The organism is Mesorhizobium sp. BR-1-1-10 (genome assembly GCF_020165595.1).
GTDB classification, from domain to species: Bacteria; Pseudomonadota; Alphaproteobacteria; order Rhizobiales; family Rhizobiaceae; genus Mesorhizobium; species Mesorhizobium australicum.
The window spans coordinates 1-57,671 of sequence record NZ_JAIUIL010000015.1 but is presented as its reverse complement, the minus strand read 5'-3'; the positions used below and the strand labels follow the sequence as shown (position 1 = coordinate 57,671).

The window sequence follows — 57,671 nt, the reverse complement described above, 5'->3', positions numbered from 1 at the left end:
GCCGGCGCTAAAGCATGTCGCCGCCCGCATCGAGAAATTCACCGCTGGGGCCTTTGGCTTTGCCGTGACACGCAAAAGGCCCGTGACGATGGCCGCCGACTACTGGGCGACCGCCAGATGCCGGGGCGGCTGGCGGGTCGAACTGGCCTTTGCCAATGACGATATCGACTGGACGGCCTTCGCCGGCTCTCTCTTCGATGCCGCGGATGCCGAAATGCTCGCCTATCACGACCGCGAGGCCGGCCAGCACCGCATCGCCGCCTTCCAAGGCGAGCATCTGGCGGGTGCCTTGTTCATCGCACCCGGTCCGGTCGCGGTGTCGCGCGGCTGGGCCGCCGAGCAGCTCGGCGAGGTCCACGCCAGCCAGCGCGAACGCTTCAGGATCGTCGCCGGCCGTGCCGGTGCTGAGCGGCCCGATGCCGGCGCGACCGTCTGTTCCTGTTTCAACATCGGGGTGAACCAGATTACCGCGGCCGTGGCGGCCGGCTGCAACAGTGTCGAAGCCATCGGCGCCACGCTGAAGGCAGGTACCAATTGCGGTTCCTGCCGGTCGGAAATCCGCACGATCATCCAGGCCTGTCGGGTTCAGGCGGCCGAGTGAAGGCGTCCGTCCCACCTGGCAAAGTGGCACGGCCTTGCGAAATCGGCGGAACCCGCAAGGGCTTCAACCTGTCCAACGGTTAATTCGACCTGGCTGGGACTCATTTGGTTGATGGAGGTGAAAGATGCCGCCATGGACCAGAAACTGGAAACGCCCTTGACGACCGTTGCGCCACGCTGCGGCTGGATCTCGCCGTTCGGCTAACGATTCGGGAAGGGGTTCTCAAGCCATGGCAAACGAGACGCATGACCGTTGCCGTGGATCTGTGTCTCGGCTGGCCCTGTTCTTCGTAGTTGGTACGTCTGGACACAGATGTCGAAGACTGGAAAATGGGGAACGCAATCTCGCCATGCGAGTTGATTCAAGGCATCGGGAGATCATCGCTGAATCCGCAAGACATAGCCGGCCATCCAGCCTTGCACCGCTACGTTCAGGAACAGTCGCAGTCCCTGATCCGCATCTATGAGGAAAGCCCGCGGCTGGCTTCCGTCTTTGCCACGCAGCAACGCTGGCTGTTGGGCCATGTCGGCCTTGCCATGCACTTCAGGCGCGACCCGAACGACCGCCGCAAGGACCTGACCGTATCGCGTTTCATCGAGGTCGTGCACAAGAACGCCGTGGCCAGCCGCAACACGGCGGACGCCTTCATCAAGGAGATGCTGCACTACAACATCGCCGAGTATGTGGCGGGTGGGGACGGCCGCACGCATCCCCTGCAACCGACGGCGGCGACGATTGAGCGATTCACCGGCTGGGTAACAGCCCATCTGCGCACGCTCGACCATATCGATGGCGGCAACCGGCTGGCCAGGTTCCTGGAGCGGCCCGACATGCTTGCCACGCTGCAGCCGCTGGTGGCTGACGGCTTGCTAGCCTCAAAGCCGGTGCGCGAACCCAACCAGACCTTTTCCCTGTTCATCTGGCTCAACAATGGCGGCATCGTCATGGACTGGCTGATGTCGGGCATCAACCCCGACCATGCCGGGCTGGAGCGAATTCCGACCGGCGTGGTTTCGATCGGCGACTTCGCCAAATGGCTCAAGCTGTCGCGGACCCATCTCAGCCGTAAACTGCGCACGGCGGAGGAACTCGGCAGCATTGGCTGGCTTGGTCAGCGCGGCAATTCGGTGATGTGGGTGTCGCACGGATTCTACGAGGAATACATGATCGTCCAGGCCGCCAAGCTGGCCGTCGTCGACAGCGCCTTTGCAGCGTGTTTTTCCACCGACCGCTGAGTCCCGCCACCTCCCAACTTGTGAAGCTGATGCAGGCCTATTTGAAGCGTCGATCGCGCGGGAGCGGCGCTGGTCAGACTGGTTGCGCCTCTTCGGTATGGCGTGCGCTCCAATGGCGCAGCACGACGGGAACGACAAGCGCCAGGCCGAGCAGCGAGGAATAGAGCTCAGGCGCCACCAGCAGGAGGGCGGCAAATACCAGGAGCACGTTCTCCCATGGGCGCGTGCGCACCAGCAGGTAGCGCGACAGGGCGGCCCCGAGGCAGGTTATACCCAGCACGCAGCCGCCAAAGGCCAGGAAGAAATTCGGCCAGGTGAAGTCCTTTGTCACCAGCAGCAGGGACGGCGAGAAGACGAACACGAAGGGAACCAGCGCCTTGCCCAACCCCAACCGGAAGGCGGTGTTGCCTGTCTTGAACGGGTCCGCTCCCGCCATGCCGGCGGCCGCATAGGCGGCCAACGCTACCGGTGGCGTGATGTCGGCCAGCAGGCCGTAATAGAAAACGAAGAAATGGGCGACGATCGGTTCGGTGCCCAGCATGACCAGCGCGGGTGCCGCGATGGTCACCATGATGATGTAATTGGCCGTCGTCGGGATGCCGCAGCCCATCAGGATGCAGACCACGCCGGTCATGAGCAGGGTGAACAGCAGCGTCAGGCCCTGGGCCGAGAAGATCGACTCGGGGATGAAGGTGCCGAACAGGAGCGACAACTGGCCCGCCGTCGAGGTGACGATGTAGGATAGCTTGAAGCCGACGCCGGTCAGGGTGACGACGCCGACGACGATGCCGACGGTGGCGGCCGCGGCACCGACGGCGAGCGCATATTTGGCGCCGTCGCGCAGGCATACTGCGATGTCGGCAACCGACATGCGACGGCGCGGATTGAGCAAGCCGACGGCGATGCAGAGCGTGATGCCCCAGAAGGCGGCCATGTAGGGCGTGTAGCCCGAGAGCAGGACGCCGATGAGGACGACGAGCGGGATGATCGTCGGCCAGTCCCGCTTCAGCGCCTCGACGACGTCGGGCATCTCGTCCGGCCTGAGCCCTCGGAGGCCGGTGCGCTTGGCCTCGAAATGCACCTGCATGAACACGCCGAAGAAATGCATGAAGGCAGGCACGATGGCGGCCAGAATGATGGTCGTGTAGGGCAGTTCGAGGAATTCTATCATCAGGAAGGCGGCCGCGCCCATGATCGGCGGCGTGACCTGACCGCCGGTCGAGGACGCCGCCTCCACCGCCGCGGCGAAATGTTTCTTGTAGCCGAGCTTGATCATCGCCGGGATGGTCAGCGAGCCGACGGTGACGGTGTTGGCGACCGACGAGCCGGAGATCATGCCGAACAATGCCGAGCCGAAGATCGATACCTTGGCGGGACCGCCGGCGTAGCGGCCGGCGACCCAGGCGGCACAGTCGAGGAAGAGCTGGCCGAGGCCTATGCGGGTTGCGAAGACGCCGAACAGCACGAAATGGAAGACGTAGGTGGCGACGACGCCGAGCGCGATGCCGTAGATTCCCTGCGTCGTCAGATAGAGGTGATCGACAAGCTGGGAAACGGACGCGCCGGGGTGCACCAGAATGCTCGGCATGTACCGCCCAAACAGTGCGTAGGCCATGAAGATGCACGCGATGATCGGCAGCGGGATGCCGACGGAGCGGCGCGTCGCTTCCAGGAGGAGCAGGATCAGGATAACGCCCAACACCACATCGAGCGTCGTGGGGTTGCCGACGCGGAAGGCAAGATCGTCGAGCGGGATCATCGGCACGTGCAGCACGGCCACCACGGCGGCGAGCGCCAGCACCCAGTCGAAAAGCGGTATGCCAAGCGGCCGCAGGAAGCTGGATTGCGCGGGCTGGTCGTAACCCTTCTTCACCAGCGGGAAGACGAGGAAGATCAGCGCCAGCACCATCGACAGATGGATGCCTCGGTGCAGCATCTCCTGCAGCAATCCGAAGCCGGCGGTGTAGTAGTGAAACAGCGACAGCGCCACCAGGAGGAAGCCGACCAGCCAGCCCGCGGCCTGGGTCAATGGCCGGAATCGGATTTCGGAGTCGAATTTCTCCTCCAGTTCGCGAGCCTTCTCCTCATCGAACTCCATCGCGGAAAGCGTGATTTTGTCATCGTCGCTCATGGCCGGTTCCGTGTCCTGAGTTTCCAGGCAAAAGAGGCGGAAAGCACGCCTCCCGCCTCGCTGTCGTCCATCGGTCCTACGCGCTGGTAGCTCCTACTTCAGGGCGCCGACTTCCTTGTAGAATTTCTCCGCACCGGGATGAAACGGGATGCCCGCGCTGGTGACCGCGTTCTGGAGCGTGATTAGCTTGCCCTTGGCGTGGCCGGCCTGCAGCGCCTTCTGGGTCGCGTCGCTGTAAAGCGATTTGACGATATTGTAGACGAGGTCGTCGGTCTGCTTGGCGCTGGTCACCCATTGCGCGGCGACGGATATGGTCTTGGTCTCGCCGACATTCTTGTAGGTGCCTTCCGGCACGGTGTCGGCGGAAAAGAACTTCTGCTCGGACAGGAGCTTGTCGGCTTCGGGGCCGGTGATTGGAACCAGGGTAATGTTGTTGGTGCTGGCAAGTTCGACGATGGCGCCCGTCGGATAGCCGCCGACGAAGAAATAGGCGTCCATGGCGCCGTCCTGGAGCCGCTCGCCGGCCGGACCCGGCTTGAGGTATTCGGGCTGCACATCTTTCTCCGTCAGCCCGTATGCGCCGAGCACGAGGCGCGCGTCGACAATGGTCCCCGAGCCCGGCTCGTCGAGGGAAACGCGCTTGCCCTTCAGGTCCGCCACCGTCTTGATGCCAGCATCCGCTCGGGCGACCAGATGGATCGTTTCGGGATAGAGCGTCGCGATGAGGCGCAGGTCATCGGCCTTGGGCTTGCCCTCATAGAGGCCAGTGCCCGAATATGCCCAGTAGGCGACATCGGATTGCGTAAAGCCTGATTCGGATGCGCCCGACTGGATGGCGCTGATGTTGGCGACCGACCCATTGGAGGACGTGGCGGTGGCGACCAGGCCTTCGACGCCGGCCGGGCCCGTTGCCGAGATGGCGTTGGCGATCAGGCCACCCACCGGATAGTAAGTGCCGGACGTTCCACCCGTGCCGATGCGGAAAAAAGCCTGCTGCGCGTGCGCTGGCGAAAGGCCGGCGGCGGCCAAAGCCAAAGCTCCTGTGCCCATGGAAAAGGTGCGGCGGTTGATCGAAACAGTCATAACTACCTCCGAGTCAAAGATCGGCAGGATGTTGCAGCAACCGGAAGGTTGTCAACCTGCGCGTGCTTTTTGGCCGTTTCCAAAGCGCTTCCAGGAAGGGTGTGTTTCCGCCCGGAATCGCGTAAAAACAGGGACTTAATGGATGGCACCCGGCTCCGGGACAACGACCTGCATAAATCAGAGGCTTACAGCAGGTCGGGCGAATCCTATTCGCCGCGACATGCCGTAGAGCGGTTTAACCGCGTCGCCGGCGTCACCTGCCTGTTGGCTACAACCAGCCAAACACAAGAACCGTGAAACAAAAAAACCGCCTTGCGGCGGGTCATCGGCGCATGCCGGCACCATGCGGAAAATGGTAGCATAACTGCACTCAGCAATCAACCTCCGGTCGCAAACGGTTCGGGTGTGCAACGACACCCGAACCGGGCCGGCGTTCTCAATCGATGTCGAACGAGACGCCCTGGGCGAGCGGCAGCGCCTTGGAATAATTCACGGTGTTGGTGGCGCGCCGCATATACGCTTTCCACGCATCTGAACCGCTCTCGCGGCCGCCGCCGGTTTCCTTTTCGCCACCGAAAGCGCCCCCGATCTCGGCGCCGGAAGTACCGATATTGACGTTGGCGATGCCGCAATCCGAACCGTCGACACCGAGGAAGCGCTCGGATTCCTGCAGGTCGCGGGTGAAGATCGACGACGACAGGCCAGCGCCGACCGCGTTGTGCTCGTCGAGCACGGCGTCGAAATCGGAATACTTCATCACATAGAGGATCGGCGCGAAGGTTTCTTCCGTCACCGGTGCAACCTGCTTCGGCATTTCGACCAGCGCCGGGTGCACATAATAGGCATCGGGATGGCCGTTCTCGACCCGGCTGCCGCCAGTCACCTTGCCGCCATGCGCGGCCGCCTCCGTCAGCGCCTTCTGCATGGCATCGAAGGCGGCCTTGTCGATCAGCGGACCGACCAGTGACGAGGTCTCCAGCGGATTGCCGACCGAGACGCTCTGATAAGCCTTCTTCAGTCGCGGCACCAAGGCGTCGTAGACGCTGTCATGGACGAACAGGCGGCGCAGCGTCGTGCAGCGCTGGCCGGCGGTGCCCATGGCGCCGAAGGCGATGGCGCGCAGCGCCATGTCGAGATCGGCCGTCGGGCAGACGATGCCGGCATTGTTGCCGCCCAGTTCCAGCACGGCGCGGGCGAAACGCTTGGCCAGGCGCGGACCGACATCCCGGCCCATGCGGGTCGAACCGGTGGCCGAGACCAGCGGCACCCTGGGATGGTCGACCAGTATCTCGCCGACCGCACGGTCGCCGATCAGAACCGGTGCCAGTCCTTGCGGTGCGTCGGTGCCGAAGCGCTTGACCGCACGCTTGAAGATCGCCTCGCAGGCAAGCGCGGTCAGCGGCGTCTTCTCCGACGGCTTCCATACCACTGCATCGCCGCAAACCAGCGCAAGTGCTGCGTTCCACGACCACACCGCAACCGGGAAGTTGAATGCGGAGATGACACCGACGACGCCAAGCGGATGCCAGGTTTCCATCATGCGGTGGCCAGGACGCTCGGTGGCGATGGTCAGGCCGTACAATTGCCGGGACAGACCAACGGCGAAATCGCAGATGTCGATCATCTCCTGCACTTCGCCGAGCCCTTCGGACGGGATCTTGCCAACCTCGATCGACACCAGCCGGCCAAGCTCGGTCTTGTGCGTCCGCAGTTCCTCGCCCAGCAGCCGCACCAGTTCGCCGCGCTTGGGACCCGGCACCAGCCGCCAGGACTGGAACGCCTTGTGGGCTGCATCGATGGTCTTTGCCGCGTCGGCCGGCGAGATCGTCTTCAGCGCCGCGATCCGCTCACCCGTCACCGGACTGCGCACGATCAGGTCGCCGCCGTCAAGCGCCTCCTTGGCCACGCCCAGTTTCGCCAGAAGCTCGGCCGTTTCCTTCGCTATCGTCATTTCTGTCCCTTTCAGAATCCCGCCGCTCATAGGGCGCGGGCCAACGCCTTGCCTTGCCTTCCCGGCGCCGTCGCGGCTGGAAGGGGCTGTCATGGCGTGCCATTACCTGTTTCTGGGGAAAATCGCCACCCCGGCATGGTCCAAGCCCGGGCTGCACGATTGAGCCAGGCGATGCTCGGGCCGTGTAGGGGGTCAGTTTGCCTTTTTCGCCGGCATGCGTACGGCGCCGTCCTTGATCAGACGGTCGATATGCATGCGGATATGGGCAGCTTCCGCCGCGGTGTTGGCGAGCGCGATGGCGCGGTCGAAGGCAATGCGTGCCTCCTCGCCCCGGTCGAGTTGCATCAACAGCCCGCCCTTGAGGCCGAAGAAATGGAAATAGCCCGAAAGCCTCGGCTCGAGCGGCTCGATCATCGCCAGCGCCGCTTCCGGTCCGCGCACCTTGGCGACCGCCACCGCACGGTTGAGCGTGATGACCGGCGACGGCTGCATCTGCTCGAGCAGGCCATAGAGCAGGTCGATCTCCACCCAGTCGGTGTCCTCGGCTTTCTCGGCCCGCGCATGGAGCGCTGCGATCGCCGCCTGGACTTGATAGGGACCTGGCTTGCGATGGCGCAGCGCCTTGTCGACGAGCGCCAGCCCTTCGTCGATCATCTTGCGGCTCCACAGGCTTCGATCCTGGTCCTCGAGCAGCACGATCTCGCCATCATCGTCAAAACGTGCCGGTGCGCGTGCGTGCTGCAGCAGAAGCAGCGCCGTCAGCCCCATGATCTCCGGCTCGGTCTGGAACAGCCGCAGCAGCAGCCGGGCAAGCCGGATCGCTTCCTCGCACAATGGCGCGCGAGCCGGCGCCTCGCCGCTGTTGGTCGAATAGCCCTCGTTGAAGATCAGATAGACCATGGACGCGACCGCCGCGAGCCGCTCGGAGCGCTCGACCGCGCCCGGCGTCTCGAACGGCACGCCGGCGTCCGCGATGCGCGCCTTGGCGCGGGTGATGCGCTGCTCCATCGCGCTCTCGCCGACCAGGAAGGCGCGCGCGATCTGCTTGACGCTGAGGCCGGAGACGACGCGCAGCGCCACCGCGATCTGCTGCGTTGCGGGCAAATCAGGGTGACAGCAAATGAACAGCAGCCGCAATATGTCGTCGCGGTAATGCGCTCCGTCCAGCCGCTCGGCGATGTCGCTTTCGGCGTCCTCCAGATCGGAAACCTGGTCCTCTTCCGGCATCGGCGCCTGCTTGGCACGCTTGCGCACAGCGTCGATGCCGCTGTTGCGGCCGACGAAGATCAACCAGGCCGCCGGATCGCGAGGCGGCCCGTTTTGCGGCCAGTTCTTCAGCGCCTTGAGGCAGGCGTCCTGGAAAGCTTCCTCCGCCGTGTCGAGATCGCGGAAATAGCGCAGCAGCGCGCCCATCGCCTGTGGGCGGGCAGCGCTGATCGCGGAGCTTATCCAGGCGAGTTCGGTCATGCCGGAACCCTGGTCGGATGGAACACCGATACAGGGCGGATTTCGTAGGAACCGCCGCTTGGGTTGACCTCGGAGAGCTCGCGGGCGAATTCGACGGCCTCGTCGAGGTCGGCGCAATCGAGCGTGTAGAAACCGAGGAACTGTTCCTTGGTCTCGGCGAACGGCCCGTCGATGACCAGCGATTCACCTTTCACTTTCCGCAGCGTCGTTGCCGCCGTCGTTGGCAAAAGCCGCGCCACGGGCCCAAGCCGGCCGGCGTTGGCATACTTCTCCTGAACGCCGAGCAGGTCGGCCATGACCTTGTCGTCCTGTTCCTTGCTCCAGGAACAGACGACATCTTCGGAGGCGTAGCAGAGGATGGCATAGAGCATGGACGGTCCTTTCTGTAGCAAAGGACGAAACAGTAGGGCCGATGCCGACATGGCGTCGATAAAAAAATCGAGACGCCGCGGATTCAGCGGCCGCCGATTGCCGCCGATCGGTCCTCCTGCGTCTTCAACCATCTCAACACGAGCGCTTCCTCCTCATCGAGGCCTTCGATGGATCGCTTGCGCTTGTTGGCTTCCGCCATTTCGGCAAGCAGTCGTCCTTCGCTCCAAGCCTTGAAGACCTGCGGATGGATATAGCATTGGCGGCAGACCGCGCGCGTATTGCCCAGCCGTTCGGCCACCTTGTCGATGACGTTGTTCATCACCCGTTTTTGCTGTGCCTGGCTTTCAGGCAGTTCCGTCTGTGCAAACAGCGACGCGGCGTGGATGGTGCCGCCCCATGTGCGGAAGTGCTTCGAACTGAACGCATCGCCGACCGCTTCGCGGATATAGTGGTTCACGTCGTCGGAGCGGACAGGGCGTCTGTTGCCGTCCTCGTCGAGATACTGGAACAGTTTCTGGCCCGGCAGGTCCTGCGCGCCCCGAACGATCCCCGCGATCCGGCGGTCAACCAGCTTCAATTTCCATTCCTTGCCGGACTTGCCCTTGAAGGCGAAGCGCAGGCTCGATCCCTTGATATCGACATGCCGGTCCCGCAAAGTCGTCAGGCCGAAGCTCTTGTTGTCGCGGGCATAGGCGGCATTGCCGACGCGGATCATCGTGTTGTCGAGCAGCCAGACCACCGCGGCGGCGACGCGTTCGAGCGGCAGGCCGTGACGGCGCAGGTCGCTGTCGATCCTGCGCCGAAGGTCCGGCAGGCTTTCGGCGAAAGCCACGAGGCTCGAATATTTGGCGCCGTCGCGCTCCTCGGCCCATTGCGGATGATAGCGATACTGCTTGCGCCCCCGCTGATCCCTCCCGGTCGCCTGGATATGCCCGTTCGGATCGGGCGAAATCCAGACATCGGTCCAAGCCGGCGGTATGACGATCGCCGCGATGCGCGCTCTGTCGGCATCGGAGACCGCTTTCCCGTCCGGTGCCTTGTAAGCGAATCCCTTGCCTGCCTTCAGCCGGCGGATGCCGGGCTCGGCATCGCTGACATAGGTCAGCGCGGCATCCCTGGCGGAAATCTGTGCTCCATTCTTGGGTACGCTATCACCGTCGGCCAATCGGCTCCGCGACGATCCGGTTCTCTGCAGCATGTAAGCTCCACACGAAATATCCGTAGATAAGCTGCGGGCTGACCGCTGGTTCCACACCCCGCCTGGAAACAAGGCAATCCCGGTGGCGTCGGTCAGGCCTACAATGCGCGCTGCATCTGTGTCGGCGGAAGGCACAGCCGGCGCCGCGCCGCGAGCTTGAATTTGTAGCGCAGGCAGCGCCAGGCTTCCGAGCGCCGCTTCGGCGCCACTGAGGCTATTGCGAGAAAGCGCGCGGCCATGTCCAGGTCGCCTCGCGCATAATGGACACGGGCGATCTTGAGCGCGACGAGGCCCTCCCTTGCTTTCAGTGCCGAAATCGGGATGCCGCAATCGGTGAGCGTACGCAGCTCCCGGCGCCAGTCCAGGAAGCGCCGCACCGGGTTGACCGTGAAGCGATCGTCCGAACGCTCCGCTGAAACTTCGTAGATCATGACGGGGCGCTGAATCATGACCAGCGACGCCTTGCTCATCAGCCGCGCCCAGAAGAGCGTGTCCTCGTCGAAGGCGAGCCCGACGGGGAACCGGGTCTCGCCGATGAGACGCCGGGAAGCCAGCACGCTGCCCACCGCCACCGAGCGTATATCCCCCTTCACGTAGGCGGAGGCGTTGGTGAGGCAGGCTGCGGTGTAGCCGTTTGGCACCTTGATCTGCCGATCCTGGCCGTTCACCCTGCGCCGGAAGGCACCGACGATCATGTCGGCCTTGGGCTGGGTTTCCGCCTGCGACAGCAAGGAGCTTAAGCCGCCCTGAAGGTGCAGGTCGTCGGCGTCGATCAGGTAGACCCACGGATGGGCTGCCTCATCAAGCGCCAGGTTACGGGCGCCGCCGGCGTCGCGGCAACCGGCGGGCAGCACACGCAAAGGCAGGGATGATTGCGCCGCGGCCTGCCGGGCTGCATCGGCCGTGCCATCGGTCGATTGGTCGTCGACCAGCAGGACCTCGCCGATAAACCCGGCCTCTCCGCCAAGTGAGGCCAGCGTTTTAGCGATCGTTGCCGCCGCATTGTAGGCGGGTATGACGACGCTGACAGCTTTCAATGACAAACCTCATGCCTGTGCGCGGCAGCCTAAGACTATTCTCCCTTAAGGCGAATACAGACTAAGCACTTACAGGAAAAGTGTGAAACGGCTTTTCCGTCCGGAATTGCGCGAAATCAAAGACTTGGATCGGCTCGCCTTTTCCGTGAACCGGTGAGCTGCTCTAGTGACCGCATCGATGTCTGAGAAGTCTGCCCCATCCTTGTGAGAACTCGCGGCGCCGGGCAAGTTAGTGCGCCCCGTTTCACGCCTTTTCGAGCACGACCGGGATGACGTCGACCGCCTGGTCGCCGACCTGTCCGCCAGTCGTCTTCAGCACGCCGACGATGGGCGCCACATCCGAATAGTCGCGCCCGTAACCAACGGTGATATGGTCGTTGGAGGCCCGCATGCCATTGGTCGGATCGAACTCCTGCCAGCCGGCATCACGCCCGCACCAGACCTTGACCCAGGCATGCATGGCATCCGCGCCTTCCAGCCGGGGCTTGCCTTTGGGCGGAATGGTGCGCAGGAAGCCACTGACATAGCCGGCCGGAATGCCAAGCCCGCGTAAGCCGGCGATCATGATGTGGGAGAAATCCTGACAGACGCCCCGCTTCAGCTGGAAGGCGTCGCTGGCCCGGGTCCGCACCGTGGTCGCCTCGTCATCGTATGTGAAATCGCGATGGATGCGATTGCACAGGTTCATCGCCGTCCCTGCGGCCGAGTTTCCGATACTGTCTCGCGCGAATGCGGTGATCGCGGCATCGATGCCCGCATGGCTGCTGGCGGCCAGGAAATGGTGCGGCGAGGCAGGCGCAAGCGACCGCACGGCGGCCAGATCCTGTCGAAGGCGGCGGAGATCAGGCGACACGTCGAGCCCCGGCTCGGGCCGCGCCACCGACACACGCGCGCTCATCCTGATGTCGAGCGTGTCATGGGCGTCGCGAAACGCGATCGAAGTGACATTGTTGCCGAAGAAATCGGAAAAATCCGACCGTTCGTTGGGTGCCGGTGAAAAAGAAAGCGAAGCGGCGATGACACGCTGCACACCGTCAATGGTCGACGGCAGCACGCGCACCTGATGGCGTCCGCCGCCAGCTGCGGCAGCATAGTCGTAGTGGAGCAGAAGCCTGATGTCGTACAGCATGGCCATCTCTTTCTAGCCGAAATAGGCTTTGGCGAGGCTGCTGTAGAGCCCGCCTATTTCGCCCGCGAGATCGTTCAACGCCTTCACCGTCATGTCTGCCGGTTCCTTGATGGCGATGGACGTGTTGAGCTGCAGGATCTCCTTGGCCGCCGCCGACATGTGCCCCTCGCCGCCGGTCGCCGGCAACAGCCCTATCTCTGCTTTCAGCCTCTCGAGCTGGAACAGGATGGAGCGTGGATTGAGCGGATCGAGCGCCAGGAGATCGATCGTCGTGCGCCGGCCGGCCTGCACCGGATATTGCCGTCGATGGGTCATCACGCTGTCGCCGATCTCCAGCATCATGTCCAGCGCCCCGTCCGGCGCCTTGCTGCTGGTCAGTCGGGCCAGAGTGCTGGCGATCTGGATGCCGCGCTCCAGCCGCCGGCCGATCTCGAGGAAACGCCAGCCAGCGAAGCGGTACATGTTCTCATGCAAAAGGCCCGAGAATCCGGCAAGCTTGCGCAGGATCACGGTCATGGCCCGCGTCGCATCGTCCCCCGGCGCCACCGTCGTGGCGAACTGATGGATGGTCTTGGACAGGTCCTTGAGCGCCAGCCAGCCATCCGGCGAGAAACGATCGCGGATCTGGCCGGCGCTGTACACCGCGCTGTCGAGCGTGCCGATCAGCCCTGGCGGGATCGCCGTTTCGACATCGATGCCGAACGGTTCGAGATAGTCCCTGATATCGGCCAGCAGCGGCATGTCCGGATCGGACGTTTCGGCGAGCCGCACGTGATAGGCGCGCAGGATACGCACCGTGTCTTCCGAGCGTTCGATGTAGCGGCCGAGCCAGGTCAGGTTTTCCGCCGCGCGGCTGGGCAGGCTGCCGGGCCTCGTCCGGTTGAAGCTGTCGCTCTCCTGCGGCAGCAGCGTCTCGCGCTCCACGGGTCTGTCGCTCACCACCCAGACATCAGCCGCCTGGCCGCCGCGCTGCATGGCGATCGCCGTCGGGTCGAGCGATAGGCCGACGCGCGCAAACCCGCCCGGCATCACCGTCCAGCCCTCGGGCGTACGCGCCAGATAGACGCGCAGGCTCGCCGGCCGCGGTTCCAGCCAGCCGCCGACATAGACCGGCGTCGTCGAAAGCGTCACCGCCTCCTGGCCGACAAAGGCCTCGCCGTCGCGTTCGATGCGCGCCACCAGTTCCGCCCGCTCCCCGACCGACAGCGCCGAGCCGAGCTTCGTCTGTCCGTCATCTTCGAAGGCAAGTCTTGTCGACAGCGCCGGGCCGACCACCATGCGGTCGATATTGGCGAGCACATGGGCGCGCTCCGTCTCCTGCCCGCACCACCATGTCGCCACACTGGGCAAAAGCAGCTCCTCGCCCCACAATTCGCGCGCGATCTTGGGCAGAAAGGCGAGCAGCGCGCGCGTCTCCATCAGGCCCGAGCCCAGCGCATTGACGGTGGACACCGTGCCTTGCCGGATCGCCTCGACCAGCCCCGGCGTACCGATCTGCGAATCCGGGCGCAGCTCGAGCGGATCGGCGAAGGCGGCATCGAGCCGCCGCCACAGCACGCTGATGGGCATCAGGCCGGACACGGTCCGCACCATCAGCCTGCCGCCGGAAACGGTCAGGTCCTCGCCTTCGAGCAGCATGATGCCGAGGTAGCGGGCGATATAGGCGTGTTCGTAATAGGTCTCGTTGAGTGGCCCCGGCGTCAGGATGGCGACGCGGCCGTCGCTCTCCTTTGCCATGCCGATCAGCGCATCGCGAAAGCGGCGGAAGAAGCCGGCGAGCCGGTGCACATGCATCTCGCCATAGATGTCGGACAAAGCGCGCGTGGTGGCGACCCGGTTTTCCAGCGCGAAGCCGGCGCCCGAAGGCGCCTGGGTGCGGTCGCCCAGCACCCACCAGCGGCCGTCCGGACCGCGGCCGAGTTCGAAGGCGCAGAAGTGCAGGAAATGCCCTCCGGCCGGCCTGGTGCCGACCACGGGCCGCAAATATTCAGGGCTCGCCGCGATCAGTCCTGCCGGCAGGATGCCTTTTTCGACCAGCCGGTTCGGCCCGTGGATATCGGCAACAATTTCCTCGAACAGTTCGGCGCGCTGCACCAGGCCGGCGCTGACCGCCTGCCACTCGCTGTCCTCGATGAGCAAGGGAATATGCGCCAGCGGCCATTCGCGCTCGTTGGCGCCCGCTTTGTCGTAGACGCGGTAGTAGACACCGGCATCGCGCAGATACTGGTCGGCGCGGGCGAAGCGCTGGCCGAGCTTTTCGGCCCCGAGTTCGTCCAGCGCTTCGACAAAATGCTTCCAGACCGGACGGGGATTGCCTGACGCGTCGACCATCTCGTCGACGACGCCGTCGATCGGCTGGTAGTGCTCCAGCAGGCTATGGGCCTGCGGCTTGCCGCGCACCCTTTTGTGATTCCCCTTTGCCATGTCAGATCACAGTCTTGGTGGACGCCTGAGGTCAAGGGTCATCGGGAAATCTTCCGCCGGCTGTTCCTCGCGCAACACATAGCCCGAGGGTGTGTGGCCGCGCGGTTCGAAGCGGGCGAGCCGCCGTGCCTCCGCCTCGTTGCCGTTGACGGGGAAAGTGTCGTAGCTGCGCCCGCCGGGATGCGCGACATGGTAGACGCAGCCGCCGATTGCCCGGCCGGACCAGCGGTCATAGATGTCGAACACCAGCGGCGTGTTGACCGGCAGCGCCGGATGCAGGCCCGAGGCCGGCTGCCAGGCCTTGAAGCGCACGCCGGCCACCGCGACCTCTCTGTTGTCGGTAACCCTCATCGGCACGATGCGGCCGTTGCAGACGATCGCATGACGCTCCGGGTTGAGGCCTTCGGTCCTGACCTGCAGCCGTTCGACCGATGAATCGACGAAGCGCACGGTGCCGCCGATCGCGCCCTGCTCGCCCATCACATGCCATGGTTCCAGCGCTTGCCTGAGCTCCAGCTTGATGCCGGCATGCTGCACCTCGCCGCAGAAGGGAAAGCGGAATTCGAGTTGGGCATCGAACCATTCGGGCCGGAAGTCGAAACCATTGAGCTTGAGGTCGTCGAGCACGTCGAGAAAGTCCGCCCAGACATGGTGCGGCAGCATGAAGCGATCATGCAGCGAGGTGCCCCAGCGCGCGAAGCGCCCGTCGAGCGGGTTCTTCCACGCGCGGGCGATGATGGCCCGCACCAGCAATTGCTGCGCCAGAGACATGCGCGCATTGGGCGGCATCTCGAATCCGCGGAATTCGACAAGGCCAAGCCGGCCAGTTGGACCATCCGGGGAAAACAGCTTGTCGATGCATATCTCCGAGCGATGCGTATTGCCGGTGACGTCGGTCAACAGGTTGCGGAACAACCGGTCGACCAGCCATGGAAAGGGTGCGGCACCCTGGTCGGGATGCGGCACCTGCGCCATCGCGATTTCAAGCTCGTAAAGAGAGTCGTGGCGCGCCTCGTCGAAGCGCGGCGCCTGGCTGGTCGGGCCGATGAACAGGCCGGAGAACAGATAGGACAGCGAGGGATGCCGCTGCCATTGCAGCACCAGGCTCTTCAGCAGGTCGGGCCGGCGCAGGAACGGGCTGTCATTGGGCGTGGCGCCACCGACCACGACATGGTTGCCGCCTCCGGTACCGGTGTGGCGGCCGTCGATCATGAACTTGTCGGCGCCGAGCCGCGTCTGCCGCGCCTCGTCGTAGATCGCCGTCGTTGTCGCCACGCAGTCCTGCCAGTTCGAGGCAGGGTGGATGTTGACCTCGATGACGCCGGGATCGGGTGCCACGCGGATGACGTTGAGGCGCGGGTCATGCGGCGGACCGTAGCCCTCGATGTGCACGGGAAGGCCAATTGCCTTTGCCGCGTTCTCGGCGGCGGCGACGAGTTCGAGATAATCCTCGAGCGCCTCGACCGGCGGCATGAACACGCACAGCCTGCCGTCACGCGGTTCGACCGACAGTGCCGTGCGCACCGCGCCGCCGATCTCGGTGATCTCCTGCTCGACGCGCTCCTGCTGGCCGGTCGTCGCCGTGAACGAGGCTGCGTGCTGGCGACGGGCCATTTCGTCGGCGCCTTCGAGTTCCGCAGGAGCGGCCGCTGGCAAGATCGCTTCGCGCACGGGCAAAGGGCCACGCGGCAGCGACGGATCGACGGGCACGATGTAGGGGAATTGCGCCGGCGGCACATAGGGCAGCGTGCCCAATGGCAGGCGATAGCCGACCGGGGAATCGCCCGGCACCAGGAACAGCCGGCCGCGTCGCGTCTTCCACTTTTCCGAACGCCAGCGCGGATCGGAGGCCTGGCTGTTCCAGCGCTGCACCGGCAGCACATAGCCGGACGGCTTGGTCAGCCCGCGTTCGAAGACACGCGCCATGCGGCTGCGTTCCTCCGGATCTTCGAGTTTCGAATTCGACGGGTCGACATTGTCGGGCAGCTTGCCTTCCTTGAGCAGCCATTCGGCCGGATCCTCATAGGCTTCGCTGACCATGGACGTGTCGATGCCGAGTTCGCCGGCGATCGCGGTCAGCAGGCTTTCGGCTTGTTTTGGCCCGATATCAGCCGAACTATCTTCCCGCGCGATCAGCGACGGGTCGCTCCACACCGGCTCGCCGTCGGCGCGCCAAAAGAGCGAAAACGTCCAGCGTGGCAGGCTTTCACCGGGATACCACTTGCCTTGGCCGTAGTGGAGAAAACCGCCGGGCGCGAAACGCTCGCGCAGCCTGCGGATCAACGCATCGGCCTTTTCGCGCTTGGTTGGCCCAACGGCGGCGGTGTTCCATTCGGCGGCCTCGAAATCGTCTATCGAGACGAAGGTCGGCTCGCCTCCCATGGTCAGCCGCACATCCCCGGCCGCGAGCGCGGCATCGACCTTGTTGCCGAGCGCGTCGAGCGCCTGCCAGCTCTCGTCGGAGAACGGCTTGGTGATGCGCGGATGCTCGGCGATGCGGTCGACCCGCATCTCGAAGCCGAACTCGACATTGGCGAAGCTCGCCATGCCGGAAATAGGCGCCGCATTGCGGAAATGCGGCGTGGCGGCCAGTGGCACATGGCTTTCGCCGGTGAGCAGGCCCGAGGTCGGATCGAAGCCGATCCAGCCGGCGCCAGGAAGATAGACCTCGCACCAGGCATGCAGGTCGGTGAAATCGACCGCTGTGCCGGCCGGCCCATCCAGCGCGACAAGATCGGGCTTGAGCTGGATCAGATAGCCCGAGACGAAGCGCGCGGCGATGCCGAGATTGCGCAGGATCTGCACCAAGAGCCAGCTTGAATCGCGGCAGGAGCCCTTGGCCGCTGCCAGCGTTTCCTCCGGTGAGAAGACGCCGGTTTCCATGCGCACGATATAGGCGATCTCGCGCTGCAGGCGGGCATTGAGATCGACGAGGAAATTGACCGTGTTGGGCGCGCTGCGGTCGACGGTTTTCAGAAACGCCTGGAGCAGCGGCCCGGCCCGCTCCGGCATCCGGTAGATGGCGAGGTCGTCACGGATATCCTCGGGATAGTCGAACGGGAACGCCTCGGCCGACGGTTCGACGAAGAAGTCGAACGGATTGTAGACGGTCATGTCGGCGACGAGGTCGACCTCGATCTTCAGCTCCGTCACCGGCTCCGGAAAGACGAAACGGGCGAGGAAGTTGCCGTAAGGATCCTGCTGCAGATTGACGAAGTGGTTCGCCGGCTCGACCTTGAGCGAATGGCTCAACACCTTGGTGCGGGAATGCGGTGCCGGCTGCAGCCTGATGATTTGGGGCCCGAGAACCACCGGCCGGTCGTATTTATAGTGGGTCAGGTGGTAGACGGCTGCCAGAATTGCCATGGGGCCCCGGAGATCGGCGTTTCATCAGCCGAACCCTGACACACCTGGCCGCCATTCTCCAAGCGGATGTTGCGGTGCACCTAAATTAAACGGCTATCGAACGGACAATATCATCTGGTTCGACTGGTTGCTCGCTACCGTCTCCAGCACTGATGATTGGTGGAAGCGCCTCTCCCGTCGTCATCCTAGGGCGAAGCAAGGAGCGAAGCGACGCGGCGCAGACCATAGGATCCATGCCGTTACATTGATCGAAGAATACCAGCGGCGCAGAATGAGGTCATTCTGTTGCGATTCGGCCGTGCACACATCCTTCAGCGCAGCAGCGCTTCCGTGTCGCGGCATGGATCCTAGGGTCTCCGCGAGGTCGCTTCGCGACTGCTCCGCCCTAGGATGACGAAGCCGAGGATCAAAAGAACGCCTGTATCCCCGTTTGCGCCCGTCCCAGGATCAGCGCGTGCACGTCATGGGTGCCTTCGTAGGTGTTGACGGTTTCCAGGTTCTGCGCGTGGCGCATGACGTGATAGCCGATCTGGATCCCGTTGCCGCCATGCATGTCGCGGGCCTGGCGGGCGATGTCGAGCGCCTTGCCGCAATTGTTGCGCTTGACGATCGAGATCATTTCCGGCGCCATCTTGCCTTCATCGAGCAGGCGCCCGACGCGCAAGGAGGCCTGTAGCCCCAGAGCGATCTCGGTCTGCATGTCGGCGAGCTTCTTCTGGTAGAGCTGCGTGCCGGCCAGCGGCTTGCCGAACTGCTTGCGGTCAAGCCCATATTGGCGAGCGCGATGCCAGCAATCTTCCGCCGCGCCCATCGAGCCCCATGAGATGCCGTAGCGGGCCCGGTTGAGGCAGCCGAAGGGTCCACCCAGGCCCTTGGCGTTGGGCAGCAGCGCGTCCTCGCCGACCTCGACGCCTTCCATCACCACTTCGCCGGTGATCGAAGCGCGCAGCGACAGCTTGCCGCCGATCTTCGGCGCCGATAGCCCCTTGATGCCTTTCTCCAGCACGAAACCGCGGATCTCGTCCTTGCCGTTCTCGCCCTTCAACTTGGCCCATACGACGAACACGTCGGCGACCGGCGCGTTGGAAATCCACATCTTGGAGCCGGAGAGCTTATAGCCGCTGGCGGTCTTTTCGGCGCGGGTCTTCATGCCGCCGGGATCGGAACCGGCATCCGGCTCGGTCAGACCGAAGCAGCCGATCCATTCGCCGCTGGCGAGCTTGGGCAGATATTTCCTACGCTGTTCGTCCGAGCCATAGGCATAGATCGGGTACATCACCAGCGACGACTGCACCGACATCATCGAGCGATAGCCGGAATCGACGCGTTCGACTTCCCGCGCCACCAGCCCGTAGGTGACATAGCTGGCGGCGAGGCCACCGAACTCTTCCGGAATGTTGATGCCGAGCAGGCCGGCCTCGCCCATCTCGCGGAAGATCGCCGTGTCGAAGGTCTCGTTGAGATAGGCTTCCTCGATACGCGGCGCGAGCTTGTCGGCGGCAAAGGCGGCAGCGCCATCGCGCACCATGCGCTCGTCTTCCGAAAGCTGGTCCTCGATCAGGAACGGGTCTTCCCACACGAATGCATTCTTGTCTGCCATGGCTTCTCGATCCTTGAAACAGGTGAAGCCCGGCTTATCGGCTCGTGGCCTGAAAAAATCAAACGAAATTGCTTCGCAGATCAATGAGCGTTAGGAATGGATCATGAGTGTCCAGCGCCGCCTTTTGCCCAATATCAGCGCCCTTGCCGCCTTCGAGGCCGTGGCGCGGCTTGGCTCCTTCACCGCCGCCGCCCAGGAATTGGACCTGACCCAGGGCGCGGTCAGCCGCCAGGTCAGGCTTTTGGAAGATCAGTTCGGCCGGCAGCTGTTTGAACGCGACAGCCGCAATGTAAGGCTCTCCACGGCAGGTGAAATCTACGCCGAAGCGGTACGCTCGGCGCTTGGCCAGTTGCGTGACGCAGCCCTTGGATTGATGAGCAATCGGCATAGTGGGATCTTGAATCTTGCCATTCTGCCGACTTTCGGTACGCGTTGGCTGATGCCGATGATCCCCGATTTCGTCGAGAACAATCCCGACATCACCATCAATTTCGTCACCCGCGTCGGGCGCTTCGACTTCGCCCGCGAACGGTTGGATGCCGCCATCCACTACGGCCTGCCGGACTGGCCGGACGCCGACTCGACACTTCTGGTGCGCGAGACGGTGGCACCGGTGGTGTCGCCCGACTTCCTCGCCGGCCGCGCCATCGCCACACCGGCCGACATCGGCCGTTTGCCGCTGCTGCACATGACGACGCGCCCGGGGGCCTGGAGCGAATGGTTCGAGCATCAGGGCCTGAGCGCGCCGACCGGGCCTGGCATGCAATTCGAGCAGTTCGCCACCGCTGCCCAGGCTTGCATGGCGGGCCTCGGCGTGGCGCTCTTGCCGCAGATTCTCATCGAGGGCGAACTGCAGCGCGGCCAGCTTGTGCCCGCGCCTGGCCAGCCGATGCAGAGCCGCAATGCCTATTACCTTGTCATTCCTCACGACAAGCGCGGCTATCCGCCGGTTGCCAGTTTCCGGGACTGGCTGCTCTGCCAGCTTGAGAAGGAGCCGGCTGTTCTGGCGTGGTAGCTACTTTCGCTTCAGCGCGTCCGCCAGCGCGGCGCCGAACGCACCTTGCTGTGCCGGCCGCTCCGGCTGGCGTTGCGGCGTAGGCCCGCGTGGCGCCGGCCTGCCGCCGCCATAGTCGCGCGGCCCGCCCTTCGATGCACCCCCCTCGCCGGCATCCTTACGCATGGAGAGCGCGATACGCTTGCGCTTGATGTCGACATCGACGACGCGCACCTTGACCACGTCGCCGGCCTTGACCACCTCATGCGCGTCCTTGATGAAGCGGTCGGCGAGCTGCGAGACATGCACCAGCCCGTCCTGGTGCACGCCTATATCGACGAAGGCGCCGAAAGCGGCGACATTGGTGACGGTCCCTTCCAGCAGCATGCCGGGCTTCAAATCCTTGATCTCGTCGATGCCATCGGCGAAGGTCGCCGTCTTGAAGCCGGGACGCGGATCGCGGCCGGGCTTCTCCAGCTCCGCCAGAATGTCGCGCACCGTCGGCAAGCCGAACCGCTCGTCGACGAAGACGCGCGGGTCGAGCGCCTTGAGCGCGGCACTGTCGCCCAAAAGCGAACGCACGTCGCGGCCGCAGGCGGCGACGATCTTCTTGGCCACGCCATAGGCCTCCGGATGCACCGACGAGGCATCGAGCGGTTCGCTGCCATTGGCGATGCGCAGGAAGCCGGCGGACTGCTCGAACGCGCGCGGTCCAAGCCGTGCCACCTTCAGCAGATCCTTGCGGCTGGCGAACGGGCCGGTCGCATCGCGATGCGCGACGATTGCATCGGCGAGCGACGCGCCGAGGCCTGAAACCCGCGCCAGCAACGGCGCCGAGGCGGTGTTGAGGTCGACGCCGACCGCGTTGACGGCGTCCTCCACCACCGCTTCCAGCGAGCGGCCGAGCCGATACTGGTCGACATCGTGCTGATACTGGCCGACGCCGATGGATTTCGGCTCGATCTTGACCAGTTCGGCAAGCGGATCCTGCAGCCGTCGCGCGATCGACACCGCGCCGCGCAGCGACACGTCGAGGCCGGGGAACTCGGCGGCAGCCGTCGCCGAGGCCGAATAGACCGACGCTCCCGCCTCGCTGACGATCACCTTGAGCGGCTTCGGGCCGCCGTCCGAAGGCATGTCGGACAGCATGTCGGCGACCAGCTTCTCCGTCTCGCGGCTGCCAGTGCCGTTGCCGATCGAGATCAGCTCGACCTTGTGCTGGCGGATAAGCGCCGCAAGTTCGGCCTGCGTGCCACGCACATCGTTCCTCGGCGGAAACGGATAGACCGTCGTCGTCGCCAGCAGCTTGCCGGTGCCATCGACCACCGCCACCTTGACGCCGGTGCGGATGCCGGGATCGAGCCCCATCGTCGGCCGCGAGCCGGCGGGAGCCGCCAGCAGCAAATCCTTGAGGTTGCGGGCAAAGACATGGATCGCTTCTTCCTCGGCCCGCTCGCGCAAGTCGCGCATCAGGTCGAGCGTCAGGTGCAGCGACAGTTTGATGCGCCAGGTCCAGCCTGCCACTTCCATCAGCCAGCGGTCGCCCGGCAGGCTGGCACCGATGGCGTAGGCGTTGGCGATCATCCGCTCGACCGGCTTCACCGGCGAGCCGTCATCGGCATCCACCTCGATGTCGAGCGACAGCACCTCCTCGTTGCGGCCGCGCAGCATGGCGAGCGCGCGGTGGCTTGGCACGGTCGCCCAACGTTCGACATGGTCGAAATAGTCGGAGAATTTCGCGCCGGCCTCCTGCTTGCCGTCGACCACCCTGGCGCGCAGGAAGGCGCGCTCCTTCATGTAGCTGCGCAGCTTGCCGACCAGGTCGGCGTTTTCGGCGAATTGCTCCGACAGGATGTCGCGCGCGCCCTCGAGCGCCGCCTTCGCATTGGCCACCTCGCCGGTGACATAGGCGAGCGCGACGTCCGCGGGCACCAGCGCACGGTTGTTGAGAATGGCTTCGGCCAGCGGCCCCAATCCACGCTCGCGGGCGATCTCGGCCTTGGTGCGGCGCTTCGGCTTGTAGGGCAGGTATATGTCCTCTAGCTCCGCCTTGGTCGCGGCGCCCCCGATCTTGGTTTCAAGCTCTTGCGTCAGCTTGCCCTGCTCGCGGATCGAGCCCAGGATGGTGTCGCGGCGCGCGTCGAGTTCGCGCAGATAGACAAGACGCTCGGCAAGGTCGCGCAATTGCGTGTCGTCCAGCCCGCCGGTCACTTCCTTGCGGTAGCGTGCCACGAACGGCACCGTCGCACCCTCATCAAGCAGTCCGATCGCCGCGGCCGCCTGTTCCGGCCGCGCCTTGATTTCGGCCGCGATGATGGCTGCGATGCGCTTGATGTCGGATGCCATGTCTTCCCACTCTCGTCGAAAAGAGCGGCGACCATAAGCGCAGACATCAGGTCCGCCAACCGCGACGTTTTCAACGGCGGCGGAGGTCCACAGGAAAACGCGATGCGTTCACCGGATCTGGGTACCGCAGGAATTTGCCCATACTGAGATGTCTGCGCTGCCCCTCACCTGCCTGCCGGCATCCTCTCCCCGTATAGTGACGGGGAGAGGGCGCTGTCATCGCCGATTTCGCCAATCGCCAACGGTGCAAAGGGGCGCCGGCGTAGCGACCAGATCCCTTCTCCCCGTCACTATACGGGGAGAAGGTGCCGGCAGGCGGATGAGGGGCAGCGCCGACATCACCAATCGCACGCGACTGCCCACTTAGACCATCCGGCTCAGCGCCTCGAAAAACGCAACGATCTCGATATCCAGCGCATCGTCGACCGGCTCCGGCTGCGACGACATCTTGGCGATCACCACTTCGGTGCTGGGATCGACATAAAGCCACTGGCCATGGATGCCGATGCCGCAATACGCGCCATTTTCGAAGCCGGTCTGGTACCATTTGTTGCGGTAGCGGCCTTTCGGGAACAGCGGCAGCATGGCACCGCGCCGCCAAGCTTCCGAGCTGCCGCCGGTGCTGGTGGTGTCGCGCACCCAGGCCTCGGGCACGATGCGGCGGCCATTGGCGGTGCCGCCCTGCCGCATCATCTCGCCGAGGCGCGCCAGGTCACGCGGCGTCACCGAAATGCCGCCGGCGGTGCGTGCCGTGCCTTCCATGTCGACGGCGACAGAGGCCTCGCTGAGGGCGCCAAGCGGCAGCCATAGTTTCTCGCGCATGAGGTCGGTGAAGCGCTGGCCCGAGGCGCGCTCGAGCAGCAGGCCGAGCAGGTCGGAATTGGGCGAGCGGTAGCGGAAGGTCTGGCCATGCGGCTCGGCAAGCCGCTGCAGGGTAAGGATGAATTCACGCAGGCTTTCGGTGCCGCCGCCCGGATTCCACAGCGTCGCTCGGCGATAGCGGGCGAAGGCGCTTTCCGGATCGAGATAGGCCTCCTCGAAATCGAGGCTGACGCTCATGTCGAGCACATGCCGAACGCTTGCATCGCCATAGGCCGAGCCGGCTGCTTCAGGGATATAGTCCGTCACCGGCGCTTCCGGATCGAACGCCCCCTCGCCTTCCAGTATGCCGGCGATGATCGCGGTCACCGATTTGCTGATCGAGAAGATGATGTGGCGCGCGCCGAACTCCATATGCGGCGCGAACCAGTCGCCAATGATCTTGCCGCCCTTCATCACCGTCAGGGCGTCGGTGCTGGAGCGTAGGAGGAATTCAGCCACCGTCTCCGGTGCAGTTGCGACCGTGACCTTTTCCCCGAGCAAGCCGTCCATGTCTCGCCGAGGGGCTTCTGCGGCGCCGGGCGCTGCCGCCACCCGGGCGGTCGGCACCAGTTCGCCGAGATTCTGGAACGACCACCGATTGAACGGGCTTACACGCCAGTTGCCGAGCAGCACCTCGTTGCGGCGGAATCCGTATCGAGTCTCGAACGCGGTCTGGCCGGTCATGGCGTTTCCTCCCAGTCCATTGGTCATGAAGCTCAGGCAAGCGCCGCGGCGATGGCGTGCACGGCCTTCAGCGTTGCCCTGGAATAGGCCATGTTGCTGAAATCCGGCCAGGTCGACAGCTTCACCACGACTATTCCTGTGTTCCAGTCGATATGGATCAACTGTCCGAACACGCCACGGCACATCAGTGCCCGCGAGCTGGGATTCTCGATCCAGAACTGGTTGCGATAGCTGCCCTCGGGCAGGCTGGCCGAGAAATCCGGACCATGCCTGCCGGTACGCGTCGCCTCGATCCAGTCCGCCGGCACGATGCCGCCGCCATTGTCGAGAATCAGCTGGCCGAAGCGGCCATAGTCGCGCAGCGTCGCGTTGAAGCCGCCATCGGCCAGCGCATAGCCGGCGCTGTCGACGGTGAAGCAGGCGCTTTCGTCAGCCCCGAGCTTTTGCCAAAGTTCTTCCGAGACGAGTTGCGCCAGCCGCTTGCCCGTCACCCGTTCCATGATGAAGGCGAGCACGTCCGTCTCGATCGAGCGATATTCGAACGTGGCTCCATGCGGGCGAACCGTGTCCTTCAAGCCCAGGATCAGTTCGAACATGTGCGATGGCCAGCGGAAATCCGGATCGCTGCCCGGTGGCACCGGCTTCCAGCCGGTGGCGACATCGACCTGGCCGATGTCGGAATAGCGGTCGGTGTATTCCTCCGAAAACCGCACGCCGGTGGTCATATCAAGCACATGCTGGACGCTGGCGCCGGCCCACCCGGTCGCGCTCAGTTCCGGCAGGTAGTCCGTCACTGGCTTCGCCGGATCGATCAGGCCGCGCCCGGCCAATATGCCGAACACCGAGCCGGTGACCGACTTGGCCATCGACTGCGACAGGTGCAGCGTGCGCTCGTCCATGCCGTTGAAATAGCGCTCATAGGCTATCCTGCCGTCCTTGAGCACCAGGAAGCCGTCCGTATAGGTCTCGTCGAGCAGACCGGCGAGTGTCGAAGGCCTGCCCTCGCTGCCCTCGACCGCTAGCCCGTCGAGATCGACCTCGGCGCGTTCGAGACGGTGGCGATGGCCAGCGCCGCGCCAGACTTCCACGGTCGGCAGAATTTCCCGTATGTGCTGGAAAGCCCAGCGGTTCCAGGGCGGCCTGTCCCAGTCGAGCCTCGGCGGCAGCATGGCGGGCGGCGAGCCTTGCATGATAGGCGGCCGCGGATTGGAATTGCGATAGGAACTCATGAAAGGCCATTCCCGGAAAGAAAAGGCCCCGCGGCAAGTGCCGCCGGGCCCCTTGGGTCTGTGACTACTTCTGCAGTTCGGTCCAGATCTTGGTGTAGAGTTCCTGCGTCTCCGGAGCGCACATCTGCTGCAGTTCGCCAAGCGGCTTGGCGTCGGCCGGAATGACCACCTCCGGCGCGTCCTTCATGTCGGCTGGCATGTACTTGTCCGAGCCGGTGATGGCGTTCGCGTATCGGTGGAAGGCCGAGAGACCCGCGGCGTTTTCCGGATCCATGATGAAGTTCTGGAACAGCTTGGCGTTTTCGACGTTCTTGGCCTCCTTGAGCACAACGACGTTGTCGCTCCACAGCCCATAACCTTCCTTCGGATAGTTGAAGTGGATGGCCGGGTTGGCCAGCCGCTGGCGCAGGGCCGAACCGTTCCAGTCGCTGGTTGCCTTGAAGTCGCCGGCGCCCATCTTCTCGATGGTGTTGTATTCCATGGCGATCCAGTTCGGCTTGGCTGCCACCAGGAGGTCGCGCACCTTCTTCAGCACCGCCTTGTCGTCGGTGCATTGCTGACCGCCGACATACTTGATCGCCGCGAACATCACGTCGCCCATCTCGGGCACGACGTTGACCTTGCCCTTCAACTCGTCGGGCGTGTTGAAGATGATGCCCCAGGTGTTCGCCGGGCCCTTGTAGGCGTCGGTATTGACGACGACGCCGATCGTGCCCCAGGCCCAAGGAACAGTGTATTTGCGGCCTGGGTCGAAGTCGGGGTTGGCCCATTCGGGCGCGATGTTCTTGGCGTTCTCCATCTTGCCGGGATCGGTCTCCTGGACGAGGCCTTCCTTGATCCAGATCGGCACATAGGTCTGCGAAGGCACCGCGATGTCGAAGCCGGTGCCGCCCTGGCGAACCTTGGCCAGAGCGGTGTCGTTCGAGTCATAGTCGGTGATCGTCACTTTGATGTTGTATTTCGCCTCGAACTTCTTGATCACGTCGGGGCTGGTGTAGTTTCCCCAATTGTAGATGTTGAGCACGCCTTCGGCCCGCGCGAGGCCCGTCGAGGCAAGCAACGCCAACCCCATGGCGGTCGCTGTTGTCTTCCAGTTCATGGTTTTAACTCCCATTGTCGGTTTCAGTCTCGTTTCCTGCTGACGAAGAAAAACAACGTGACGATCGCGACCGAAAGCAGCAGGAAGGCGGTCGATATCGCGTTGATCTCGGGTGTGATGCCGCGGCGGATCTGGCCGAGCATGTAAGTGGGCAGCGTGTCCTGACCGCCCGATTTGACGAACTCTGTGATGACCACGTCATCGAGCGAGATGACGAAGGCCAGCATCAGGCCGGCCAGGATACCAGGCCACAAAAGCGGCAGCGTGATGCGGCGGAAGGTCTTCCATGGCGTCGCGTAGAGATCGGCCGCGGCGCGCTCGAGCGTCAGGTCCATATTCTCCAGCCGCGCCCGGATCGGCAGATAGGCGAACGGAATGCAGAACGCCGTATGCGCGGCGACCAGGTAGCCGATGCCGGAATAACCGGTGAAGATCTTGATGCGCGAGAAGAAGATCAGCAGCGCCACGCCGGTGACGATCTCGGGCACCATCAGCGGCTGGTTGATCGCCGCGTATTTGAAGGTAAGGCCGGGATACGACGCCGTGCGCGTGGTGGCGAGTGCCGCCATGGTGGCAAAGACGGTCGACAGCACCGCCGCGATGGAGCCGATCTGGAAGGAACGCAGCGTCGCGTCGATGACCTGAGTGTTCTGGTATGCCGACTGGAACCATTTCAGCGAAAAGCCGCCCCATTCGGATGTCGAGCTCGCCGCGTTGAAGGCGTAGATAACCAGCACGATGATGGGCAGATAGAGGATAACGAAACAAGTCGCCGCGATCGCGGTGAAACCCGGCTGGTGCTTGATGGAAAAGTTGCTAGCCATGCCGCACCCCCGACTTCCCGGCATTGCGCACATAGGCAAGCAGCGCCACCATAACGATGATCATCACTGTGATCGACAGTGCCGAGCCGAGCGGCCAGTTGCGGCCCTGTCCGAACTGCAGTTCGATCAAATTGGACAGCATCATGTTCTTGCCGCCGCCGAGCACGCTCGGCGTCACATAAGCGCCGAGCGCCGGAATGAAGACCAGGATCGAGCCGGCGATGACGCCGGGTTTGACCAGCGGGAAAATGATCTTCCGCAGCACCTTGAAACCCGTCGCGTAAAGATCGTAGCCCGCCTCGACCAGCCGGAAATCGAGCTTCTCCATGCTGGCGTAGATCGGCAGAACCATCAGCGGCAGGTAGACATAGGCCATGCCGATCAGGATCGCCGTGTCGGTGTAGAGGATCTGGACCGGCGCCGAGACGATGCCGAGCTTGAGCAGGATCGTGTTGACGATGCCTTCGTTGCGGATGATCTGCAGCACGGCGAAAGTGCGGATCAACAGGTTGGTCCAGAACGGGATGGTGATCAGGAACAGCCAGAGATCCCTGGTCTTTTCACTGCGCGTCGCCATGAAGTAGGCCGTCGGGAAACCGAGCGCCAACGTGGCGAGTGTCGTCACAACCGCAAGCTTGATCGAGCGCCAGAAGATGGTGACATGCGCCGCCGCCAGCGACAGCGTGTCGTCGAAAATGTCGCGCTCCAGGAACACCGACGTCCAGGCATCGCCCGAGAACTGCCATTTCACGTCGCCATATGCGCCCGGCGTCAGGAGCGAATAGACCAACACGATCAGCAACGGGCCGGTCGCGGCGAACAGAATGACCAGCAGCGCCGGCGCTGACAGAAGCCAGCGGTCACGGACATCGCGCCGTTCCGCTGCCTTGGCGACTTCTTCCGCGGTCGCCATTAGTCCCTCAGCACTTGCGCGGCATCGTTGCCGATCATGATGCCGACCTTGTCGCCACGCTCGAAACCGCAGCCTGCGCTGCGCGTGTTCTGCTGGCGCACGGTGAAGGCCTCGCCGCTGTCGAGATGGACGTGGATATGCGTGTCGGTGCCGAAATAGACGATGTTCTCGACCGTGCCCGACACGTCGCCCTTGTCCTTCGTCAGCTTGGCGTGCTCGGGCCTTACCACCACCGTGGCGTTGTCCTTCGGCTGAAAACCTTCGGCAACGGTCGCCTCGATGGTCGCGCCGGATTTGAGCGTCGCGCGCGCCTTGCCGCTGCCGATGCCCGATATGGCGGCGGTGAGGAAGTTGGTTTCGCCGATGAAGTCGGCGACAAAGCGATCCGCCGGCTTGTCGTAGATATCCCAGGGCGAACCGACCTGAAGGATCTTGCCCGACGACATCACAGCGACGCGGTCCGACATGGTCAGCGCTTCTTCCTGGTCATGAGTGACGAAGATGAAGGTGATGCCGGTCTCGTGCTGCAGCCGCTTGAGCTCGATCTGCATCTCCTTGCGCAACTTGTAGTCGAGCGCCGAGAGCGGTTCGTCGAGCAACAGCACTTTCGGCTGCGGCGCCAATGCCCGGGCCAATGCCACGCGCTGCTGCTGGCCACCGGAAATCTGGGCTGTGCGGCGGCCGGCCAGCGCTTCCATCTTGACCAGCTTCAGCATCTCGGCGACGCGCGCCTTGATCTCGGCCCTGGGCTTGCCCAGCATCTCCAGGCCGAAGCCGATATTGTCGGCCACCGTCATATGCGGGAACAGCGCGTAGGACTGGAAGACGGTGTTGACCGGGCGCTTGAACGGCGGCAAGGGCGCGATGTCCTGGCCGTAGAGCAGGATTTCCCCGGCGGTTGGAAAGTCGAAGCCGGCGATCAGCCGCAGCAAGGTGGTCTTGCCGCAGCCTGAGGGTCCCAGCAGCGTGAAGAACTCGTTTTCGCGAATGGAGACCGAAACCTTGTCGAGAGCAGCGACCTGCCCCTCACCCGATCCGAAAATTTTGCTGACGTTTACTACTTCAATCGCATTCCGATCCGGTTTGTCCGGCACGATTACGCCTCACTGTTGACCCCGCTCTTGCTGGCGGAGTTTGTCCCCTGTTGGATGTGACCACATGGCCGGTAGGTTGGCAAGCCCGGCATTGAATCACAGTTCAGTCAGTCTTTAGCCAGCAAGCCTCATGCCATTATCGGGCCTGATAGGTGACCTTGCCGCCGCAGATCGTCGTCACCGGCCGTACCTTGTGCAGATCGGCCGGCGCCGTCTTCTCGATATCGGCCGACAGCACCACCAGATCCGCCATGTAGCCGGATTTCAGCATGCCCTTGCGATGCTCGGCGAATTCCGCATAGGCGCCCTCGACCGTGTAGGCGGCGATCGCTTCATGCAGCGAGAAGCTTTGGTCGGGATCGCTTTCTGCCCATGGCTTGCGCAGCACTGCCGCCTGAATGCCCAGGATCGGGTCGATCGGCGACACTGGCCAATCCGAGGCGAACACGACATGGGCGCCGGCGTCCTTCAAGGTGCGCCAGGCATAGCTCAGCGGCCAGCGGGCCTGCCCGATGCGCGACACGGTGGGCTCCAACGGGAAATCCATGGCGCCGGGCGGATGCGGCGGCTGCATCGAGGCGATGACCCCGAGTTCGGCAAAACGCGGCACATCCGATGGGGTGGTGACCTCGATATGTTCAACGCGATGCCGGCTGTCACGCTTGCCGTTGGCCTTTTGCGCCGCCTCGTAGCCGTCGAGCACGGCACGCACGGCGCCGTCGCCGATCGAGTGTACCGCGATCTGCAGCCCGCGCCTGTCGATGGCGACCGCCAGGTCGATGAACTGCCGTGGCGTGAACAGCGGCTCGCCGACCCAGTCGGGACGATCGGCATAGGGCTCGACCATGACAGCCGTCCACGAGTCCAGCACGCCGTCGTAGAACACCTTGACCATGCCCGAGGACAGCCATTCGCTGTCGTAGCGTTCGGCCATCACGGACGCCTTGTCGAGCATGTCGAGCGTCATGAAGTTCTTGTAGTGGAAAGGGATCTGCACGCGGCAGGGCAGGCCTTCCTCGGCCTCGATCTCGGCCAGCAGTTCGAGCTGGTAGAGATTGCCGTCCATGTTCTGGATCGAGGTGATGCCGTGGCGCGCGCACCAGGCAAGCCCGCGCCGCATGATGTCGCGGTCGGCGGCGCGTTCGGCGGCCGACGGCATCGGGTCCGGCTCACCGCCGGTCGCCAGGCCCAGCCGCACGCGGCCTTCGCCGGCAAGGTCGAGAACCGGGCCGAAGGCCTCGCCCTCGCGCAATTCGCCCGCTGCCAAGCCATCGTCGCCCATGACGATCTCATTGCCCGGACCAAGCATGCGTCCTTTGAGGATGCCCGCCAGTTCAAGCGCCTTTGTGTTGGCCCACATCGTATGGTGGTCGGGGGCGGCCATGACGAATGGCCGGTCCGGCAGGATCGCGTCGAGATGGTGTCGCGTCACCCGCTCGTCGTCGAGCACGGTGTAGTCGACGCTCTGCCCGACCAGCATCCGCGCGTCGGGGTGCGCCGCTGCATAGTCGCGGATCGCCTTCTTCAGCGCCTCGAACCCATGCACGCCCGCCAGTTGCAGATGGGCAAGCTCGGCCGCGCCTGAAAACAGATGCATGTGGGCTTCGATGAAACCCGGGATCACCGATCCGCCATGCGCGTCGATCACCTCCGTGTCCGGTCCTTTAAGCACTTCGATGGAGGTGCGGCTGCCAATGGCGATGATGGCGCCGTCCTTGACGGCAACGGCCTCGGCGGCGGGATTGTCACCGTCCATGGTCAGCACACGACCGTTGATGACAATCAGATCCGCACCCGCATCCGTGACCGACATCGCAACTCCGCGCTTTTGACGACTGAATGAGACGGGCAAAACTCCGCGTCCAACGACCCGCCACACTACGGAGCGGCGCTATCGGACAATGAATGGTGCCAGTACGCTGTCTTCGAAATTTCCCTTGTTATCCCAAGAGACAGTGTGGATAAAGAATGCGACTGATTATTCGCGTTTGTCAACATGCCGGATTTAGAATGTATTGTGGACAGCACGCCCCGCTTGTGTTGGGACCAGGCAGGGAACGAGGGCATCAAGCAGTGAAGCGCAGTCTCGACCGCAAAACCAAGATAGCGCTCGAGCCGCGCAAGCAGCCGCGGCAACAACGGTCCAGCAAGGTGGTCGACAGGATCCTCGACGCTGCGCTGATCCTGACGCGGGAGCAAGGAACCAGGACACCGACGACGCTCGCCATCGCGCAGCGCGCGGGCCTGTCGGTCGGTTCGGTCTACCAGTACTTTCCCAACAAGGAAGCCATTCTTCTGGATCTCGCCCGGCGCTGGCTGTCATCCTTTCCCGAGGTGATCGCGAGGCGCATCAAGGTCGCCCCGCCCACCAACCGCGAAGAATTTCGGCGGGAAGTGCGCAAGCTGTTCATCGACACGTCCAAGCTCTACCTCGAAAACGCCACCCTGATGCCGGTGATCGAGGCCATTTCAGGCAATGCCGACCTGCGGCCGATCCAGAACGAATATGACGACCAGATCATCGCCCTCTATGCTGCATGGCTGCAGCATGTGAACCCCGCACTCGAAGGCAAGATCGCCAGCCGGCTCGGCGTGCTGATGATGGAGGTCGGGCACGTCTGCCGGCTCGTTGGGCTGAAGAAGGACCGCAGGACATTCGACCTCATCGAGGACGATGTGGAAACCATGTGGCTCGCCTTGGTGAGCCCCTACCTCAACCTTGACTGACCGGTTTCAAATGCAATTCCAGACGGAAAACCGTTTCACACTTTTCCTGGAATTGCCGTAGCTTCGCACTTCGAGAGGAATTTCATGAAGACTGTCTATTCGCCACTTCACGCCGGTCATGCCGGGCAGATGGAACTGGTCACCTCAGCCATCGTGCCCGGCTTCGAAAAGCCCTCGCGGGCGGAGTTCATCAAGGCGCGGGTCGAAAGCGAGAAGCTCGGACCGATCATCGCGCCGGTCGAGCACGACCTTGCCGCCGCCAAGCGCGTCCACCGGGCCGACTACATCGACTTCCTGCCGACCGTCTGGCCGCAATGGATCGCCGAGGGCCATGCGGGCACCGCGATGCCCTTCACCTGGCCGACGCGCGGACTGCGCGGCGACGTGCCGCCCAAGCGCATCGACGCCCTGCTCGGCTACTATTCCTTCGACGGCGGCGCCACCTTCGTCGAGGGCACCTGGGCCGCGATCAAATCGTCCTTTGACGTCGCGCTGACCGCCGCCGGCCTGATCAAGGACGGCGAGAGGTCGGCCTTCGCGCTCTGCCGTCCGCCCGGCCACCATGCCGGGGCCGGCTTCATGGGCGGCTATTGCTACATCAACAACGCGGCCGTCGCCGCGCAATGGTTCCGCGACCAGGGCGCCAAGCGTGTCTCGATCCTCGACGTCGACTATCACCACGGCAACGGCACGCAGGAGATCTTCTATGACCGCGCCGACGTGCAGGTTCTCAACCTGCACGGTGATCCCATGGTCGAGTACCCGTTCTTCCTCGGCCATGCCGATGAGCGTGGCGCGGGGGCCGGCGAAGGCTTCAACATCAACTACCCCATGCCCTTCGGCACCGGCTGGGATGCCTGGAACGTGTCGCTGGAGGATGCCTGCGCCAGGCTCGCCGCCTACGCTCCCGACATCGTCGTCGTCTCGCTCGGCGTCGACACTTTCGAAAAGGACCCGATCAGCCAGTTCAAGCTGAAAAGCCTGGATTATCCGAAGATCGGCCAGCGCATCGCCAAGCTCGGCCTGCCGACGCTGTTCGTCCAGGAAGGCGGCTATGCCGTCGAGGAGATCGGCATCAATGCCGTCGGCGTGCTGACCGGGTTCGAGGATCGGTAGAGCGGTCGTCCAGAAAGCGCAGCGCCTGCGGGGAGGACGGGCAAAGGAAGGGTGGCGGCAGCCGCCCTTTTTTGTATCCTGAGGCGCCGCGTAAGCCATCGCAAAAATCATGGCCGGCCTGCGCGGCTCGATTTCCGTGCCCAGGAAATGCAAAGAAATTGGCCGCTGAGTCGCAGGCCGAGTCCACCGGATTCGATTTTGTCAAATCGCGTTTGATGTCGGATTCATCTGCGGGTAGATTAGACCCGAATCAGCCGGTCCTCGGGGGGCGCGGCGACCACCCAAAGTCTCACGTTCCGGAATTTTTCCGGCGCCAGACGCGGATGTCTCGCGTTCCCTGAATGGATTCCGTCTGGTTGGGCGCGGCCCCGCGCCTCGTGTGTGTCTCGTAAAAGTAACGCGTTTTCGGGTTCGGCAGCTGGCACTCCAGCAGCCGGGCATCAGAATTGATTCCGACCAAAAAGCAGCAGATGAGCAGTCCCGCCGCGCCTCTTCAATCCGACACATTGGGCTCGCGCCTGACGTCGCGCGGTGATCTCACCTCCTTCTTCATGGAGCTGACCGCCGAGATCGGCGCCGACAGCTACATGCTGGTCGCCATCGTCCATGACCAGGACCGCAACGATGCACGTATCGTGTCTTCGAACTGGATCTTCGACGCCATCGAGTTGATCGGCAAGCGGCTGATCGCCGGCCTTGCACAAGGCCCGCTCACCGCCGCACCCGGTATCCGTCCGACGCCGCTGGTGGCGGCCCAGGCGCCGGATGCCGGCGGGCTGGTCTCGGGCGAAGAGGCTCGGCTCCTCGACGTGCTCGGCCATGCCGAGGTCTATTCACTGCGGCTGAATGTCGGCCGTCAGCGCCTGTTCGCCTTGTTCTCGGCGGCCGCCGCCGGCCGGATCGACCAGCCGGCGCTGATGAAGGCGCAGCTGAAATGCTGCTACGCGCTTTCGCACATCCCGCAGTTGATCGCCGCCGCGGCGATGCAGGATCCGCTGTCGGACCGCGAGCGCGAATGCTTGTTCTGGGTCTCGGAAGGCAAGACCACCGACGAGGTGGCGGTGATCCTTGGCGTCTCCTCCAACACCGTCAACAGCTACATCACCCACGCCATCCAGAAATTCGCGGCCTCGAACCGTGCGATGGCCATCGCCACGGCGATCAGGAGTGGCATCATTTGAAACACGCCGACATCAAGGAGGCCGCGGAGGCCCTTTTCAACGAGCAGCGCAGCCCGTTCGGTGCCTTCTCGCTGGGATCCGAAACACATCACGCCGTCACCATTCCCGATGCGGTGCGCCGCTGCCGCTGGATCTCTATCGACATCAATGCCTCGGCCTTCGGCCTGTACTTCGTCAGCCCGTCGCCGGAGCGCGCGCGGCTGGTCCCGTGCTTTGATTCAGATTATCCAGGCGTCGCGGTGGCGACCAAGTTCATTTCAGGCGCCAATGGCGAGGACATCGTTCGCCATAGCCGGATTTCGACCGAGCCGCGCTGGTGGACGGATGATGGCGTGGCGGCCATGGCCGACATGTTCGGCAATCTCGCCTGGACCGGACAGATGGCGCCGCTGACACCCGGGTCGAGCGGCATTGCCTTCCCCGTCCATGCCGATCGCGGTCAATGCGGTCTTGTCGTCTTCCTGGGATCGGAGATCGCGCTGGCGCAGGATGCGCTCTACGAAATTCACGCTCGCTGCTTCTCGCTGTTCGCCGCCGTCGCGCGGATGCGTCCGGGAGACGTCGGCAGAATGCGCTCGATCTCCAAGCGCGAGCTCGAATGCCTGAAGCTGACCGCCAACGGCAACACCAGCGAGGAGATCGCGCGGCTCCTGAAACTGTCGGTGCACACCGCCAACCAGTACCTCACCCAGTCGACCCAAAAGCTCAATGCGGTCAACCGCAACCAAGCGGTCGCCAAGGCGTTGCGGCTGGGGCTTATCGAGTAGCCGCTCTCGGCTTAAGGAAGCGCTTTAGAACGCCAGCGGTTCGACCTTGCGGATGCGGGCCTGTTCGATCACCGCCTCCAGCAGCGCCGTGTTGTGCCCGGGGTCTTCGCCCGGCTTTTCAAACGACACGTAATTGACCAGGACCGTGCTGCCGGTCTCGCTCAGCGTCAGCTGGAAATAGACGGTCACGCCGGGCGGCCTGAGTTCCAGATCGAGCACGATGCGCGGGCTGCCGCTCCAGTCGACATGTGCCTCGCCGCCATGACCGAGCCTAAGCGTACCCGGCATGAAGAACAGCTCCGCCGCTGAATCGACCAGATCCGACAGGCAGGCGAAATGCTCCAGCCGGATGAAGGCGATATAGTCGGCGACGTCGATCAGCCTGAGCTCCACCACCACCTGTTCGATGGCGCTGGCGACGATGATCTCGCGGGATTTTGCGTGCGGTTGCCGGTTCATGAAATCTGTCTGCGCTCAGCCTTTTTCGAGTAGACGATCCGCACCAGTTCGGCGACGGCCTGGTAGAATTGTGACGGGATCACATTATCGACCGAAACTTGCTTGTACATGGAGCGGGCGAGCGCCACGTCCTCGAAGATCGGGATGTTATGCTCCTTGGCGATTTCGCGGATTTTCAGCGCCACCAGATCCTGCCCTTTCGCTACGACCAGCGGCGCCGAATCTTCATCGCGCACATATTTCAGCGCGATCGAGAAATGGGTCGGGTTGGCGATAACGAGCGTCGCGCGCGGCACCGCCGTCATCATCCGCTTGCGCGCCCGGTCGCGCGCCAACGAACGCAGCCGCGACTTGACGATCGGGTCGCCCTCGGACTGCTTGAACTCGTCCTTGACCTCCTGCTTGCTCATGCGCAGGTCCTGCTTCCAGTGAAAGCGCGACCAGACGATATCGATCGCCGCGATCAGTCCCATGACGAAGACGATCGCCACCAGTATGTCGACGGCGATGCCACGGATAACGAGGCCGAAAGCGACGGGATTGGTGATCATCCCGGCAAGCAGCTTACGGTGGTCCTCCGACAGCGTGAAGGTGAGCACGGTGATGGCGAAACCGACCTTTGCGAGCGATTTCAAAAACTCGACCCAGCCCTGGGCGCCGAACATCCGGTTCCAGCCCTTGGCGATCGATATGCGCGACATCTGCGGCCTGATCCGCTCACCGACGAATTGCGGCATGTTCTGCAGCACGGAGGCGCCGATGCCGGCAACCGTCAGCAGCACCAGCAGGCTCACGACGGCGCGACCCACTTCGAACAAGACCTGCTTGTAAAGCGCGATGACATCGGTCTCGGTGTCCATCGGCCAAGCCTCGGGCTTCTCCAGGAACATCGACAGGAACGTGCTGAGGTCGACGACGGCGTCCTTGGCATAGAAGACTGTGAACACCAGTATGGCGACGAACGAGGCGAGGAGCGCCGTTTCCCTCGAATGGGGCAGCTTGCCCTGTTCGATGGTATCGCGGATCTTCTTTTCCGTCGCCTCTTCGGTTTTCGAGTCCTTGTCGGTGGCGTCGGACATGCCTTAGGCGGCGTTCTGCGTCGATGGAAGTTCGAAGGCCCCTTCGCGCGACAGGCGGATGGTGGTCGTCACGATCGTCTTGCGCGCGGCCATGATATCGGCGGCCGGGACACCCTCCGAGCCTTGCCCGAGTTCGGCCTCGATCATGCGTCGCGAGCGCGCGCCGATCGCCGACAGCACCGCCTCGGCCAGTGCGGCCGACGTGCCGCGCAGCGCCAGCGTGACAAGCTCGGTCGACAGCCCGTCGAACAAAAGCACGCGCGCCTTCTGGGTGAGCAGCGGCAGGTCGTCGAAAGCGAACAGCCGGGCACGGACACCGTCGAGGTCGGGCGTGCCGGCGGCTTCGAGATCCTGCATGACCTCCTCAAGCAGGGGCTTTTCCAGCTCGTTGAGCACGCTGGCGACGCGCGCCTGCCCGGCCGAAGTGTCCTTGGTGGAGGTATCCGACAGCACGCTGGAGCGCAGCCGGTTCTCGACGATCCTGGTGGCGGCGGCCGGAACGTTGGCCATCGTCACCATGCGCTTGATGATCTCGCCGCGCATCGGCTTCGTCAGTGTCAAAAGCACACTCGCCGCCGCCTGCGGCCCCAGTTTCGACAGCACCATGGCCGCCGTCTGCGGGTGTTCGCCCGCCAGGAAGGCGCCCAGCCGCGAGGGTTCGAGCTTTTCGAGATCGGGCCAGATCGGCGGCGGCCCTTCAGGCGCGACCTCGAATTTCTTGTCGCCCATGATGGCACTCATCTCTTCGGGCGAGAGAGACTCGTTGAGAATGGTGTCCATCCTGTCGGCGGAATCGAGCAGGCCGGCGCCCTCGGTGAACTCGGCCTCGAATTCGGCGACGATGCGCTCGAGATCGCTCTGGGGAATGGTCCTGAGCAGCCGCGCGCCCTCGATCAGCGCCTTCAGCTCTTCCTGCTTGAAGAATTTCAACAGGCGGCTGGCGGACGGTTTGCCCATCGCCACCAATATGGCGGCCGCCTTCTGCGCGCGCGTCAGGGTCGTCAGCGGCGTCGTCATGCCTTTCGCCTCCGCCGCCACCGGCGAGCTCCGCGATCCATGTCTAGGCGCCCTTCGTGCCGGCGATGATTTCGGTCAGCCTGATGCCAAAGCGCGAAGGGTCGCTTTCGAGCACGGTGATCTCGCCGCGCGCGATCTTGCGGCCGTTCACCACGACATCGACCGGCTCGCCGATGCGGCGATTGAGCGCGACCGTCGACCCCTTCTGCAGCGCCATCAGATCGGCAACCGCCATCTCGGTGCTGCCGAGGATGATCTGGACATCGACGGGGATGTTCATGATAACGCTTGAATTGGCCCCCGCGGCAGCCCGGAACGCCGCATCGGGGCGCTGCTCTTCTTCGTGCAAGACCCCCCGCAATTCCTCGATGGCGCGATCGAGCTGCTCGTCCGGCTGGTCGAGCTCTGCTTCTACCTTGGTCTTGGCCATGCGTCGTCTCCAAAAGCTCAGGCGCGCCCGGCACCAGCCGGCATGAGCCCATCGATGAAATCCTGCCCGGCATCGAAAGGATGCCTGATTCGGACGGTGTAATTCTGCCCCAGTTTGCCGAACTCGCATACGAACAGCGTCTGGCCGCGCGCGCCGAGGCGAGCCCGCGATTGTGCCGTCTCTTCGAAGTCGATGACCTGGCCCACTTCGAGGTTGGCGAGGTCGCCCAGCGTCAGCCGCGCCAGGGGCATGGTGGCCTCGAGCGCTACGGTCGAGCGCATCACCTCTTCCGAAAAGCGTGCCCGCCAACTGGTGCCATGATCGTCCTCGCTGATGCTGGCCGTGGCATCGCGGCCCGCCAGCACGATGCGCTGCGGCATCGTCACGGTGATCGAGCCGCTGTCGACCGGCGTCGAGATGCCAAGGACGATGCGGATCGCGGCACCGTCGCGCAACACGTGCCGCCTGGCCTCGATCCCCGACATGGCGCGCGGTGCGGGCAGCCGCAGTTCGAGCGAGCGCCGCCCCGATCCGTTCAGCGCCTGCGCCACTTCCTGGAGCACCATGGTCGAGACATCGGCCTCGATCGACGACAGCTCGCGCTCGATCGGCGACACTGGCATATCCGGGTCGCCGCCGAACAGGGTGGAGACCATGATCGCGATTGCGGGAGCATCCATGACGAGTGTCATCGCGTCCGAGGACGCCGGCGAGCCGACGACGGTCATCGCGAAATTGTCGCCGGCGCGCGAGCGCGCCTCCGGGACGCGGCTGACCTCGACGGCCTTGAGGTCGACAATTACGGGAATGCCGAGCTCGCCCGAGAGTCCCTTCTGCAGCAGCGGCACGGCGCCTTCGGCCATGGCACGGCCCGCGTCGACGACCTGATCGGTCTCACCGCTGTCGCCGACCAGACGCTCGATGATCAACGAACGCGCCTGCGAGGGGCTGCCCGGACTCGTCATGACAGTTTTGGCACCGATCTGTCGCGCATCGCTCAGGCAGCCTTCTTCTCGGCGCTGCCGGTGTTCATGGTGCTCTGCTCGACCGCGTCGATGGTCGGCCGTTCATAGGAGGAGATGGTCTTGCGGCCGAACTCGATCGCCACCTGCGGCAGCGCACCGTTCATGTAGGCGAGCAGCGTCTGCTTGACGATGATGTAGAGGCGGTTCTTCTTCTCGCGCACCGTCTTGATCTTGGTGGCGACAGGTCCGACCACCGCATAGGACAGGAAGATGCCGAGAAAGGTGCCGACCAGCGCCGCGCCGATCAGGCCGCCGAGGATTTCCGGCGACTGGTCAAGCGCCCCCATCGCCTTGACCACGCCGAGCACGGCGGCGACGATGCCGAGCGCCGGCAGGCCGTCGCCGACCGCGACCAGTGCGTGATAGGCCTTCATCTTGTCGGATTTGATGGTCTGGATTTCCTCGTCCATCAGCGCCTCGATCTCGTGTGAGCGGGCATTGCCGATGATGATGATGCGGCAGTAGTCGCAGATGAAATTCATCAAATCGTGGTTCTTGAGCACGGTCGGAAAGGCCTGGAAGATCGCCGACTCCTCCGGATTGTCGATATGCGCCTCGACCTCGCTGCGCGACTTGGAGCGCAACTCGCGCATCAGGCTGTGCAGCACGCCGAGCGTTTCCAGATAGTCCTGCTCCTTCGGCACCGCCTGCTTGAAGGCTTCCAGAATGCCCTTGCCGGTATCCTTGACCGTCTTCATCGGATTGGCGACCAGGAAGGTGCCGAGTGCGGCGCCGCAGATGACCACGGCTTCCCATGGCTGCACCAGCACGTGCAGATGCCCGCCCATGGCCATGAAGCCGCCAAGGACGCAGCCAAGCGTCACCACAAGTCCAATCAGAATGCCCACGACCGGTCCTTCCGCATTTCACGTCGGACAAGGGATAGTCCCCGTGCCTTGTGTGAGGCTTGAATCCGAGCCGCCATGGCACGAAAGTTGGCGATTCAGTTTCGCGCAAGGAAGTGAGCTTATTGTGCTGGCATAGCTTCGGCCGGAGGCGCGTCCTTGCTCAGTACCTATACCAGCTACCAGTTGATCACCAAAGACATCAACAAGTCGATCGACCGCATCGAGCAACAGCCGACGGTCGACCGCGATACCCAATATTATCTCGCCAACATCACCAAGGTGAAATCGATCGACGATTTCGTCAAAAATGACCGGCTGTTCAAATACGCCATGAAGGCCTACGGCCTGGAGAACATGGACTACGCCAAGGCGTTCATGGTGAAGGCACTCAAGGAAGGCGTCTCCGATCCCAACAGTTTTGCCAACAAACTGACCGACAAGCGCTACGCCGCGTTCGTCAGCGCCTTCAATTTCGCCGCCAACGGCCCCAATGCGACGATCTACAACAAGGCGCAGCAACTGGTGACCAGCAACTATGCGCTGCAAGTCCAGATCGGCGCCTCGCAGGCAGGACTCTCCTACTACCAGAGTGAAACCGCCTACTACGTCACCAACATCTCCAAGGTGAAGTCGATCGACGACCTGATGGGCAACAGCCGCCTGCTGACATACGCGATGGCCGCGTTCGGCCTCGACGCCGAGACCGAACCGGCCGCAACCGTCAGGGCCATGCTCGAAGGTGGCGTCAGCGACCCCAACAGTCCCGCCAACAAACTGACCGACAAGAGCTACGCCAACTTTGTCTCGGCCTTCGACTTCGCCCAGTATGGCGATCAGACAACCACGCGCGATGCTGCCCAGCAGGCGGTGCCGAAAGGCTATGTGGCCGGAACCGGACTGAAATTGGTCGAACCGAGCGCCCAGTATATCAAGGGCGAGGCGGACTATTACGCGGCGAACATCTCCAAGGTGAAGTCGATCGACGATCTCATGGCGGACAAGCGCCTGCTCACCTTCGCCATGGCTTCCTACGGATTGGATGCGTCAACCGAAAAGCCGCTGCAGATCAGCACGATGCTGGCGGGCGGCGTCAGCGATCCCAACAGCCCGGCAAACAAGCTGACGGACAAACGCTACGCCAACTTCGTCACGGCGTTCAACTTTGCCCAATATGGCGATCAGACAACGTCGCGCGACGAGGTGCTGAAAGACACGCCGAAGATCTACACCACGGGGTCGGCGCTTGGCCTGATCCCGCCGAACGCGGACTCCATAAAATCGGAGACCGCATACTACCTTGCCAACGTCACGAACGTGAAATCCATCGACGACCTGATGGCCAACAGCCGGTTGTACAACTATGCGCTCTCGGCTTACGGACTCGATCCGGCGACGGAAAGCAAGGATCTCATCCGCAGCGTGCTGACCGGGGGCATTCGCGACGCCGACAGCGTCGCCAACAAGATGACGAACAAGGCTTATGCCGGGCTCGCCGCCGCTTTCAACTTCGAGCAGTACGGCGAAGCAGCCACCACCATCAATCCGGCGCAGCAGCCGACCGTCGACAACTACATGCGCCAGACTCTCGAGGAGGACGCCGGCAAGACCAATGAGGGCGTGCGGCTGGCGCTCTATTTCGACCGCAAAGCATCAACCATCACCAGCTGGTACGACGTGCTGGCCGACACGGCGCTTGCCAGCGTGGTGCGCACCGCGCTGGGGCTGCCCGATTCTTTCGCCACCGCCGACATCGACAAGCAGGCGCAATTGTTCGGGCAGAAGCTCGACATCTCGGATTTCACGGACCCCGTGAAACTGAACAAGTTCCTGACCCGCTTCACCAGCATGTACGAGATCAACAATCCGACCTCGACGGCGGTGACGTCGGTCAGCGTGCTCTTTGCCAAACCGGTCACATCGGGCATCTCCACCGACCTGATGATGGCCATGCAGAAACTGAAGTTCTGATCATGCGAGACAGTCTCTACGTTGCCCTCTCCGCGCAGATAGCCCTCGAGCGCCGGCTCGACACGATCGCCGACAACGTCGCCAACGCCAGCACCGTCGGCTTCCGCGCCACCGGCGTGAAGTTCGAGGACGTGGTGTCTGGCGCAGGGCAGAAGTCGGTTTCGTTCGCCTCCTCCGGCAAGACCTTTCTGTCGGGGGCTCACGGCGCCATGACGGAGACCGGCAACCCGTTCGATTTCGCCATCCAGGGCGACGCCTGGTTCGCCATCGACACGCCAGTTGGCACCGTCATGACCCGCGACGGCCGTTTCTCGATGAACGAGAATGGCGAGCTGATGTCGGTCGAGGGCCATCCCGTGCTCGACGCCGGCGGGGCGCCGATCCAGCTCGACCCCCGCAACGGTCCGCCCAAGGCCGGCGCCGACGGCTCGCTGCGCCAGAACGAACAGCTCGTCGGCTCGATCGGCCTCTACAATTTCGACCCGGGCGAGAATTTCGTGCGCTACGGCAATTCCGGCATTGTGCCCGCACGCACGCCCGAACCGGTCACCGACCGCTCCGACATCGGCGTCGCCCAGGGTTTCCTCGAGGAATCCAACGTCAATCCCGTGCTGGAAATGACCCGGCTGATCATGGTCCAGCGCGCCTTCGAGAACACTGCCGCGCTGATGCGGCAGACCGATTCCTCCGCCGAGGAGGCGATAAAGACGCTCGGCTCGAAGTCGTAGCATGTCGTCAGAGCAGCCAGCCCTCCGTGCACCCGAAAGACAGCTCCAGCCGGCGCCGCTGGATCGGCTTGCCGCTTTGGAGCGGATTATCAGGCGCTTTGGCGACAGCGACGGGCTGGTCAAGCGCGGCGGGCTCGTCACCGAAGTCACATCAACGCACTACAAGGTGCGCGGCCTTTCCGATTTCACCAGGCTGGGTGACATTGTCGAGCAGCGCGGTCAGTCTGGCTCGCGCCGCGGCGAGATCGTCAAGATCAGCCGCGACGAGGTTGTGATCGCCCCCTTCGAACGCAGCGCCGACGCCGGCATCGGCGATGCCGTGTTCCGCAGGGGTCCGCTCGCGGTGGCGCCGCATGCCTCGTGGCGCGGCCGCGCCATCGACGCGCTCACCCGGGCAATCGACGGTGGTCCGCCCTTGGTCAGGGGCGACGACATGTCGGCGGCCGCCGCGACACCCGGCGCCATGGCGCGGCAGCGCGTCGGTACCGCCTTCATGACCGGCGTCAAGGTCATCGACATCTTCACGCCACTCTGCTTCGGCCAGCGCATGGGCGTCTTCGCCGGATCGGGCGTCGGCAAGTCGACGCTGCTTGCCATGCTCGCCGGCGCCGACGCGTTCGACACCGTCGTCGTGGCGCTGATCGGCGAACGCGGCCGCGAGGTCCGCGAATTCCTCGAGGATACGATCGGCGACAGCATGGCCAAGACCGTGGCCGTCGTCGCCACCAGCGACGAGAGCGCCATGATGCGCCGGCGCGCGCCAGACACCGCCATGCGCGTCGCCGAGCATTTTCGCGACCAGGGCCACCGTGTGCTGCTGGTGCTGGATTCGATCACCCGCTTCGCTCACGCCCTGCGCGAGGTGGCGACGGGAACCGGCGAGCCGCCGGTTGCCCGCGGCTATCCCGCCTCGGTCTTCACCGAACTGCCCAAGCTGCTCGAGCGCGCCGGGCCTGGAACCGAAGGCCCAGGATTGGAAGGCAAGGGATCGATCACGGCCATGATTTCCGTGCTGGTCGACGGCGATGATCACAACGATCCGGTCGCCGATTCGGTGCGCGGCATCCTCGACGGCCATGTCGTGCTCGACCGCGCGATCGCCGAACAGGGCCGCTATCCGCCCGTCAATCCGCTGTCGTCCATCTCGCGACTGGCCGGCAAGGCCTGGAGTGTCGAACAGCGAGCCCTGGTGACGCGGCTGAAGTCGATGATCTCCCGCTTCGAGGACACGCGCGACATCCGGCTGCTCGGCGCCTATCAGGGCGGCGTCGACGCTGAACTCGATATGGCCGTACGCCAGGTGCCCGTCATCTATGAGGCGCTGACGCAATCGCCCAGGGACCGTCCGTCCGCCGATCCGTTCTCCGATCTTGCCCGCCATCTCAAGGGAAAGCAGAATGCCGAACCAGGAGACTGAACGCCAGTACACCGAGCGCCTCCTGAACGAGATGATCGCCGAAGCGAACGCCGCGGAGCAGGCTCGAGCGGAGGAGGCCAGGGTCGCCAGGGCAAACGCCGCCGCCGCCATGGCTGCCCGGACCGCGGTTGTTCTGGCCAAGGCCGTCAAATCGGCTCTCCCCAGATCCGAGCCTTTGCCGGCCCGGACTGCCGAGCCCCCTGTGAATTCCCTTCCCCGCGTCGAGGCTGCCGATATGGCTCAAGCCAGTCGCGAATCGCTGATCGATGGCCTGTTTGCCGCCAGCGAATGGCCGCAGCCGCCAAAGCCGCAATTCCCCAGACTGGGCAAGAAGAAGGCGGACCGTCGCAGCGACGTCGTCATCGCCGCGCTCGGCATCACGCTCGGCCTGACCTGCGCCCTGTTTCCCTGGTACATCTTCTTCAACCAGGACCAGTTCGGCGTGCAGGCGATCAAGTTCGGCGGCACCGGTACCAATTCGGGACGTGCGGGAGGTGGCGTGGTCGCCGAGCGCAGCGCGCCGCTGACCGCCAGGGACGTTCCCAACGCCGATGTGGATCTGCTTGCCACCGGCACGGTGCAGGACGATTCCAAAACGCAGCCGCCCGGCGAGCAACCCTTCCCCGCCGACATCGCGAAGTTCCGCATGGTCCATGTCGCCAATGGCCGCGCCATGATCGAGGACGACACCGGCCTGTGGATGGTCCAGCGCGGTTCGACGCTGCCGGATTCCAGCAAGGTATCGGCGATCGAGCAGCGCAACGGCAAATGGGTCATGCTCACCAGCGCCAACCAGGTGATCGAGCTTTCCAGATAAGCCGTCACGGTTTTGTGCCGAGGATGATTTCAGGTCGGATCGTCCTGAAATCATCCGTCTCCATTTCAAGGGATGGAGCATGATGTCGTCCGAAAACCGCTTCGCCGTTTTCGTCTTCACGTTCTAGCGACCGATCGCAAGGTCCGCGCAAGACTGGCGTCCTACTCTTTGGGCACATGCCCGGAGATTCCCATGGAGCCTGTTTCCCTTTTCGATCTCGCCGCCAAGCAAGCGCAGTGGCTGTCGGTACGTCAGTCGGCGGTCGCCGGCAACATCGCCAATGCCAACACGCCGGGCTACACGGCAAACGACGTCGAGCCGTTCGAGAAGGTGCTCGACCGCACCGCGGTGTCGCTCCAGATCACCGAGCCCGGTCATCTCGCCACTGCGGCGACCAATGCCGGCTTCTCCATCAAGCCGCAGGAAGACGACGGCGTGGTCATGCCCTCCAAGAACACGGTCGTGCTTGAAGACCAGCTTCTCAAGGCCGGCGAGGTGCGCCGCTCCTTCGAACTCAACACGGCCATCGTCAAGGCATTCCACTCAATGATGATGATGGCGGTGAAGAGCTGACCATGGACGCACTGACCGCAGCCCTCAAAGTCGCAGCATCAGGCCTCGGCGCTCAGTCCGAGCGCCTGCGCGTGGTTTCGGAGAACCTCGCGAACGCCCAGTCGACAGGAACCACGCCGGGCGCCGACCCGTATCGCCGCAAGACCATCAGCTTCGTCTCCGAACTCGACCGGGCCTCCGGCAGCTCGACGGTGGAGGTGAATTCGATCGACCGCGACCCGAGCAATTTTCCCGTCGAATTCCAGCCCGGCAACGAGGCCGCCGACGACAAGGGCTACGTCAAGATGCCCAACGTGAACGTGCTGATCGAGATGGCCGACATGACCGAAGCCAACCGCTCCTACGAGGCCAACCTGCAAGTCGTGAAGCAGGCGCGTGATCTCATTTCAATGACCATCGACCTGATGAGGAACCAATGATCGTCAACGGCATCGGCGCGCTTAACCTGAAGCCTGGGCTGGGCGATACAGCCACCGATCTGCTGCAGGGTGGCGTTGCGCCGGCGGCATCGGGCAACCTTGGCACCTCCTTCGCCGAAGCGGTGAGCCAGGCTGCCTCCAAGACCGTCAGCACCATGCAGAATGCCGAGCAGGTGTCGATGCAGGCGCTCAAGGGCGACGCCGACACCCGCCAGGTGGTCGATGCCGTGATGAGCGCCCAGCAGGCGCTGCAGACCGCCGTCGCCATCCGCGACAAGGTGGTCTCGGCCTATCTCGAAGTCAGTCGCATGGGCATCTGAGGAGCAGGCCATGAAAGCACTCGCCATCGCCGCCACCGGCATGAATGCCCAGCAGACCAATCTGGAAGTCATCGCCAACAACATCGCCAACATCAACACCACCGGCTACAAGCGCGCGCGCGCCGAATTCTCCGACCTGCTCTACCAGGTCGATCGCACGCAAGGCGTCCCCAACCGCTCCAATGCCTCGCTGGTGCCGGAAGGCGTTTCGATCGGTCTCGGCGTCAAGACGACCGCCGTGCGCAACGTCCACACCCAGGGTGAACTGACCAGCACCGGCAACAGCTTCGACATGGCGCTCACCGGCAGGGGCTGGTTCCAGATCGAAGGCGCCGATGGCGGTACGCTCTATACCCGGGCCGGCGCCTTCAACACCAACGCCACCGGCCAGCTGGTGACGGTGGACGGCGCCAGTGTCATTCCGGCCATCACCGTGCCGACTGATGCGGTCGAAGTCATCGTCAACAAGACCGGCCAGGTCTTCGCCCGCATCGACGGCCAGACCGACCTGCAGAACCTCGGCCAGCTCCAGATCGTCAACTTCGCCAACGAGGCGGGCCTCGCGCCGCTCGGCGACAATCTCTTCCAGGAGACAACGGCTTCCGGCCCGGCCAATGTCGGCGTGCCCGGCGATCCCGGCTTCGCCACCATCCAGCAAGGCTATCTCGAGGCCTCCAATGTCGACCCGGTCAAGGAGATCACGGAACTGATCTCGGCGCAGCGCGCCTATGAAATGAACTCCAAGGTCATCCAGGCCGCCGACGACATGGCCTCCGTCGTCTCCAAGAACATCAGGTAACGGATGATGGCCATGCCGATCTCCTGCTCCGCATTCCGTCGCGCCGCGCTCGCCCTTGCGCTGGTGGCCTGCGGCATGCCGGCTTTCGCCCAGGACTCGGCCAACCAGATCGTCAGCAACCAACCTGCTGGCGAGGTCGTGCTGATCCCCAACCGGGTCATCTATCCCGGCGAGACCATCGAACTCGCCGCCCTGAAGCAGGTCACCCTCATCCCCGGCAAGCACAAGCCCGATGCTGTTGCGACCCGTTCCGAGGAACTGCAGGGCAAGATCGCCAAGCGCACGCTGCTGCCCGGCCGCTACATTCCTTCAGCCGCCGTCCGTGAGGCCTGGCTGGTCGAGCAGGGTGCCGCCGTGCAGGTCTTCTTCGTCGCCGGCGGGCTGACGATCACGGCCACCGCCGTGACCTTGCAGCCGGGTTCGGCGGGCGACTTCATCAAGGTCCGCAACAGCGACAGCGGCAAGATTCTCTCGGGCACGGTGATGGCCGACGGCACCATCCAGGTCGGCGCTTCATGATGCGCCCGCTTGCCCTTCTGATTGCGGCCACGCTCGGTCTGCAGCCGGCACTAGCCGATGGCCTGACGCCCAGGGCCAAGCGCGAACTCGCCGCCAGGAATGGCGGTGTCTACGACGATCCCGAATATGATCCCGCCACCACCACGCGCATGTTCCGCGTTTCGCCCGGACCAAGCTCGCTGCCGCCTGGCCAGGTCGCCTCGCGCATCAAGGATATCGCGCAGCTGCAGAGTTCGCGCGACAACCAGCTCGTCGGCTACGGCCTCGTCATCGGGCTCGCCGGATCCGGCGACAGCCTGCGCAACTCGCCGTTCACCGAACAGTCGATCCGCGCCATGCTCGAAAATCTCGGCATCGCCACCGAAGGCGGCAGCGCACGCGCCAAGAATGTCGCCGCCGTCATCGTCACCGCCAACATGCCGCCCTATGTGCAGTCCGGCGCCCGCATCGACATCGACGTCTCCTCGATGGGCGACGCTACCTCGCTTGCCGGCGGCACGCTGATCATGACGCCGCTGAAGGCGGCGGACGGGGAGATCTACGCCGTCGGCCAGGGCGCGGTCATCGTTTCCGGTTTCACCGCTCAAGGCCAGGCCGAGCAGTTGACGCAAGGCGTACCGACCGCCGGCCGCGTGCCGAACGGGGCCATAATCGAGCGGCAGGTGAAGGCCGAGTTCGATGACCAGTCGACGCTGACACTGCAATTGCGCAATCCCGATTTTTCGACCGCCATCCGCATCGCCGACGCGATCAACGACTACACCGCCCAGCGCTTCGGCATGCGCGTGGCGGCAGAGCGCGATTCCCGCACCGTGCAGATTAGGCGGCCGAAGAGCGTTTCGGCGGCCCGCTTCTATGCCGAGATCGAAAACCTGGTGGTCGAGTCCGACACGCCGGCCCGCGTCGTCATCGACGAGCGCACCGGTACCATCGTCATCGGCAACGACGTCAAGATCTCACGTGTCGCCATCAGCCACGGCACGCTGACGGTGCGCATTACGGAAGCGCCGCGCGTCGTGCAGCCCGAACCCTTCTCCAAGGGCGAAACCGCCGTCGAACCGTTCACAGCCATCGATGCCACCCGGCCCAACGCCCGCGTCGCCGTGCTCGACGGGCCCGACCTGCAAACTCTCGTTTCCGGCCTCAACCGTCTCGGCGTCAAGCCGGACGGCATCATTGCCATCTTGCAAGGCATCAAGTCGGCCGGCGCCTTGCAAGCCGATCTGGTTCTCCAATAGCGATGTCGATGATCACCTCCCTCTCATCCCATCAAGGACGCCCTCCCCGCGCAATCTTGTTCGCGGCCACGGTCCTCGCGGCCATGTCCATTTCGAGCAGCGGCGCACGCGGCGAGGATGTCGTTCGTCAGATTCTGCCCGGAGCGCAGCCCGCGGTCGCACCGCAGCAACTGACACGAGAAAAGGCGCCGGACCAGAGCGAGATCGAGCGCTTCTGCTCCAACATCGCCGACGCCGCGCGCGACCGCCGCTATGCCTTGCAGGCGGAAGAGTTAAAACAGCTGCAGGCAGGCATCGACGAGCGCATGAAGGCGCTGGACGCAAAAAAAGCCGAATACGAAACCTGGTTGAAGCGGCGCGAGGTGTTTCTGGCCCGGGCCGAGGACGGCGTCGTCAAGATCTATGCCGGCATGAAGCCCGATGCCGCGGCCGAACGCCTGGCGATCGTCAACGCGGACCTCGCCGCGGCCATCCTGATGAAGCTCGATTCACGCAAGGCGGGTGTCATCCTCAACGAAATGGACCAGAAGGCGGCGGCGACGCTCACCGGCATCATGGCCAGCGCAGCCCGGAGGGTAGATCCGTCATGATCCGCAGAATGCTCATCCTGTGCGCGGCGGCAGCCTTGTCCGGCTGCGCAACCAATTTCAAGGAAATCGGTAGGGAGCCATCGCTGTCGCCGGTCGGTTCGGGCATCGGCGGCGACGGGGCAGCACCCTACAGCTATCCTCAGCCGCCCGCCGCTCCGGTCAAGAAGTTCTCTTTGTGGGACGACCGCCAGAGCCGGCTGTTCACCGATCCCAGGGCGCTGCGCGAAGGCGACATCCTGACCGTCAGGATCAAGCTCAACGACAAGGCCAACTTCAAGAACCAGAACGACCGGAGCCGCACCGCCGCACGCAAGCTGGGTTATGACGTCACGCTCGGATGGGAAGGCAACAGCACCAGCGGCAAGGGCGACGCCGGCTTGAGTTCCAGCACCGAAACCAATGCCGACGGCGAAATCAAGCGCTCCGAAAACCTGGAGCTCAACGTCGCCGCCGTCGTCACCGAGGTCCTGCCCAACGGCAATTTGATGATCAGGGGTTCCCAGGAAGTGCGCGTCAACTACGAGCTCAGGGTGCTCACCATCGCCGGCATGGTGCGCCCGTCGGACATCGGCGCGGAAAACACCATCTCCTATGAACGCATCGCCGAGGCGCGCATCTCCTATGGCGGCCGTGGCCGCGTCAGCGAGGTCCAGCAGCCGGCTTATGGCCAGCAGGTTCTCGACCAGGTTCTTCCGTTCTAGGCGTTGGAGAGCGCGGCACCATGACCAATGTCGATCAGGTTCAGCCTCGCAAGGGTCCTTCCCTTGCCGTGCAGGGCGCCATGCTGCTCGTGGTGACGGCCGCCGCCATCGGCATGGGCTGGATGTCGGGCGGCTATCTCAAGGGCGTCGGCGCGCCATCGTCGGTGCCAGTCGCGCCTGAAAACGAGGGCAAGGTACCCCAGCCCGAAGCCACGCAACAAGCTGGCACGGGGCCGACGCTCGTCGCGCTGGCGCCGATCACCACCAACATCGCCTCGCCCACGGACACTTGGATCAGGATGGAAGTGTCCGTGGTCTACGACGCTCCGCAGCCGCCGGCGATGGCGGAGGACGTCCAGCAGGATCTTCTGGCCTTCGTGCGTACCCTCAAGATGCACCAGATCGAAGGAGCCAGCGGCTACCAGCATCTGAAGGCCGATCTCGACGAACGCGCCTCGATCCGCAGTCAGGGGCACGTCAAACAGGTTCTCGTCAGGACATTGCTGCTCGAATGAGAAAATTCCTTCTTGCCGCGGCACTGATTGGCGCCGCCACCTCCGTCGCGGCGGCCCAGCAACTGGACCTTGGCGGCATCGGCAAGGCCGATGGCGCCACCGTCGGCTACATCATCCAGATGTTCGGCCTGCTCACCGTGCTGTCGGTGGCGCCGGGGCTGCTGATCATGGTGACCAGCTTCACCCGCTTCGTCATCGCCTTCTCTATCCTGCGTGCCGGCATTGGCCTGCAATCGACGCCGGCGAACCTCATCCTCATTTCGCTGTCGCTGTTCATGACCTTCTATGTCATGGCGCCGACCTTCGATCAGGCGTGGAACACCGGCGTCAAGCCGTTGATGGACAACCAGATCAGCCAGACAGAGGCCTTCGAGAAGATTTCCGATCCGTTCCGCACCTTCATGCTGCACAATGTGCGCGACAAGGATTTCGACCTTTTCGCGGACCTCGCCCGCGAACGTGGCCAGGTCGTTGCGAAGGAGACGGTCGACCTGCGCATCCTGGTGCCTGCCTTCATGATCTCCGAGATCCGGCGCGGCTTCGAGATCGGCTTCCTGATCGTGCTGCCATTCCTGGTCATCGACTTGATCGTGGCCACCATCACCATGGCGATGGGCATGATGATGCTGCCGCCCACGGTCGTGTCGTTGCCGTTCAAGATCCTGTTCTTTGTCCTGATCGACGGCTGGAACCTGCTCGTCGGCAGCCTGGTGCGCTCCTTCACCTGACCGTGCGCGCTCGACATCGGGTATGGCCTGCCTGCGGAATTGGGCAGCGCGCCGCGTCATCGAATTCCTCCGAATTATTTTCGATTAACCGTCCAGTTTAGTCCTTTGGTAGGGACTCGCCGCCATAGTCGCTCGCAGATGGCGGGTGACCCAAACGCAACGGTCATTGGCATGATGCCGCTCCGTCATACCGGACAAACCGGTATGCAAAAAACACCCTGTAAAACAAGGTACGAGTAGCCATGGCCAGTATCATGACCAACGCCTCGGCGTTGACCGCTCTGCAGAGCTTGAACGCCACCCAGAAGAACCTCGACACCACCCAGGCCCGCATCTCGACGGGTTATCGCGTCTCCCAGGCGTCGGACAACGCCGCCTACTGGTCGATCGCCACCACGATGCGCTCGGACAACTCGGCGATGTCCACCGTTTCGGACGCGCTCGGCCTCGGCGCCTCGAAGGTCGACACCGCCTACACCGGCATGGACAGCGCGATCACGACCATCAACCAGATCCAGCAGAAGCTGACCGCATCCTACGGCCAGACGGACGCTTCCAAGGAAAAGACCCAGGTCGAAATCGCCGCTCTTCAGAAGCAGCTGAAAGCCTATGCCGATGGCGCCACCTTCTCCGGCACCAACATGCTCTCGGTCAACAGCGGCGCCACCGCCACGACCGCGGCCGACGTCAAGATCGTTTCGGCCTTCAACCGCAGCGCCACCGGCGCGGTTTCGATCTCGACGATCGACGTCAACGTGGAAAGCATCAAGCTGTATGAAGCCGGCACTGCTGCCGGCGTGACGAAGGGTATCCTCGACGCCGACCGCCTCGGTACCGATGGCAGCGTCGCGGCCGCGGCCTCGAACCCGACCCTGGGCGCTGCCGCGGCGGCCACCGACACTTATTCGGTCGCCAGCCTGAAGATCTTCTCGGGCACCACCGCTGCGAGCGACACCCAGATCCAGGCTATGATGAACGTCGTCGATGCCGCGCTGAAGGGCATGACCAACGCTGCCACCAAGCTCGGCGCCGCCAAGAGCTCCATCGACCTGCAGAAGACCTTCACCTCGAGCCTGATGGACTCCATCGATCGCGGCGTCGGCCAGCTCGTCGATGCCGACATGAACAAGGAATCGACCCGCCTCCAGGCCCTGCAGGTTCAGCAGCAGCTCGGCGTCCAGGCGCTGTCGATCGCCAACGGCTCGTCGCAGTCGATCCTGTCGCTCTTCCGCGGCTGATCCCTCTCGACGGATCAAACCAGGCAAACGGGCCGCGCCAAAAGCGCGGCCCGTTTTGCGTTTGCTCCAGCCCCGCGCAACCCTCGTTTCTTAACCCTCGAAAGCTGGCTTTTAACAGGCCGTTAACCATAACGCGCTAGTCATGGTTAACCAATGACTTACAACGGATTGCCGAATCGGCCCGATCGGGTGACGGTAATCCACGAGCGGGTCGAGCGGCTCGCGAGGGCAACGCCGGTTTGAGAAAGACCGGTCTGGAAAAAGGAGCGAGTTTCTTGGCGAGCATCATGACGAACGCCGCGGCGTTGACCGCACTTCAAAGCCTTAACGCCACCAACAAATCGCTCGAGCAAACGCAGTCCCGAATCTCCACGGGCTACAGGGTCTCCGAGGCCTCCGACAACGCCGCCTACTGGTCGATCGCCACGACGATGCGCTCCGACAACCAGGCGCTGTCGACAGTCCAGGACGCGCTCGGCCTGGGCGCTTCGAAAGTCGACACTGCCTATACCGGCATGAACAATGCGCTGGATACGATCGGCAAGATCAAGACCAAGTTGCTTTCGACCATTGGCCAGACGGGTGCCGCCAAGGCAAAGACGCAGACTGAAATCACCGCGCTCCAGGCGCAGATGAAGTCCTTTGCCGATGCCGCCACCTTTTCGGGCTCGAATTATCTTTCGGTAACGTCGACGCAGGTCGCCGCCGCCAATGATGGCGTCCAGGCCGACGCCAAGATCGTGTCGTCCTTCAATCGCTCATCGTCGGGCGCCATCTCGCTCGGGACGATCGACATCGATGTCGAGAGCACCAAGCTGTTCGATTCCGGTCTCTCCACCGCCGTCAAGAACCAGGGCACGCTTGACCGCCAGACCTCGGTCTATTCCACGGCGGCCGCCCAGGACCTGTATGATACCGCTTATGCGGCCGCAATCGCCGGCGGCGGCACGGATATTGCCGCCAACACCGCCGGCCAGACCGCGGCCGGGGCGGTGGTTCCCAGGATCGACAATGTTTCCGCATACAACCTCGATATCACCGCGGCCGGCGTGACCGACGACATCATCACCCAGATGGTCGGCAAGATCGACAAGGTCATGAGCCAGTTGACCGACTCCGCCACCATTCTCGGTGCGGCCAAGAGCTCCATCGACCTGCAGAAGACCTTCACGCAGAGCCTGATGGACTCGATCGATCGCGGCGTCGGCCAGCTCGTCGATGCCGACATGAACAAGGAATCGACCCGCCTCCAGGCGCTCCAGGTTCAGCAGCAGCTCGGCATCCAGTCGCTGTCGATCGCCAACAGCTCCTCGCAGTCGATCCTGTCGCTGTTCAAGAACGGCTAACCTTGGCCTAGCTGACGGATACTTCGAAATTCACGGGCCGCGCCGCAAGCGCGGCCCGATTTCATTTTCGCACAAGCTTCGGGAGCTAGTGTTCCGGCGGACAGTCATGCTGGGAGTCGCTCAATCGTGCCGGAACAGATCCAGAGCATCATCTCGAATCTCCGCGGCTTTGGTGTCAGGCGCCTGGCCATGCTGGCGGGCATCGCCGTCCTGGTGATGGGCGTCATCGGCATTGCCTCGGTTTACCTCAACCGCCCGGCCTACGACACGCTCTATGTCGGGCTCGATCGCTCCGACGTGAACCAGATCGGCCTGGTGCTGGGCGAGGCCGGCATCGGCTTCGACGTCGGCGCCGACGGAACCTCCGTGCTGGTTCCGGCCGGCACCACGGCGCAGGCGCGCATGCTGCTTGCCGAAAAGGGTCTGCCGACCAGCGCCAATGCCGGCTACGAATTGTTCGACAATGTCGGCGCGATGGGCCTCACCTCCTTCATGCAGCAGATCACCCGGGTGCGCGCGCTCGAAGGCGAGATCGCCCGCACCATCCAGTCGATATCGGGCATCAAGGCGGCGCGCGTCCACATCGTCATGTCCGAGCGCGCCAATTTTCGTCGCGACGAACAGCAGCCCTCCGCGTCGGTCGTCATCCGCTACGCCGGCATCGACGCGGAGAAGAGCGCCATGTCGATCCGCCATCTCGTCGCCGCCGCAGTCCCTGGCCTGTCGGCCGACAAGGTGACGGTGCTCGATTCCAACGGCAATCTGCTGGCCGCGGGCGATGATCCATCCAACACCAGTGCCGCTCGCACGCTCGGCGTCGAGCAGACCGTGGAGGCGCAGATCGGCGACAACATTCGCCGCGCGCTCACGCCCTATCTCGGGCCCGACAATTTCCGCGCCAGCGTAAAAGCTGATGTCAACACCGACACCCGCCAGACCGAAGAGACGATCTTCGATCCGGAGTCCCGTGTCGAGCGCTCGGTGCAATCGGTGCGCGCCAACGAGAACAGCAACCAGAAACAGGCCTCGACCCCGGCCAGCGTCGAGCAGAACCTGCCGGAGACCCAGGCGACCAGCACCGAAGGTCCGCAGACCTCCTCGGCCAACGACCGCAAGGAGGAGATCACCAACTACGAGATCAACTCCAAGAAGATCGCCACCGTCTCCAATGGCTACAGCGTCACCAAGATGTCAATCGCCGTCGTCGTCAACCAGGACCGGCTGAAGACGATCCTGGGCAAGGACGCGACACCGGACCAGATCGCCAAGCGCGTCGCCGAAATCCAGAAGATGGTAAGCTCCGCCACCGGCTTCGACGACAAGCGCGGCGACGTCATCGACGTCTCGGCGGTCGAGTTCATCGACGGGCTGGACGGCGAGGCGGTGCCACAGGCGGGAATGCTCGATTCCATCGGCCAGCATGCCGGCACGCTGATCAATGCCGGCGCCTTCATCGTGGTGGTGTTCCTGGTCGCCTTCTTCGGCCTGCGGCCGATGGCGGCCGCGCTGACGGCAAAGGCGACGCCCGCTATAGCAGGCCCCAATTTCGATGAGGTCCAGCGCTCCCTGCCCACTCCGGAGGCAGCCGCTTCCGCCGATGCGGGTGCCGCCATTGGTGCTCTGCCCGGCACGCGCGCCGGCGCCACCCCGCTCGACGATCTGCGCCAGAAGATCAGGCCGGCCCCGCAGGAGCGGCTTGCCCGCATGGTCGACATCAACGAGGAACGCACCGCGCAGATCCTGCGCAAATGGGCGGCCCAGGAAGTCGCGGCGTAGACCATGCCCTCCGCAGCCCTCTTTGATCTTCTCCCGGATTTCGGCACGCGCGCGCAACGCGCCAGCCAGCCGCAGGCCACCGCCGAGAATAAGCCCGAGGCGGCAGCACCGACGGCCGATATCGGCACGCTGATCGCCGAAGCCGTTGCCCAGGCGGAGGCGGCGCTCGGCGAACGGCTTGCCGCGGCCCATGAAGCGGCGCTGCAAGCGGAACGCCAGGCAAATGCCGAGGAAGCGAAGGCCTTTCTCGACAGTTTCGGCGGCGATGTCGGCAAGGCGGTCTCGTCGCGCATCGACGCCATGGAGGCGCGCGTGACGGATCTTGTCGCCGCCACGGTCGCCCGCATCATCGGCGGCGTTGTCAGCGACGATCTGCGGAAGCGCTCGCTCGAAGCGCTCGCCGGCGCGATCCGCGAAGCCGTTGGCGATGGCGAAGCGGTGCGCATCGCCGTTCGCGGGCCGCTCTCGCTGTTCGAAACGCTGAAGGCGTCGCTTGGGTCACGCGCCGCAAACCTCGACTTCATCGAGGCGCCCGGCTTCGACCTGATGATCACCATCGAAGAGGCCGTGTTCGAGACGCGCATGGCCGAATGGTCGGTAACCCTGTCCGAGGTCCTGTCATGAGCGTCGCCGAAGCCGATCATGGCAGGCACGAGATCATAATCGTGCGGCGCGGCCATGACGACCACGACGAAGGTCATCATGGCGGCGTCTGGAAGATCGCCTTCGCCGACTTCATGACCGCGATGATGTGCTTCTTCCTGGTCATGTGGCTGATCAATGCCGCCAACGAACAGACCAAGACGGCCGTCGCCAGCTATTTCAACCCCGTCAAGCTGGTCGACCGCGAGTCGAGCCGCAAGGGCCTTAAGGATCTCGGCAATGGACCGCGCACGGCCGGGCCGACGGCCGACGACCCGCAGGAAGCGACCACCAAGGCTGGACAGGACGGCACCGGCGCCGCGGGCTCGTCCAATCGCAAACAGGAGCAGGAGCCGCAGCAGTCGCAACAGTCCGACGAGCATCTTTTCGCCGACCCCTATGCGGTGCTTTCGGAGATCGCCACGGATACCGGCGTCATGCAGAATGTCAGCCAGAAGGGCGATGGCGGCGCGCAGAATTCCGGCCCGGCGACGGGCGCCTCGGGTGGCGCGTCCTACCGCGATCCTTTCGAGCCGGACTTCTGGTCGCAGCAGGTCGCCGCGCCCGGCGCCGAGGCGAGTGCCCAGCGCCCCAGGGTCGAGGGCGATCCGCTCAAGCCCGGCGACAAGGCTGCCGAGACACAGATCGCCAAGGTCAAGGCCGTGCCGCCGGCGCCGCCGATCAAGGATGCGCCACTGGAGCCCCTAGCCGGGGACGGCAAGGACGCCGCGGCGACAATGGCCAAGACTGCTGATGCCAAGGCCAGGGATACCAAGGCCGAGGCTGGAGACAGCAAGGCCGCGGATGTGGCCAAGGCGGACACGGCCGCAGCGAAGCAGGAGGCCGCAAAATCCGAGACGGACAAGGCTCCGACCGCCGCCGCGCTGAAGGCCGCCGCCGACGTCAAGCAGCAGCTGGCCGATGCCTTCAAGCCCGGCGACAAGCTGCATGACGGCGTCTCGGTGGAAGCCACCGAGAAGGGTGTCGTCATCTCCATCACCGATCAGCTCGACTTTGGCATGTTCGAGGTCGGCTCGGCGGTGCCGCGCC

The 57,671-nt window shown here is 64.0% G+C and carries 51 protein-coding genes (1 of these 51 running past the window's edge); 26 read left to right on the top strand and 25 right to left on the bottom strand.

The genetic code is table 11. The annotated features are described in order from the left end of the window. Together LB555_RS26565 and LB555_RS26560 are read left to right on the top strand one after the other, a co-directional pair. On the top strand, window positions 1-601 hold the 3' end of the coding sequence (locus tag LB555_RS26565) for a nitrate reductase (RefSeq protein WP_224684145.1). The gene continues 2,372 nt to the left of window position 1, outside the view; the window shows 601 of its 2,973 coding nt (coding positions 2,373-2,973); its start codon lies off the left edge, out of view; it ends in the stop codon at window positions 599-601. A 329-nt stretch (window positions 602-930) separates the two neighbouring features. After that, the gene (locus LB555_RS26560; RefSeq protein WP_224684144.1) at window positions 931-1,836 is read left to right on the top strand and encodes a hypothetical protein; all 906 of its coding nucleotides are present in this window, start codon (window positions 931-933) and stop codon (window positions 1,834-1,836) included. A gap of 73 nt (window positions 1,837-1,909) precedes the next feature. Here the strand turns inward: LB555_RS26560 and LB555_RS26555 are convergent, their stop codons facing one another. From LB555_RS26555 to LB555_RS26505, 11 genes are all read right to left on the bottom strand, one after another. Then, window positions 1,910-3,967, bottom strand: coding sequence for a TRAP transporter permease (locus LB555_RS26555; RefSeq protein ID WP_224684143.1), 2,058 nt, complete (start codon window positions 3,965-3,967; stop codon window positions 1,910-1,912). Window positions 3,968-4,060: 93 nt separating this feature from the next. Beyond that, complete coding sequence (locus LB555_RS26550; protein ID WP_224684142.1) at window positions 4,061-5,050, bottom strand: TAXI family TRAP transporter solute-binding subunit; 990 nt, start codon at window positions 5,048-5,050, stop codon at window positions 4,061-4,063. A gap of 436 nt (window positions 5,051-5,486) precedes the next feature. After that, window positions 5,487-7,001, bottom strand: a complete 1,515-nt coding sequence (locus LB555_RS26545; RefSeq protein ID WP_140619496.1) for an aldehyde dehydrogenase family protein — start codon at window positions 6,999-7,001, stop codon at window positions 5,487-5,489. Between the two features lie 192 nt (window positions 7,002-7,193). Then, window positions 7,194-8,468: an RNA polymerase sigma factor gene (locus LB555_RS26540; protein WP_224684141.1), complete on the bottom strand. Its 1,275-nt coding sequence runs from the start codon at window positions 8,466-8,468 to the stop codon at window positions 7,194-7,196. After that, complete coding sequence (locus LB555_RS26535) at window positions 8,465-8,839, bottom strand: YciI family protein (protein WP_015315946.1); 375 nt, start codon at window positions 8,837-8,839, stop codon at window positions 8,465-8,467. Before LB555_RS26535 ends, LB555_RS26540 begins: the two co-directional genes overlap by 4 nt. Window positions 8,840-8,922: 83 nt before the next feature. Continuing rightward, complete coding sequence (locus LB555_RS26530) at window positions 8,923-10,038, bottom strand: DNA topoisomerase IB (protein ID WP_140661836.1); 1,116 nt, start codon at window positions 10,036-10,038, stop codon at window positions 8,923-8,925. 98 nt (window positions 10,039-10,136) lie between these two features. After that, window positions 10,137-11,075, bottom strand: a complete 939-nt coding sequence (locus LB555_RS26525) for a glycosyltransferase family 2 protein (protein WP_224684140.1) — start codon at window positions 11,073-11,075, stop codon at window positions 10,137-10,139. 244 nt (window positions 11,076-11,319) lie between these two features. After that, window positions 11,320-12,204, bottom strand: a complete 885-nt coding sequence (locus LB555_RS26520; protein ID WP_140792790.1) for a transglutaminase domain-containing protein — start codon at window positions 12,202-12,204, stop codon at window positions 11,320-11,322. Between the two features lie 12 nt (window positions 12,205-12,216). Further along, window positions 12,217-14,628, bottom strand: a complete 2,412-nt coding sequence (locus tag LB555_RS26515; RefSeq protein ID WP_224684139.1) for a circularly permuted type 2 ATP-grasp protein — start codon at window positions 14,626-14,628, stop codon at window positions 12,217-12,219. A 6-nt stretch (window positions 14,629-14,634) separates the two neighbouring features. Beyond that, entirely contained in the window at window positions 14,635-17,994 is a 3,360-nt protein-coding gene (locus LB555_RS26510) for a DUF2126 domain-containing protein (RefSeq protein WP_224684138.1), read from the bottom strand. A 406-nt stretch (window positions 17,995-18,400) separates the two neighbouring features. Next, window positions 18,401-19,594 carry an acyl-CoA dehydrogenase gene (locus tag LB555_RS26505; protein WP_140875273.1) on the bottom strand — a complete coding sequence of 398 codons (1,194 nt, stop codon included), beginning with the start codon at window positions 19,592-19,594 and terminating at the stop codon, window positions 18,401-18,403. 103 nt (window positions 19,595-19,697) lie between these two features. Here LB555_RS26505 and LB555_RS26500 point away from each other — a divergent pair, with 103 nt between their 5' ends. Continuing rightward, window positions 19,698-20,609: a LysR family transcriptional regulator gene (locus tag LB555_RS26500; RefSeq protein WP_224684137.1), complete on the top strand. Its 912-nt coding sequence runs from the start codon at window positions 19,698-19,700 to the stop codon at window positions 20,607-20,609. Here LB555_RS26500 and LB555_RS26495 read toward each other — a convergent pair whose 3' ends face one another. The 8 genes from LB555_RS26495 to LB555_RS26460 form a co-directional block, all read right to left on the bottom strand. Next, window positions 20,610-22,934, bottom strand: coding sequence for a Tex family protein (locus tag LB555_RS26495; RefSeq protein ID WP_224684136.1), 2,325 nt, complete (start codon window positions 22,932-22,934; stop codon window positions 20,610-20,612). It abuts the gene before it with no gap. A gap of 363 nt (window positions 22,935-23,297) precedes the next feature. Then, the gene (locus tag LB555_RS26490) at window positions 23,298-24,479 is read right to left on the bottom strand and encodes a serine hydrolase domain-containing protein (protein WP_224684135.1); all 1,182 of its coding nucleotides are present in this window, start codon (window positions 24,477-24,479) and stop codon (window positions 23,298-23,300) included. A gap of 32 nt (window positions 24,480-24,511) precedes the next feature. Further along, window positions 24,512-25,708, bottom strand: coding sequence for a serine hydrolase domain-containing protein (locus LB555_RS26485; RefSeq protein WP_224684134.1), 1,197 nt, complete (start codon window positions 25,706-25,708; stop codon window positions 24,512-24,514). A gap of 64 nt (window positions 25,709-25,772) precedes the next feature. Continuing rightward, window positions 25,773-26,807, bottom strand: coding sequence for an extracellular solute-binding protein (locus LB555_RS26480; RefSeq protein ID WP_015315934.1), 1,035 nt, complete (start codon window positions 26,805-26,807; stop codon window positions 25,773-25,775). 23 nt (window positions 26,808-26,830) lie between these two features. Next, on the bottom strand, window positions 26,831-27,631 hold the full coding sequence (locus LB555_RS26475; protein WP_015315933.1) for an ABC transporter permease: 801 nt from the start codon (window positions 27,629-27,631) through the stop codon (window positions 26,831-26,833). Continuing rightward, a complete protein-coding gene (locus tag LB555_RS26470) occupies window positions 27,624-28,544 on the bottom strand; it encodes an ABC transporter permease (protein ID WP_224684133.1) in 921 nt (306 codons plus the stop codon). The genes LB555_RS26475 and LB555_RS26470 overlap by 8 nt, the downstream gene beginning before the upstream one ends. Next, window positions 28,544-29,638 (bottom strand): ABC transporter ATP-binding protein, encoded by a 1,095-nt coding sequence (locus LB555_RS26465; RefSeq protein WP_015315931.1) that lies wholly within the window; start codon window positions 29,636-29,638, stop codon window positions 28,544-28,546. Before LB555_RS26465 ends, LB555_RS26470 begins: the two co-directional genes overlap by 1 nt. 136 nt (window positions 29,639-29,774) lie before the next feature. Next, a complete protein-coding gene (locus tag LB555_RS26460; protein ID WP_224684132.1) occupies window positions 29,775-31,451 on the bottom strand; it encodes an amidohydrolase in 1,677 nt (558 codons plus the stop codon). Between the two features lie 260 nt (window positions 31,452-31,711). Between LB555_RS26460 and LB555_RS26455 the strand changes: the two genes are divergently transcribed. From LB555_RS26455 to LB555_RS26440, 4 genes are all read left to right on the top strand, one after another. Beyond that, window positions 31,712-32,365, top strand: coding sequence for a TetR/AcrR family transcriptional regulator (locus tag LB555_RS26455; protein ID WP_140823150.1), 654 nt, complete (start codon window positions 31,712-31,714; stop codon window positions 32,363-32,365). Between the two features lie 84 nt (window positions 32,366-32,449). After that, window positions 32,450-33,481: a histone deacetylase family protein gene (locus tag LB555_RS26450; RefSeq protein ID WP_224684131.1), complete on the top strand. Its 1,032-nt coding sequence runs from the start codon at window positions 32,450-32,452 to the stop codon at window positions 33,479-33,481. 470 nt (window positions 33,482-33,951) lie between these two features. Continuing rightward, window positions 33,952-34,662, top strand: a complete 711-nt coding sequence (locus tag LB555_RS26445) for a helix-turn-helix transcriptional regulator (RefSeq protein WP_041163672.1) — start codon at window positions 33,952-33,954, stop codon at window positions 34,660-34,662. Then, window positions 34,659-35,429, top strand: a complete 771-nt coding sequence (locus tag LB555_RS26440) for a helix-turn-helix transcriptional regulator (RefSeq protein WP_224684130.1) — start codon at window positions 34,659-34,661, stop codon at window positions 35,427-35,429. The genes LB555_RS26445 and LB555_RS26440 overlap by 4 nt, the downstream gene beginning before the upstream one ends. Window positions 35,430-35,453: 24 nt before the next feature. Here the strand turns inward: LB555_RS26440 and LB555_RS26435 are convergent, their stop codons facing one another. The 6 genes from LB555_RS26435 to motA are packed head-to-tail and all read right to left on the bottom strand — an operon-like array spanning window position 35,454 to window position 40,287. Next, window positions 35,454-35,888, bottom strand: a complete 435-nt coding sequence (locus LB555_RS26435; protein ID WP_015315925.1) for a hypothetical protein — start codon at window positions 35,886-35,888, stop codon at window positions 35,454-35,456. Next, on the bottom strand, window positions 35,885-36,967 hold the full coding sequence (gene flhB, locus LB555_RS26430) for a flagellar biosynthesis protein FlhB (RefSeq protein ID WP_140713476.1): 1,083 nt from the start codon (window positions 36,965-36,967) through the stop codon (window positions 35,885-35,887). Before flhB ends, LB555_RS26435 begins: the two co-directional genes overlap by 4 nt. 3 nt (window positions 36,968-36,970) lie before the next feature. Then, window positions 36,971-37,984: a flagellar motor switch protein FliG gene (locus LB555_RS26425; protein WP_140619464.1), complete on the bottom strand. Its 1,014-nt coding sequence runs from the start codon at window positions 37,982-37,984 to the stop codon at window positions 36,971-36,973. 43 nt (window positions 37,985-38,027) lie between these two features. Continuing rightward, on the bottom strand, window positions 38,028-38,414 hold the full coding sequence (gene fliN / locus LB555_RS26420; RefSeq protein ID WP_015315922.1) for a flagellar motor switch protein FliN: 387 nt from the start codon (window positions 38,412-38,414) through the stop codon (window positions 38,028-38,030). Window positions 38,415-38,431: 17 nt separating this feature from the next. Beyond that, window positions 38,432-39,379, bottom strand: coding sequence for a FliM/FliN family flagellar motor switch protein (locus LB555_RS26415; RefSeq protein ID WP_224684129.1), 948 nt, complete (start codon window positions 39,377-39,379; stop codon window positions 38,432-38,434). Window positions 39,380-39,411: 32 nt separating this feature from the next. After that, the gene (gene motA, locus LB555_RS26410; RefSeq protein ID WP_015315920.1) at window positions 39,412-40,287 is read right to left on the bottom strand and encodes a flagellar motor stator protein MotA; all 876 of its coding nucleotides are present in this window, start codon (window positions 40,285-40,287) and stop codon (window positions 39,412-39,414) included. A 156-nt stretch (window positions 40,288-40,443) separates the two neighbouring features. On the opposite strand from motA, the gene LB555_RS26405 reads away from it, so the two are divergent. The 19 genes from LB555_RS26405 to LB555_RS26315 all read left to right on the top strand — a co-directional run. Further along, the gene (locus LB555_RS26405; protein ID WP_224641067.1) at window positions 40,444-42,255 is read left to right on the top strand and encodes a DUF1217 domain-containing protein; all 1,812 of its coding nucleotides are present in this window, start codon (window positions 40,444-40,446) and stop codon (window positions 42,253-42,255) included. Window positions 42,256-42,257: 2 nt separating this feature from the next. After that, window positions 42,258-42,983, top strand: a complete 726-nt coding sequence (gene flgF / locus LB555_RS26400; RefSeq protein ID WP_015315918.1) for a flagellar basal-body rod protein FlgF — start codon at window positions 42,258-42,260, stop codon at window positions 42,981-42,983. A gap of 1 nt (window position 42,984) precedes the next feature. Then, window positions 42,985-44,400 (top strand): flagellar protein export ATPase FliI, encoded by a 1,416-nt coding sequence (fliI, locus tag LB555_RS26395; protein ID WP_140789090.1) that lies wholly within the window; start codon window positions 42,985-42,987, stop codon window positions 44,398-44,400. Continuing rightward, on the top strand, window positions 44,381-45,217 hold the full coding sequence (locus tag LB555_RS26390; protein ID WP_140661818.1) for a hypothetical protein: 837 nt from the start codon (window positions 44,381-44,383) through the stop codon (window positions 45,215-45,217). The genes fliI and LB555_RS26390 overlap by 20 nt, the downstream gene beginning before the upstream one ends. Window positions 45,218-45,409: 192 nt before the next feature. Continuing rightward, window positions 45,410-45,790: a flagellar basal body rod protein FlgB gene (gene flgB, locus LB555_RS26385; protein ID WP_224684128.1), complete on the top strand. Its 381-nt coding sequence runs from the start codon at window positions 45,410-45,412 to the stop codon at window positions 45,788-45,790. A 2-nt stretch (window positions 45,791-45,792) separates the two neighbouring features. Further along, window positions 45,793-46,209, top strand: a complete 417-nt coding sequence (gene flgC, locus LB555_RS26380) for a flagellar basal body rod protein FlgC (RefSeq protein WP_015315914.1) — start codon at window positions 45,793-45,795, stop codon at window positions 46,207-46,209. After that, window positions 46,206-46,529, top strand: a complete 324-nt coding sequence (locus tag LB555_RS26375) for a flagellar hook-basal body complex protein FliE (protein WP_181166333.1) — start codon at window positions 46,206-46,208, stop codon at window positions 46,527-46,529. Before flgC ends, LB555_RS26375 begins: the two co-directional genes overlap by 4 nt. Window positions 46,530-46,539: 10 nt before the next feature. Continuing rightward, a complete protein-coding gene (flgG, locus tag LB555_RS26370) occupies window positions 46,540-47,328 on the top strand; it encodes a flagellar basal-body rod protein FlgG (RefSeq protein WP_015315912.1) in 789 nt (262 codons plus the stop codon). Between the two features lie 6 nt (window positions 47,329-47,334). Next, entirely contained in the window at window positions 47,335-47,847 is a 513-nt protein-coding gene (gene flgA / locus LB555_RS26365; RefSeq protein ID WP_181177821.1) for a flagellar basal body P-ring formation chaperone FlgA, read from the top strand. Then, entirely contained in the window at window positions 47,844-49,085 is a 1,242-nt protein-coding gene (locus LB555_RS26360) for a flagellar basal body P-ring protein FlgI (protein ID WP_224684127.1), read from the top strand. The genes flgA and LB555_RS26360 overlap by 4 nt, the downstream gene beginning before the upstream one ends. A 2-nt stretch (window positions 49,086-49,087) precedes the next feature. Beyond that, window positions 49,088-49,675 (top strand): MotE family protein, encoded by a 588-nt coding sequence (locus tag LB555_RS26355; RefSeq protein ID WP_411970795.1) that lies wholly within the window; start codon window positions 49,088-49,090, stop codon window positions 49,673-49,675. Then, window positions 49,672-50,376, top strand: a complete 705-nt coding sequence (flgH, locus tag LB555_RS26350; protein WP_015315908.1) for a flagellar basal body L-ring protein FlgH — start codon at window positions 49,672-49,674, stop codon at window positions 50,374-50,376. Before LB555_RS26355 ends, flgH begins: the two co-directional genes overlap by 4 nt. A 20-nt stretch (window positions 50,377-50,396) precedes the next feature. Further along, window positions 50,397-50,891: a flagellar basal body-associated FliL family protein gene (locus LB555_RS26345; protein ID WP_224684126.1), complete on the top strand. Its 495-nt coding sequence runs from the start codon at window positions 50,397-50,399 to the stop codon at window positions 50,889-50,891. Then, a complete protein-coding gene (fliP, locus tag LB555_RS26340; protein WP_015315906.1) occupies window positions 50,888-51,619 on the top strand; it encodes a flagellar type III secretion system pore protein FliP in 732 nt (243 codons plus the stop codon). The genes LB555_RS26345 and fliP overlap by 4 nt, the downstream gene beginning before the upstream one ends. Before the next feature lie 242 nt (window positions 51,620-51,861). Then, window positions 51,862-52,857 (top strand): flagellin, encoded by a 996-nt coding sequence (locus LB555_RS26335; RefSeq protein WP_015315905.1) that lies wholly within the window; start codon window positions 51,862-51,864, stop codon window positions 52,855-52,857. Window positions 52,858-53,132: 275 nt separating this feature from the next. Beyond that, entirely contained in the window at window positions 53,133-54,203 is a 1,071-nt protein-coding gene (locus tag LB555_RS26330; protein ID WP_015315904.1) for a flagellin, read from the top strand. 126 nt (window positions 54,204-54,329) lie between these two features. Then, window positions 54,330-55,979 (top strand): flagellar basal-body MS-ring/collar protein FliF, encoded by a 1,650-nt coding sequence (gene fliF / locus LB555_RS26325; RefSeq protein WP_023781317.1) that lies wholly within the window; start codon window positions 54,330-54,332, stop codon window positions 55,977-55,979. 3 nt (window positions 55,980-55,982) lie between these two features. Continuing rightward, window positions 55,983-56,603: a hypothetical protein gene (locus LB555_RS26320; RefSeq protein WP_140789086.1), complete on the top strand. Its 621-nt coding sequence runs from the start codon at window positions 55,983-55,985 to the stop codon at window positions 56,601-56,603. Then, window positions 56,600-57,671, top strand: a 1,072-nt coding sequence (locus tag LB555_RS26315) for a MotB family protein (RefSeq protein WP_224684125.1), incomplete at its 3' end; no start/stop codon positions are given. The genes LB555_RS26320 and LB555_RS26315, both read left to right, overlap by 4 nt.

What these genes read in the sequence shown, in the direction of transcription:
- LB555_RS26390 (WP_140661818.1), top strand. Translation starts at nt 44,381, where the DNA reads ATGCCGAACCAGGAGACTGAACGCCAGTACACCGAGCGCCTCCTGAAC.
- LB555_RS26425 (WP_140619464.1), bottom strand. Translation starts at nt 37,984, where the DNA reads ATGACGACGCCGCTGACGACCCTGACGCGCGCGCAGAAGGCGGCCGCC.
- LB555_RS26475 (WP_015315933.1), bottom strand. Translation starts at nt 27,631, where the DNA reads ATGGCTAGCAACTTTTCCATCAAGCACCAGCCGGGTTTCACCGCGATC.
- LB555_RS26375 (WP_181166333.1), top strand. Translation starts at nt 46,206, where the DNA reads ATGATCGTCAACGGCATCGGCGCGCTTAACCTGAAGCCTGGGCTGGGC.
- fliI (WP_140789090.1), top strand. Translation starts at nt 42,985, where the DNA reads ATGTCGTCAGAGCAGCCAGCCCTCCGTGCACCCGAAAGACAGCTCCAG.
- LB555_RS26540 (WP_224684141.1), bottom strand. Translation starts at nt 8,468, where the DNA reads ATGACCGAACTCGCCTGGATAAGCTCCGCGATCAGCGCTGCCCGCCCA.
- LB555_RS26470 (WP_224684133.1), bottom strand. Translation starts at nt 28,544, where the DNA reads ATGGCGACCGCGGAAGAAGTCGCCAAGGCAGCGGAACGGCGCGATGTC.
- LB555_RS26555 (WP_224684143.1), bottom strand. Translation starts at nt 3,967, where the DNA reads ATGAGCGACGATGACAAAATCACGCTTTCCGCGATGGAGTTCGATGAG.
- LB555_RS26560 (WP_224684144.1), top strand. Translation starts at nt 931, where the DNA reads ATGGGGAACGCAATCTCGCCATGCGAGTTGATTCAAGGCATCGGGAGA.
- flgF (WP_015315918.1), top strand. Translation starts at nt 42,258, where the DNA reads ATGCGAGACAGTCTCTACGTTGCCCTCTCCGCGCAGATAGCCCTCGAG.
- LB555_RS26550 (WP_224684142.1), bottom strand. Translation starts at nt 5,050, where the DNA reads ATGACTGTTTCGATCAACCGCCGCACCTTTTCCATGGGCACAGGAGCT.
- fliP (WP_015315906.1), top strand. Translation starts at nt 50,888, where the DNA reads ATGAGAAAATTCCTTCTTGCCGCGGCACTGATTGGCGCCGCCACCTCC.
- LB555_RS26450 (WP_224684131.1), top strand. Translation starts at nt 32,450, where the DNA reads ATGAAGACTGTCTATTCGCCACTTCACGCCGGTCATGCCGGGCAGATG.
- LB555_RS26505 (WP_140875273.1), bottom strand. Translation starts at nt 19,594, where the DNA reads ATGGCAGACAAGAATGCATTCGTGTGGGAAGACCCGTTCCTGATCGAG.
- LB555_RS26530 (WP_140661836.1), bottom strand. Translation starts at nt 10,038, where the DNA reads ATGCTGCAGAGAACCGGATCGTCGCGGAGCCGATTGGCCGACGGTGAT.
- LB555_RS26500 (WP_224684137.1), top strand. Translation starts at nt 19,698, where the DNA reads ATGAGTGTCCAGCGCCGCCTTTTGCCCAATATCAGCGCCCTTGCCGCC.
- LB555_RS26335 (WP_015315905.1), top strand. Translation starts at nt 51,862, where the DNA reads ATGGCCAGTATCATGACCAACGCCTCGGCGTTGACCGCTCTGCAGAGC.
- LB555_RS26355 (WP_411970795.1), top strand. Translation starts at nt 49,088, where the DNA reads ATGTCGATGATCACCTCCCTCTCATCCCATCAAGGACGCCCTCCCCGC.
- LB555_RS26490 (WP_224684135.1), bottom strand. Translation starts at nt 24,479, where the DNA reads ATGACCGGCCAGACCGCGTTCGAGACTCGATACGGATTCCGCCGCAAC.
- fliN (WP_015315922.1), bottom strand. Translation starts at nt 38,414, where the DNA reads ATGGCCAAGACCAAGGTAGAAGCAGAGCTCGACCAGCCGGACGAGCAG.
- LB555_RS26460 (WP_224684132.1), bottom strand. Translation starts at nt 31,451, where the DNA reads ATGTCGGTCACGGATGCGGGTGCGGATCTGATTGTCATCAACGGTCGT.
- LB555_RS26535 (WP_015315946.1), bottom strand. Translation starts at nt 8,839, where the DNA reads ATGCTCTATGCCATCCTCTGCTACGCCTCCGAAGATGTCGTCTGTTCC.
- LB555_RS26495 (WP_224684136.1), bottom strand. Translation starts at nt 22,934, where the DNA reads ATGGCATCCGACATCAAGCGCATCGCAGCCATCATCGCGGCCGAAATC.
- LB555_RS26520 (WP_140792790.1), bottom strand. Translation starts at nt 12,204, where the DNA reads ATGCTGTACGACATCAGGCTTCTGCTCCACTACGACTATGCTGCCGCA.
- LB555_RS26345 (WP_224684126.1), top strand. Translation starts at nt 50,397, where the DNA reads ATGACCAATGTCGATCAGGTTCAGCCTCGCAAGGGTCCTTCCCTTGCC.
- flgA (WP_181177821.1), top strand. Translation starts at nt 47,335, where the DNA reads ATGGCCATGCCGATCTCCTGCTCCGCATTCCGTCGCGCCGCGCTCGCC.
- flgG (WP_015315912.1), top strand. Translation starts at nt 46,540, where the DNA reads ATGAAAGCACTCGCCATCGCCGCCACCGGCATGAATGCCCAGCAGACC.
- flgH (WP_015315908.1), top strand. Translation starts at nt 49,672, where the DNA reads ATGATCCGCAGAATGCTCATCCTGTGCGCGGCGGCAGCCTTGTCCGGC.
- LB555_RS26360 (WP_224684127.1), top strand. Translation starts at nt 47,844, where the DNA reads ATGATGCGCCCGCTTGCCCTTCTGATTGCGGCCACGCTCGGTCTGCAG.
- LB555_RS26415 (WP_224684129.1), bottom strand. Translation starts at nt 39,379, where the DNA reads ATGACGAGTCCGGGCAGCCCCTCGCAGGCGCGTTCGTTGATCATCGAG.
- LB555_RS26510 (WP_224684138.1), bottom strand. Translation starts at nt 17,994, where the DNA reads ATGGCAATTCTGGCAGCCGTCTACCACCTGACCCACTATAAATACGAC.
- LB555_RS26435 (WP_015315925.1), bottom strand. Translation starts at nt 35,888, where the DNA reads ATGAACCGGCAACCGCACGCAAAATCCCGCGAGATCATCGTCGCCAGC.
- flgC (WP_015315914.1), top strand. Translation starts at nt 45,793, where the DNA reads ATGGACGCACTGACCGCAGCCCTCAAAGTCGCAGCATCAGGCCTCGGC.
- LB555_RS26485 (WP_224684134.1), bottom strand. Translation starts at nt 25,708, where the DNA reads ATGAGTTCCTATCGCAATTCCAATCCGCGGCCGCCTATCATGCAAGGC.
- LB555_RS26320 (WP_140789086.1), top strand. Translation starts at nt 55,983, where the DNA reads ATGCCCTCCGCAGCCCTCTTTGATCTTCTCCCGGATTTCGGCACGCGC.
- LB555_RS26515 (WP_224684139.1), bottom strand. Translation starts at nt 14,628, where the DNA reads ATGGCAAAGGGGAATCACAAAAGGGTGCGCGGCAAGCCGCAGGCCCAT.
- flhB (WP_140713476.1), bottom strand. Translation starts at nt 36,967, where the DNA reads ATGTCCGACGCCACCGACAAGGACTCGAAAACCGAAGAGGCGACGGAA.
- LB555_RS26480 (WP_015315934.1), bottom strand. Translation starts at nt 26,807, where the DNA reads ATGAACTGGAAGACAACAGCGACCGCCATGGGGTTGGCGTTGCTTGCC.
- flgB (WP_224684128.1), top strand. Translation starts at nt 45,410, where the DNA reads ATGGAGCCTGTTTCCCTTTTCGATCTCGCCGCCAAGCAAGCGCAGTGG.
- LB555_RS26445 (WP_041163672.1), top strand. Translation starts at nt 33,952, where the DNA reads ATGAGCAGTCCCGCCGCGCCTCTTCAATCCGACACATTGGGCTCGCGC.
- LB555_RS26545 (WP_140619496.1), bottom strand. Translation starts at nt 7,001, where the DNA reads ATGACGATAGCGAAGGAAACGGCCGAGCTTCTGGCGAAACTGGGCGTG.